The organism is Paenibacillus sp. RC84, assembly GCF_041260495.1.
Lineage (GTDB): Bacteria > Bacillota > Bacilli > Paenibacillales > NBRC-103111 > Paenibacillus_F.
Genome location: NZ_JBGBYL010000004.1, coordinates 173,015 through 230,685, shown reverse-complemented (window position 1 = coordinate 230,685; position 57,671 = coordinate 173,015). Strand labels below are relative to the sequence as shown.

Below are 57,671 nucleotides of genomic sequence, written 5' to 3'. Positions count from 1 at the left end.
ACACAACAGGCAATCTCGTGACGTACAACGGCTCGACTTACGAGTGCCGTCAGCCGCACACCTCGATCGCAGGCTGGGAGCCTTCCAACGTTCCGGCGCTGTGGCAGCTGAAGTAAGCGGCTCGACCCCAAAAACCGATTTCCGGATCTTTGCCGGAAATCGGTTTTTTTTACTTGTCGATGCGCGCGATCCGTCGCTGCCTGGCAAGCGATGGTACCCTGTCGGAACTGCCGCAGCGGACGCATCCTGCCGGAACGGCCCCGGCATGTCGGCCCTGACCGGACCGTACGGTCGAATTTACGAATCCGCGGGGTGGTTGTCCGCTGGACCCGGGCCCGGGGCTGAACTCGCTCCCCGCGCTGCCGCTGCAGGATTTTCCACGACGCCTGTCCCCTCACTCCGCAAAAAATCCAGAAACCGCTTGAAGGCTTCCGTTTTAAACAAATCCTTCCGGTAAATAAACACGACGTTGATTTCCCGGAACTCCTCCGGAATGGGATGCAGGTAAACCTCCCTGGCCTGAACGATTCTGCTGATCGACGAACGGGGAAGCAGGGAGACGCCAAGCCCCGCCGAGACACCTCCGATGATGGCCTCCAGGGTACCGAACTCGATCATGTGGCGGGCCTCGACGCCTTCCTTAACCAGCAGCCGCTCGACTCTGTCGCGGTGGGAGCAGCCCGAACCGAAAAACAGCAGAGGTTTCTTCAGCAGCTCGGCAAGATCCGTTTGTTTCGGCTCTGAAATCAACACCAGTTCTTCCTCGAACGCGGGTTGGCATTTGAGCTCTTCCTGTGAGACCGGTCCGTATACGAAGGCTCCGTCCAGCTCGTAATCTTTGATTTTGCGGATAAGCTGGTGCGAATCGGAGGTGATCAGCGAAAGCTCGACCTCCGGATACAGACCGTGATACCGGGTCAGCAGCTGCGGCAGGTGGATGGCGGCCGTCGTTTCGAGAGAGCCCAGCCGGAGCGGGCCTTTCGGAATATCCGTCGCTTGGGCCGATTTCACGGCTTCTTCCAGCAGAACCACAATTTTATCGGCGTACCCAAGCAAATTTTGACCGGCCGCCGTCAGCTTCATCCCTTTGCTGGACCGGTAGAACAACTGCGTGCCCAGTTCCGTTTCGAGGAGCTGAATCCGGTTGGTCACATTGGACTGGACATAGTTCAGAATATGCGCCGCCTTGGTGATACTCCCCTCCCGGGCCACCGTACGGAATATTTTCAAATCACCGCTCTCCATCTGGACCTCCCTGACATTCCATTAGTGAAATCGATACCTTTGTTCATTTCTAATGATTTTACTTGATGACCGGCCCTGTGTAAAATTCAACGTGTCAGAACTTATTGATTCAACAAGATTTTGTACCGGAGGGATTTGTTATGAAAGCTGTTCTGCATAGAGAAAAAAGCGGAGTAGACGGACTTGTCTATTCCACAGCGGAAGACAGGCATCCCGGATACGGGGAAGTTAAAGTCAAGCTGATCGCAGCGGGTCTCAATCACCGCGATTTGTTCGTTATAAATGACCGGAATGCCGGAGACAGACCGTTAATACCCGGCTCGGACGGAGCGGGAATCGTAACGGAAATCGGAGAAGGCGTTTCCCCCGACCTTCTGAACCTGGAAGTTGCGCTGAATCCGACTTTAAACTGGAAAAAAGCGGATTCCCTGCCGGAAGATCTTCAAATCATCGGAAGTCCCTCCGACGGGACCTTTGCCGATTTTATCATCGTGCCCGCAGAGAATGCCGTCGCTAAACCTTCTCACCTCACCTGGGAGGAAGCCGCCGTTCTCGGTTTGTCCGCGTTGACCGCTTACCGCGCGTTATTTACCCGGGGCGGTCTTAAGGCGGGGCAGCACGTCGTCATCCCCGGTATCGGAGGAGGTGTCGCCACGATCGCGCTCCAGATGGCCAAGGCTGCCGGGGCCCGGGTCAGTGTCTCGTCCCGAAGCGAACACAAGCTGGAACTGGCCCGGCAGCTCGGTGCCGATTTCTGCTTTGAAAGCGGCGGAAGCTGGAAAGCCCGCTTCGAGGAAACGAAGGCGGATTTGGTGCTGGACAGCATAGGTCCCGCCACCTACCCCAACTATTTCGACATCCTTAAACCGGACGGGCGTATCGTCAGTTTCGGAGCCAGCTCGGGAGATACCGTCGAACTTCCGCTGCGCGCCCTCTTTTTTCCCCAACTGAGTGTGATCGGAACGTCCATGGGCAGCTCGGAAGAATTCCATGCGATGCTCGAATTTGTGGCGAAACACAACCTCAAACCTGTCGTACATAAAGTGTTTCCGATGCGCGACGCGGTACAGGCTTTCGCCTACATGAAGGAGGGCAAACAGTTCGGCAATCTGACCCTGATGTCAGGTGATAAAAAAGTCTGGAACTAATTTAGTTGATTTTGCTGAATTTGCCTCGTCACGTGATAAGCACGAAAAAAAGAATGTATGGAACCACTTGAAATTAATATGAAAAGAATATAGGGAACCGTAAATTTCACACCCAGACCCATCATTTCTTCCTTGCTTCTCGCATGCATCACCTCTAATACAATTATATGTATCCATAATTTGTGAATCCATATAATTATAGCTCAATCAAAGAGGATGAAAAAAAGGACACGGAATGACCTTCCGTGTCCTGCAATTCTGTTTGGCCCTATAGATTGTACTCTGTTAAAAGTTAAAGCCGCAGCCCTATCTCAGATGAAGCTCAATCACCGTATCGCTCTCATCCGGAAGCCTGGATCCGGCAAGATTAATGAAGGCGCCGTTCTCAATGTCGGAGTATTCCAGCGCCATCCATGGAACTTCTACCTTAAGTTCGGTCCCATCCCGCAGCAGTCTGGCTTTCTCAATCTTGCCCTTCAACCCTTCGAAGTAAATTGGGCCTATCCCCCGGTCATATACATGGGCATACAGCCTGTTCCCGTTCTGGGTGTAGCGGCCCCACTCGGGCTTCGGCAAATCGGCCGCCTTACAGCCATAAATGCTGACACCGTTCAGTCTCAGCCATTCCCCTACTTCGTCCAGCACCTCCAGTGTCTCCCGGTTGATCTCGCCCTTCGCATCCGGGGCCACGTTAAGCAGCAAGTTCCCGTTCTTGCTGACGCATTCGACCAGGGTACGGATCACCTGCTTGGCTGACTTGTAGTTCTTGTCCGCAGCATGATAACCCCAGTTATCGTTAAGGGTGATACACGCTTCCCAAGGGACAACTTCCCCCTTCTCATCCACGATGCCACCAGGTGGAATGATCTGCTCCGGGGAGAAGAAATCCCCGGCATATTCCTCGGGTTCTGCCGCCCGGATATTACCGCCCAAGCGGTTATCGATGATGATATCCGGCTGGATGGAACGAATCATCCGAATCAGCTCGGTCGCTCTCCATTTCTCGCCGGTCATATCATCATAGGAGAAATCGAACCACATGATGTCAATCTTGCCGTAGTTCGTGAGCAACTCCTTCACCTGACCATGCATGTAGTCCAGATATCGGTCGAAGTCGATTGGCTTGTTCTTGGCCGCTTCATTGTCCCGATCCGGGTGCGCTTTGTCCCCATATCCCGGGTAATCGTCATGATGCCAGTCGATGATCGAATAATACAGTCCGACCACAATGCCCTCCTCGCGAAAAGCGTCCACATATTCACGAACCAGGTCTCGTCCAGCCGGGGTGTTCGTCGCCTTGAAATCCGTGAGCTTGCTGTCGAACAGACAGAAGCCGTCGTGGTGCTTGGTCGTCAGCACCGCATACTTTTGTCCTGCAGCCTTGGCGGCCTTCGCCCATTTCTTCGGTTCATACCGGGATGCGTCGAACTCGTCAAAATACACTTGATACTGCTCATAACTCATCCGCTCGTTGCCTCGAATCCATTCTCCCCTGGCGGGGATGGAATATAATCCCCAGTGAATGAACATGCCGAACCGGTCCTGCAAAAACCACCGGGTCCTTTGCTCTCTTGTGCTCATGCGACAATCCCCCGTCTCCTTTGAAGTGATTCTAAATACACCCAACGGCTGAAAAGACTACTCCGGATACGGAACGTTCTTGCGATCGCTGTTGTCCCCAGATTTCTGGATTATACCGCTTAGCGGGTGAAATCCGGGACAAAGGCGAACGCTTCGCTTCTTCAGAATCGTTCCGCCCCCTCCGTTGCTTAGCATAAAGTTCATTAGTTCCCGCTTAAATCAAGTATGAAACAAAGCCGCGGCTCCGATCAGGCCGACGTCGTCCCGCAATCCCGCAGGCACGATCTCATACGTGCCGCGGTATGGCTTCATGACCAGCTTCCCGGTCTCCGCCTTAAGCGCCGGGAACAGCAGGTCGCCTGCCTTGCTTACGCCGCCGCCGATTACAATCCGGTCGGGATTGAATGTATGAATCGCGTTGGCCAAGCCCAGCGCCATGTAATGAACCGCCCGGTTCACCACTTGGGCGGCGATGGGGTCACCCTGACGGTGAGCTTCGAACACATGCTTGGCCGAGATCTCTTCACCGCTTGCAGCCGCCAGTTCTCCAATCACGGACGGGTTGCTCAGCATAAGTTCCAGCGCCGAGTTGCGGATGGCGGTTCCTGAAGCGTACATTTCCCAGCAGCCATTGTTCCCGCAGATGCATGCCGGCCCACCCGGCACAACAATGTTATGGCCCAGCTCCCCGGCAAAGGAAGTCGCGCCCAGGAGCAGCTTCCCGTCGAGGACAATGCCCGCACCGATCCCTGTACTGAACGTGATGTATACCATGTTCCCGGAGCCTTTTCCCGCACCCCGGACATACTCGCCCCATGCCGCTGCGTTCGCGTCATTAACGACCTCCACCACGACGCCAAGTGCGTCTCCCATCCACTTTTTCAGAGGGACGTTGTTCCATTCCGGCAGGTTCGTGCCCTGAAGCACGATACCGTCCTTACTGTTCACGGTCCCAGGCGAGGCTAGACCTACGCCGCATACCGGGTGTTCCATGGACACGGAATGAATCATCTCCACCATGCGCTGCACGACTTCTTCCGCTGTGCGGGCGTTCGCCGTCTCCATGCGTTCACGGTTCAATATCTCACCGTCAGCATTAAAGAGGGCTGCGGCGATCTTTGTTCCACCAAGGTCAATTCCCACAACATATTTGTCTGTTTTCTGCAAATCAATCACCTATTTTCAGATCTGTATGGATGGGACTTAAGACAACGTTCGCTCTATATTTCATGCATTTCTTCCCCGCTTTACCCGCTGCCCTGGTTGACTCAGTACTGTTGAAGCTTTCAGCTTGCTTCATCTGCTTGCCGTTGCTTCATGCAGATTTAGGAATTTCGCACGGATAACGCTTACAGTTTGCAATACCAAAGCTTGCTGTCTGCCTCCTGGAAATTACGATCTGCTTCATCAGCACTTACAATCATCAACGTAATTACCAGCGCAATCAGCCGGTTCGTCCCATTCTCAGTTGCCTTCCCTGTTCTTGCATGCAATACCTAAGCAGTTCCAGATCAAGATCAGGAATACGGAGCAAGGCTGTCAGCCAATGCCCGCAGCTGCACCGGATCAATCGGTGCAAGACCGGAACGTCCGTAACGGACCGCGGAGCCGAAATGAACTTCTGGAACTCCGGTCTGTTCGATGAAAGACCCGGCCGCTTCCGGAGTCAGGCCGTTCCCGGCAAGAATTCGAAGCGAGCGGCCTTCGGTGGCCTCAACAAGTCTGCGAATAGCAGGCATCGCCTCGGTTGCGGGCTTCAGTCCGCCCGAGGTCAGCACCCGGGTAATTTGCGGGTAACGCATTAGCGTTTGCAGGCCTGCAAGCTGATCCTCCAGTTCATCAAAAGCCCGGTGGAAGGTGATCTGCATCCCGTCCGCCCAGGGAAGCAGCACTCCCAGCGCGTTTTCATCAATCAGCCCTTCCGCCGTGAGTGCACCGACTACAATGCCTGCGGCACCAGCCGCGTTAATGGCCTGGATCTCGGCTATCATCGTCTCCAGATCAAGCTTGCTGTACACAAAGCTGCGGCTGTGCGGCCGGACCATCACATGGACCGGAATCTGCACAGCCCCTACAACCTGGCGGATCAATCCGATGCCCGGCGTCAACCCGCCTTCGGCAACGGCCGTGATCAGCTCCAGCCGATTTGCCCCATTTTCTTCAGCCCTTAACGCATCGTCAATACAGGTAGCGATGACTTCCAGGATCATATCGAACCCACCTGTTTCCGGGATTCATTTACGGGTACGTCCCCTGATACAAAGCCTGCTGCATCCCTTGCGTCATTCTTTGATGTATTCTCTGACACATCCTCTGATACGTCCTCTGTTGCATCCGTTGCTCCATTCCCTGGTGCCTTTCCCGCATCACACTTCCGAACATAATTCACCGCATAATCAGCCAGCAGTCTTGCGCCATACCCTGTCGCTCCCGCCTCTGCATAACCGACATCCTGCTTGTACTGTACCGTGCCGGCCATATCAATATGGACCCAGTTCATGGATTTGTCGACGAACCGCCGAATAAATAACGCTGCTGTGATGGCGCCGGCCAGCGTAGAGGTGCCCACGTTACGCAGGTCGGCATAATTGCTTCTCAGCTCGGATTCATAATCATCCATAAGCGGCATCGGCCACAGCCGCTCGCCATTATGCTCGCCAATCCGGGCCAGCTCGCGCGTCATATCGGCATCGCCCCATATGCCGGCGATCCCGAGTCCCAGCGCATCCCCGACATTGCCCGTTAGCGTGGCAATGTCGATCGCCTGCGCTGCGCCAAGCCCGGCCGCATGGATCAGCGCGTCTGCCAGCACGAGCCGTCCTTCTCCATCCGTATTTACAATTTGAACGGTCAAGCCGTTCGGATAAGCAATCACGGATGAAGGTAGCGTGGCGCGGGCATCCGGCAGGTTATCGGCCACGGCGATCAGGGCCGTGACCCGGACCTTGGCCTGCTGCCGGACCAGAATGTCCATCGCGCCGATGACGGCGGCCGCTCCGCCCATATCCATCCGGGCATCGCTGATGTCCCGGCCCGTCTTCGCGTTCATGCCGCCCATATCGAAGGTGATGGCTTTGCCGACCAAGGCCAGCATCGGGGCATCCGGGCAGGCTTCGTACCTCAGCTCGATTAGCGCCGGAGCGTGCTGGCTCCCGGCACCCACTGCCAGCAGGCCGTTCATGCCGCGCTCAGTTAGCTCCTGTCCCCGGTAGACATAAATATTTACCGGCCTGTCTTTGAAGAGATCCCGCGTCCATTCCACAAAAGCATCCGGGTTCAACGTACCCGGCGTCTCATTCACCCAGTCCCGGGTCAAATTTGTCGCCTCCGCCCGGTGGATGGCCGTCTGAATGACCGAATTCAGCCCGGCCGCGGACAGTTCAGGCCAATCTGCAGACCGCAGATTCAACTTCACACTGCCGCTTATTTTCGTGACATTTCTATATTTATCGAACCGGTATAATCCAAGCAGCCAGCCCTCAATCCAGGCCTGCAGCCACGCGGCCGTTGACTCTATGCTCTCACTGCCTCCAACTCCAATTACTGTGCCCGGATGTATGAGCAGCGTTGCGCTGCCCCGCCCTTCCTGCAGCAGAGTCCGTGCCGCGGCGCCCCCGGCGCGGCGAACCCGTTCCAGCGTCACGGCACAACGCTCCCCCATTCCGGCGGCGAGCACATCCGCTTCATCTGCAGAACGGGCGTACAGCCAGGTCATGGTGCCCTGCCGCTTGCGCGCTTCATTCAGCGCATAGGGAAGGGATTCCCCCGCATATACCGGATGAATGAGAACATCCGCCCGTTCAGTCATATCTAGTGTAATGTGCATGGCGATCCTTTCCTTAAGCATTGTAATAAGCCGCCTAATCAGGCTTCATTATAGAGATGGCAGGCGACCTGATGTCCGGGTTCCACTTCCCGGAACACCGGCTCCTGCTGCCTGCAAATATCCATGCAGGCCGGGCAGCGGTTATGGAACCGGCAGCCGGAAGGCGGATCAACCGGACTCGGCAAGTCCCCTTTCAGAATAATGCGCTCCCGCTTCTGATTCGGATCTGGAACCGGCACGGATGACAACAACGCCTGGGTGTACGGATGAAGCGGACGGTCATAGAGCGTGTCTTTGTCCGCCGTTTCCACCAGCGTACCCAGATACATCACACCGATACGGTCGCTAATATGCTCAACCACACTAAGATCATGGGAAATGAACAGATACGTCAGGCCATAATCCTCCTGCAGATCCTGCATCAGGTTCAGCACCTGGGACTGGATGGACACATCCAGCGCCGAGACCGGCTCATCCGCCACGATCAGGCTCGGACGTACGGACAGCGCCCGGGCAATCCCGATCCGCTGCCGCTGGCCACCGCTGAACTCATGGGCATAGCGCTCGGCATGAATGCTGCTGAGGCCTACTGTCTCCAGCAGTTCCCGGGCCAGCTTATCCCGCTCCTTCACGCTGAGCTTCGTATGGATCAGCAGCGGTTCAGACACAAGTTCCTTCACTTTCATCCGCGGATTGAGCGATGCGTATGGATCTTGAAAGACCATCTGCATATCTTTGCGCATTGGACGCATCTGGTTGTCGGAAAGGTTGCTGATATTCTGTCCGTTGAACCATACTTCACCGCTTGTTGGCTTCAGCAGCCGATTCACAAGCCGCCCGGTCGTAGACTTCCCACAGCCGCTCTCCCCGACCAGACTGAACGTCTCCCCTTTGCGTATAGCGAAGGACAGACCATCCACTGCGCGCAAGTATTTGGCCGCGCCGAACCAGCCCTTTTTCACGGCAAAAGATTTGCGCAGCCCCTTTACCTCAACCAGCGGAGTCTCTGTGTGTGACTGTATCATTGGTTGTCTCCCCCTTCCGATGTATCCATCTGCGTCAACCAGCAGCGGCTTTTGCGCTGCTCCTGTCCTTCCACAGGCAGAAGCTCCGGTTCCTGAAGGCACCGCTCCATCGCATACGCACATCGCGGCATGAATTTGCAGCCTGGAGGCATCGCACTTAAGTCAGGCACATTGCCCTGAATGGATTCCAGACGGCGAACCTTCTGGCGCAGCTTGGGAACGGATTGGATCAGGCCTTTGGTGTACGGATGCTGGGGATTTGCGAATAGCTCCTGAACCGGTGCCTCTTCCACAACCCGTCCCGCATACATAACAACCACCCGGTCACACATTTCCGCCACAACACCGAGATCGTGTGTAATCAACAGCATGCCCATCTCCTGTTCTTCCTTCAATCGCTTCATCAGGTCCAGAATCTGCGCCTGGATGGTCACATCAAGCGCCGTTGTCGGCTCATCGGCAATAAGCAGCTTCGGGCCGCACGACATGGCCATCGCAATCATCACGCGCTGCCTCATTCCGCCGGACAGCTGGTGCGGATATTCATCGGCCACGTCCTCCGCCCTTGGAATCCCGACCAGCTTCAGTGTATGAATGGCGTGCTCCCGTGCACGCTTCCGGCTGTATCCGAGATGCAGCATAATCGGCTCCTCCAATTGCCGTCCGATTCGCAGCACCGGGTTCAGGGAGGTCATCGGCTCCTGGAAGATCATCGCCAGTTCATTGCCACGGAACTTCCGCATCTCCTTCTCCTGAATCTGAGTCAGGTCGGTGCCTTCGAACCGGACTGCCCCGCCGGCAATCCTTCCCGGTGTGTCTTTGAGCAGGCGCATAATCGACAGGGAAGTCACACTTTTGCCGCAGCCGCTCTCGCCGACCAGCCCCAGCACTTCACCTCTATTGATGTGAAAATCAATGCCGGACACTGCCAGTACGCTTCCGCCATCACGTCTGAACTCTGTCTTCAACCCTTCCACTTCAAGCAGTCTGGGTGTCATGGCCCTGTCCCCCTTTAATTTTTCGTCTTGGGATCCAGCGCATCACGCAGTCCGTCCCCAACCAGGTTAAAAGCAAGTACAGCCAGAAAAATCGCTATCCCGGGAAAATACACAATGTGCGGAGCGATGCTCAAATAGTCGCGCCCCATGCTCAGCATCGCGCCCCAGTCCGGTTCGGTCGGCTTCGCCCCCATACCCAGGAAGCTCAAGGAGGATGCCGCCAGAATCGCACCGCCGATCTTCATCGTTACGTTCACGATCACACTCGGCACGGTCTGCGGAAAAATATGCTGCCATATAATGCGCACGTTCTTCGCGCCCATCGAGCGGGCTGCTTCCACAAATAATGTCTCTTTGGCGCTTAAGGTGACACTGCGGATAATCCGCGCAAATGACGGCGTGCCAAACACGGCAACGGCAATGACCACATTGGACAGTCCCGGGCCCAGAATCGCCACAATCCCGATAGCCAGCAGCAGATCCGGGAAGGAGAACAGCACATCGCTGCCCCGCATGATGAGCCGGTCGAGCCAGCCTCCGTAATATCCGCTGAGCAATCCAAGCACGGTACCCAGCACAGCCGCAATCAGCACGGAACTCAAGCTGACCGCCAAGGTCAACCTTGTTCCGTCAAGCAGACGGCTCAGGATATCCCTGCCATATTCATCGGTTCCGGCCCAATGCGCGGCCGATGGACCAGTCATGAGCGCATCATAATCCGGCACATTCGGATCATAAGGTGTAAGATGCGGACCGAAGATCGCTATAATCGTCAGAAAAATAATAAAAATGCCTGCTGCAAGCGACGCTCTCTGCTTGCAGAACTTGCTGAAGAACTCCGCTGCACGGCCTTTGGTCGGCTTCGTCACCAGGGTCACACCAGCCCCTGAGGAGTCGGCTCCCATCACCGTTGTATTGTTGTCCATCCTGTTCCCCTCCTAGCTAGACGCATACCTGATTTTCGGATTCAGCACACCGTACAGCATATCAACGATCAGATTAATAAGGATGAATTGGGTCGCAAACAGCAGGAGCAGCGCTTGAATCACGGTATAATCCCGAAAAGAAATCGAATCCACAAGCAGCCTTCCAAGACCCGGAATACTGAATACCGTCTCCACCATCACGGAGCCGCCCAGCAGGAACCCGAATTGCAGACCCGCCACAGTGACAACCTGAATCAGCGAGTTGCGCAGCGCATGGCGTCCAACCACGACGAACTCTCTAAGCCCTTTCGAACGTCCCGTCCGGATATAATCTTCCCGCATCGTCTCCAGCATGGATGAGCGGGAGAACCGGGCAAGCATGGACATAATTCCCGCTCCAAGTGTGAGGGAAGGCAAAATATAGGACTTCCAGGAATCCACTCCGCCGGTAGGGAACCAGCCGAGCTGTACCGAGAAGATCTGAATCAGCACCAGTCCCAGCCAAAAGCCTGGGATCGAGATGCCTGAAATTGCGGTCAGCATGCCCACGTAATCCGGCCACCTGTTGCGGTTAACCGCAGAGATCGTACCGATCAGCAGACCGATGATTAATGCCCAGCCCAAGCTCAAAAACGTTAAAATAAGGGTTGGCGTCAATCTGCTCATCAGCATGTCGGATACCGGCAGGCCGGACCGCAGAGAACTGCCCAGATCGCCATGCAGCAGCTTGCCCATATAATTGAAATATTGCTGCCATAGCGGCAGATCCAGCCCGAGTTGTGCCCGTATGCCGTTAATCTCCTCCAGCGTGGCTTCCTTGCCCGCGACAAGCCGGGCCGGATCGCCGGGGATTAAGTGTATGAACATGAAGACCAGCACCGATACGACAAACAGCAGCGGAATGACTCCAAGTAGTCTTTGTAGCGCGTATCTTCCCATCATGTGAGCCCCCTTCATTGAACAAGTACATAAGAGGGGCCGCTCCTCAGCTACAGACAGAAACGGCCCCTTGCTTTGCATCAACAACCCCAAGCTATTGCTTGCTTAGTGCTTCTAGCTTCTTACTTTCTGCTTCTTGCTCCCTGCTCGTATCCCCGGACTTGTTCGTCCATAAGTAACGATTACTTCACTTCCACATCACGAACGGTGATGGAGCCGTCCGGCAATACTTTTACGCCGCTCAGGCTGGCTCTCTTGCCTGAAATCACCTGATCCACACCCATGAAGGCCCATGGGGCATCAGCCCAGATTGTTTTTTGAATATCCGCATAAATGGATTTCGCTTTTTCTGGATCAGTCGCCTTGTTGGCGTCGGCAATCCATTGATCCACGTTCGGATTCTTATAGTACGCCGTATTGGCTCCTGCCGGAGGGAACATTTCGCTGCTGAACAGACCTCTTGTAGCGCCGTCTGCGTCACCGGAAGACGGGGACCAGCTTACATACCACATTTGGATCTTGGCCTGCTCTGGTGTAGCAGCGGAGTTAATCTGCTGAGACAAGGTACCGCCTTCCATCGACTTCACATCCAGCTTGATGCCAACAAGAGCCAGCTGCTGCTGAATGAACTGCATGCCTTTCATTGTCTCGGAATCATTCTCGCCCCAGATCTCGGCCGTGAAGCCATCAGGATAACCGGCTTCTGCAAGCAGGCTCTTTGCTTTCTTCACATCGTAGTCGTAACCGCTCTGCTGGGAGTAGTACTGCGTCTTGGAAGACATGGTAGAATCCAGCTTCACACCCAGACCGGATTTGACGACTTTGATGTAAGCTTCTTTGTTAATCGCATAGTTAATCGCTTGACGAACCTTCACATCATCGAACGGCTTCTTCATCGTGTTGAGTGTGACGTAACGGACAATTGTGGAATCCGTTTTATCTACCACAATATTGCTGTCCCCCTCTACTTGGGAGACTTGTTCAGTTGGCATCGGATAGATGAAATCCGCTTCCCCTGTCTTCAGCATCGCAATCCGGGAACCGTTCTCCGGTACCGGCTTGAAGGTGATGCTCTCCACCTTCGGCAGATCCTTTTGCCAGTAATCCGGGTTCTTCACCACCACAAGGCGGTCGCCCTGCACCCATTCCTTAAATTTGAAAGAACCTGTACCTACCGGATTTTTACCGATATTCTCGCCCTGCTCCTTCAGTGCTTTAGGGCTTACGATCAGGGCCATCGCCATTTTGTTCAGGAAGGCGTTATACGGTTCGCTTAAGGTGATGACTACGGTTTTGGCATCCGGAGCCTCAACTTTGCTGACTTTGGCGAAGCTCTTGCGCATCTTCAGGTTGTTCTTCTCATCACGGATTCGGTCCAGATTCACCTTAACTGCTTCGGCATTGAAATCCGTACCGTCGTGGAATTTGATGTTCTGCTTCAATGTAAACGTGTATACCAGACCGTCATCACTAATTTTGTAGGAGTCGGCCAGCACCGGAACGACCTTCATGTTCTCGTCGAAGCCCATCAGGCCTTCAACCATGGTTCTTGCTCCGGTAATCGAATGAGTATCGCTCGTGTTGTGAGGGTCCAGTGTAATAAAGTTAGCATTAATGGCAATAACAACATCTTTTTTGTTTTTGGATACGGTCTGAGTACCTTCACTCTTGCCCGTATTCGCACTTTCCTTGCCAGTTTCCGTATTACCTCCGCAACCTGCGGCAACTACAGCGAAGATCAGCAGCAGCATTAGTGTGGACCACATTTTCCCTTGAACCTTCATTCGTCTCACTCCTCAAAAGTAGTTAATATAGAATCGCTCCATGTCCGGTATGCTTACTTGCAGGATTGGAGGTTATTCCCTGGATGAAGGATTCAGTTCGAACACCGCCCGGCGTTCTCCCACTTCCGTTCCCCCGTCATTGACGATGGAATTCGGTACAAGCTTGTATAAGCGGATAATGGTCTCTTGATTGCTGTAGCCGAGGCGCTCGAGGATCGAAGCGATCATGCACGGCCACACCTGTTCGGAACCGTCGGACACCTTAAGGGAAATTCCGATTCTTTCGTTTCTCAGCCCAATGCCGTACACTCCCTTTGCGCCGCCTTTGGCCGACAGGTTCGGGTCTTTGAGAAGCTCCGAGCAGACGAACCGGGTATCCGCGATCATATCGGGGTACTCATTCATCAGCCGGGCGATCCGGGCCGCCGCCTCCCGTGTCTCCTTATCTTCAATGAGGTCCGGACAGGCCAGCTTCAGGAAGGAATAGGCGATCTTGTGCAGCGGTAGTGCAAAGATCGGCAGTCCGCAGCCGTCAATCCCTTGCGGGATCGAAGCTTCGGGAACCTCTGCAATATAAGCAAGGGTCTCCACAATCTCCTTCTGAACAGGATGCTCAGGTTCGTAATACGTCCGCTCATCCCAGCCCATATGCTTGCTCAGCGCAATAAGTCCGGTATGCTTGCCCGAGCAGTTATGGAAGATTCTCCGCTTAGGTTCGCGGTCCCGGTGGCGCTCGGCCTTCGCATCTTCATTGAGCGGATACGACTCACAGCAGTGCAGCCCTTCCTCCTTGATGCCTGTCTTCAGAAGCATGGATTCCAGCGCATCAATATGAAAGCGCTCTCCACGGTGGGATGCAGCAAACAAGGCCGCCTCCTGTCCGGTGAGTCCGCACACCTCGTCAACTTTTCTTTTCATAACCGGAAGCGCCTGGAACGGCTTGGCAGCCGACCTTAGAAACGTGAGATGTTCAGGGTCACCTGCCGAATAGAGGATTCGGCCCTTCTCATCCACGATGCTGACCGCTCCGTAATGCACGTTCTCCAGCACACCGCCGCGGTACTCCTCAACTAATGGTGTAAATCTCATCGTTGTCCCCTCCTTAATGTCCAATCCTGCTCTCCCCTGCTTAACTGCTCTGACTTATTCCAATGCAAAAAAACAGTTTTGCGAAATCAATCCCGAGCCGATGACTACGCCCTGCTCATGCAGTTCAGACTTCAGAATCCGGAAGGCACCCCTGAGGGGCTCCCACACATATTTCGAATAACACAGGTCGACCACCTCATCGAGGATCTCCGGGAATTTGTCGGTCAGTTCCCCGCTAAGGATGACACTGTCCGGGTTGTACATGCAGACCACATTGTTAATGGTGATCGCCATGTACATCAGCGCGCGTTCGATCAGATGCAGTGCCCAGCGTTCCCCTGCCTTCTTGGCTTCAAAAAGGTCCTCGATCGAGCGGACCGGCCGGATCTTGTTCGCTTCCGACAGCAATGATTTGATATTGATGTAAGTCTGAAGGCAGCCCGCCTTCCCGCAGTCGCACAGCATGCCGTTCGGATCAATCGTCGTATGGCCGATTTCACCGGCGCTGTTGGTCCTGCCCCGGTAGATCTCCCCTTCCATGATGAACGCCGAACCTACTCCATTCCCGAAACCAAGCAGGACGGTCCGCTGTGAGCCAATCGCCGCGCCCTTCATATGCTCGGCCAGGGCCTTGGCCTTGAGCTCGTTGTCCACCGCCACATCATAACCGGTGATTTCTTTAAGCCGTTCAGCAAGCCGGACATTTCTCCAACCGAGCTGTACGGAGAACATAACTTCTCCCGTGTCATTATCTATAATCCCGGGAAGGCCGACACCAACTCCGATGATCCGCTCACAGTCGATCTCATTGGATTTCGTAAGCTGGTCAATCTCTGTTCCAACGCGTTCCAGCGTAACTTCGGGACTCTCTTCCACTGACCGCGGATATTGGCTCATGGCTACAACATTGCCCTGCAAATCCACAATGCCAATATTTACTTGATGGCGGTCCAGCTCAACGCCTACCGAAAGCACGGCGGCATCAACCATTTCAAGCAGCGTGGACTTCCTGCCGAGCCCGGCAGAGACCTGTTCGGACTCCAGCAGATACCCTTCCTCTGCAAGCTCCGCCACAATGCGGCTTACCGTAGTTGGGCTCATCCCGGTCTGCTTGGCAATGGAAGCCCGGGAGATGGGCTGCTGGTGCTTGATGATCTCAAACACCGTCAGCCGATTCTGGCGTTTCATAAAATCCTGGTCATGTTTTTTCACTATTCATTCTCCATTATTTTTATCAATGAATTAATTAATGAGGATTTTGACTGTAAACTGATGTTTTTAACAGATATTTAACGAAAACTTTGTCTTTTTTTCTTTATATTCTCCAGTGATATTTATAATAATAGTCATAGCCTTATACGGTGTCAATATAAATAACATGTATTATAAATAAAATTTTTAAAGCAAAATGTAAGCGATTAAATTTAATTGGAATTTTATTTTAGTGACCAAAATGATTACTGAGCCGTGTATACATAACATGAATATAACATGAGAAACTTTTTTTAGGCTTCACAAACGCAAGTGACTAGAATACACACGGTCACTTGAACCTTGAATTTAATAGATTTTAGCTGGATGTGTAAGGAGATATGACTAATAGGCAAGATTTTTACCACGGAGAAATTAATTGTGAGGAAATGGCATTCTACTGCCGGAAAGCTAGGCGAGAAGCTGTGTTGAGAGAGAGTCTTGAGGCCCCTCTATGGAAGCTTAAGGAAATCTTTATCTTTTCCCCACATCATCTTAAATGTTGTGCTTTAGCTTTGAGAGGCAGGACAAAGACCAGCATGAAACGGGGAATTGCAATCTTATTTCGAGCAAGCCACCCTGCAAAGCTGGGTGAATTTCGCCGGGAACATCCTGATCTTCATGCCCTTCGGCATGCTGCTGCCTCTTCTGTTAAGAGGCATGTCGAATCCTTGGTCCAAGGTATTCATGCTGTCCTTCACCTTCAGCCTGGGGCTGGAGACTTCCCAGTTAATCCTGACCATCGGCACGTTCGACGTGGATGATCTGATTTTGAACACATTTGGGGGCTTGTTGGGGCATGGGGTGCTGAGATGGTTGCAAATATCTATTGCACCCAAGACCTCATGAACGACGACGAAACGTGAGTTGAATTCAAAACCGGATGAAGAGAGCCGCTGGACGAGCGGCTCTCTTTTTGCGTTCCTCTCCTCTATCATTCGATCTGCAAACTTGATATTTTCGAATGAACGTTATATTGTTAACCTGTATTTATCATATAAGGTTGACAATTAAAACGGAAGGATGCGGTTTGCTTGCTTACAGACTACGAACAATTGGCTGAACTGAACAAAGCCCACCTCTGGCACCCCTTTACACAGATGAAGGATTACAACGCTGCCGATCCCGTCATTATCGAACGCGGAGATGGCGTCCGGCTTTTTGACACAGAGGGAAAAGCTTATTATGACGGCTTTTCATCCGTCTGGCTCAACGTGCACGGCCACAGTGTTCCGGAACTGAACCAGGCGATTATCCGGCAGCTTGAACTCGTTGCACACTCCACCCTGCTCGGACTAAGCAATATTCCCGCCATCAAACTGGCCGCTAAACTGTCGGAAATCGCACCTGACGGGCTCCGGAAAGTATTTTTCTCGGATTCTGGCGCAACCGGCGTGGAAATTGCCCTGAAAATGGCCTATCAATACGCGCGCAACAAAGGCATGGAAAGCAAACGAACGTTTATCACGATGAAAGAAGCTTATCACGGAGATACGATCGGCGCGGTTAGCGTAGGAGCGATTCCGCTGTATCATGAAGTTTTCCGTCCGCTGCTTTTTGACGCTCATACGATCCCTTACCCGGATTCTTTCCGGCACCCGGGCGGCGCATCCGGCGCGATGACCGAAACGCTGGAAACGCTGCGGCTGCTGCTCGAAGCACGAGCCGATGAAATAGCCGGTCTCATCGTCGAGCCGGTTGTGCAGGGCGCCAGCGGCATCATCGTCATGCCTGAGGGCTGCCTTCGCGAAATCGCCCGGCTGTGCCGCAAGCACGGCGTGCTGCTGATCGCGGACGAGGTGGCGACCGGATTCGGACGCACGGGCGCTATGTTTGCCTGCGATCTCGAAGACGTGGCACCGGATCTCATGGTGGTGGGCAAAGGCTTGACGGGCGGCTATCTTCCGGTAGCGGCTACGCTTGCGACCGACGACGTGTATGACGCCTTCTATGCGGATTACGAGGAGCAGAAAACGTTTTTCCACGGTCATTCCTATACGGGAAATCCGCTGGGCTGCGCGGTCGCCTTGGAGAATCTCCGGTTGATGGAAGAACGCCGTGTAGTGGAAGGCGTTGCCGCCAAAGCCGAATTTGTAGCCGGCAAGCTCTCTTCCCTGAAAGCAAGCCCCCACGTGGGCGATATCCGGCAGCAAGGTCTTCTCGTCGGAATTGAGCTGGTCCGCGACAGAAAGACCAAGGAGCCCTACGCCTGGGAGGAACGGATTGGCGTTCATGTATGTGCGCGAGCCCGGGAACTGGGGCTGCTGACGCGGCCGCTCGGCAATGTAATCGTCTTCATCCCCCCACTGGCAAGCACACGGGAAGAGCTGGGGGCCATGACGGACATCATCGCCGCTTCTATCCGTGACGTTACGGAACAGGGGTGGCGGCCGTGAGCGGAATCCGGGGAATCTTCGTAACCGGGACGGATACCGGAGCCGGCAAGACGGTCGTCACGGCCGCCTTGGCCGCCGCGCTGCGCTCGGAAGGCTGGAACGTGGGCGTCTGGAAGCCGGTGCAGTCCGGCGAACCCATCGGCAGCGGCCTAAGCGACGCCGAAAAACTTGCGGCGGGAAGCGGTATTTCCGAGCCGCCGGAAGAAGTGGCGTCCTTTACGTTCCGCGCTCCGCTTGCGCCTTTACTCGCCGCAAAGGCAGAAGGCGTTCGTCTGACGATGGACATGCTTTATGAAGCCGGGCAGCCCTTGTGTTCACGCTACGATGCGATGCTTGTCGAAGGAGCGGGCGGGGCGGCGGTCCCTTTGACGGAAGACGCCCTGCTTGCGGAATGGATCGCCTTCCTCCGCATGCCGGTGCTGATCGTAGCCCGCGCGGGACTCGGCACGGTCAACCACACCCTCCTGACGGTCTCGTTCCTGAGGCAGTACGGGGTTGACATTCTGGGTGTCGTGCTCAATGAAGGCGCCTGCGCTCCTGGGGCTCCGGGGGTTCTTGAGGCTGCGGACGTACAAAACGAGCCGGACGGGCTGGACCCGAGCGTTGCCGGAAATGCCGCCTTAATCGAAACATTCGGCGGCGTCAAGGTTTTGGGCCGTTTTCCGCCTATAGGGAACGGGCCGGGGCCGCACCTGCTCGCGGAGACCGTACATACGACACTGGATCTGGCTCCAGTCCGCTCCTTTTTGTCGAAGTGCCTGGAGCCGTCACCGGAACTCTCCGGAGAAGGTTCCGAGGTGCGGATATGAACACAATGAACTGGATCGATAATGAACTGCAGATGTTGGCGGACGAATCTCTGGAGCGGACGCTGACGGATACCGGAGTATCCCGCTCGTTTCCCGGCCATTTGATGCGCGGAGGGCAGATTCTTCTTGATCTGACTTCCAATGATTATCTGGGCCTGAGCCGTCATCCGGACATCGCGGAAGCGATGCGCGGCGCGCTGCTCGAGGAATGCGGATCGGGAGCGGCGGCTTCCCGGCTTCTTACAGGCAACCGGCCGCCTTACAGCGAACTGGAAGCCGAGCTGGCCGTCTGGCAGAAGAAGGAAGCCTCGCTCGTCTTCGCTAACGGCTATATGGCCAACCTCGGTACGATACGCGCCTTGGTCGGCCGGGGAGACGTCGTTTTTTCCGACCGGCTCAATCACGCCAGCATAACGGACGGCATCATCCTGAGCCGGGCCGGGCATGTCCGCTATCGGCACAACGATATGGAGCATTTGGAACACCTGCTCAAAAAATCCGATAAAGCAAGGCGCAGGCTGATTGTAACGGATTCCATCTTCTCTATGGATGGAGATTCGACCCCTCTGCACAAGCTGGTGGAGCTGAAACACAATTACGACGCGATGCTCATGGTGGACGAGGCTCACGCGGAGGGGGTGTATGGACCGAACGGCGAAGGGCTTTGCCACGCCATGGATGTGCACCGGGAAGCCGACGTCATCATGGGAACGTTCAGCAAAGCTTTCGGCGTGTACGGAGCGCATATTACCGGCAGCCGAACTCTGATCCGCTGGCTGGTCAACAAAGCTCGCCCCCTCGTTTATTCGACCGCTCTGCCGCCGTCCGTTGCTGCCGGGATATACAGGGCACTGGGGATTGTGCAGACCGCGCATGACCGGCGGAATCATCTCCGGGCAGTTTCCGGCCGGTTCCGCCAAAGGCTTGCGCAAGCCGGACTGAACGTGATGCCGGGAGACTCGCCCATCGTTCCCGTAATTGCCGGAAGCAGTCGCGATTCGCTTCGTTGGTGCGAAGCGCTCGAACGGCACGGTATCGCAGCCCCCGCCATACGCCCTCCGACTGTTCCGGCCGGCAGCGCCCGGGTCCGCTTCTCCCTTTCGGCGGCGCATAGCGATGCCGTATTGAGCAAGGCTGCCGAAAGCATCGTGAGCGCGGCAGCGGCAGCGGAGATTCTCGTATGAAGCGTGCCCCTTCTCAAACGCCCGGCCGGGGCGTTCACCCGGTGAAGGAACACGGCGGCGCAGAACAGAGCGCGAAGCACTCCACACCCATTAAGACGGAGTTTGCCCTCCAACCAAGTGCATATTATGAACGTCCCCGTGCTTACTCGAAAAAAAGCGGTTCGATCCTATGGCTCAGCGGCTGGAGCATGCCGCCTGCCGTCTTGGATGATGTCCGGCGGGAGCTTCCGGAATTCCGGCATTTCTGTGCGGATTACGGCTCGGCGGAATCCCCCGGGGCTATCGCAGATTCGGTCCGTCGCCTCGCTCTGTCTCTCCGGGCTCGCCAACCGCATGGCGAACCGCATGAGAGAGCGTTTCCGGCTCCCCTGCTGATCGCGGGCTGGTCACTGGGCGGGCTGCTCGCCCTGCGGCTCGCTTCCGAAGGATTAGCGGACGGGCTGGTGTTGATCGGAGCCACCGCCTGTTTTGTGCGCCGGCCCGCCGAGCAACACTCAGGCTGGGCTCCCGCTTCCGTGCAGGCCATGATTCCGGCGCTCCGCCAAGATGCGGACCGGGTGCTTCAGCAGTTCCGCAGGCTGATGTTCACGAAAGAGGAACGTCGGGACGGACTTGACGCCAGACTTCCCGAAGCGAGCGGTTGGAGCGTGCCGGGGCTTATCGCCGGCCTAGAGCTTCTCGTCGCCGAGGATGTGCGGGACGTGCTGCCGGACATTCACTGCCCGGCCCTGTTGATTCACGGTATGCACGATAAGGTATGCCCCTACGGCGCGGCACTGGAAATACAAGCGGGCGTTCCGCAGACCGTGCTCGTGGAAGCCGCCGGATGCGGCCATGTTCCCTTTCTGCAAAAAGAACGGCAAACCGCCGAAACGATAAGGAGCTGGTGGAATGACTCATTTGAGCGGCAGAATCCGGCGTCAGTTTGACCGGAGCGCAGCCGGGCTTTACGACCAAAATGCCGCGGTTCAGCGATTTATGACCGCGCAGCTTGTCCGGCTGATCCGGGACGAGCTACAGCAGCCGCCGGATAGCCGGCTTGCCCGTATTCCAGCAGGCCATCTGCCGGTGCTGGAAATCGGCTGCGGCACGGGCCTGCTCACGGAGCGGCTGGCGGCCTTGCTGCCGCCCGGCGGCGAAATGACCGCGGCCGATCTCTCGCCCGCCATGCTGGAAGCGGCGAGAAACCGGCTGGGTGATCGCAGCGGGCGAAACGATCGCGGGTCCGGCGTTCCCCGGGAATCTTCGGCGCCGGCGCCTACTTCGTCCGGCTTCCCGGACAACCAGCCCGACTCCGTCCGGTTCCTGCAGGCCGATATCGAAAAATGGGCCGCCGATGCCCTCTCTTCTTCTTACGGGCTGATCGCTTCCAGCGCCTGCTTCCAGTGGTTCACCCGCCCCGCGCAGACGCTGTTTCACCTGCGCAGGCTCCTGAAGCCCGGCGGCAAGCTGATGTTTGCCACCTTCGGCCCGGCTACGTTTACCGAGCTGCACCGTTCTTTCGACAAAGCTTACCGGTCTATGGAAGTCCCGACGCAGCGGCACGGTTTGTCTTTTCACGGCGGGGACGAGTGGACGGATATGCTGCGTCAAGCAGGCTTCGGCGAGATTCGGACGACGCGCCTCGTGCGGACCGAGTATTTTCCCGACGTCGCCCTCTTCTTAAAAAGCGTGAAATCTCTCGGCGCAAGCACGACTAACGCCTTACAGCTGCCGGGCCTGAGCCCCAGACGCCTTTTCAGCGGCATGTTTGAACATTACGAAAAAGATTACGGCACACAGGGACGTATCCCGGTTACTTACGAGCTGCTGTTCATCCGGGCGACTTGAACCGATTTAAGCCTTCGTTCGTCCCTTTGCTTTTTCCTTCGATAGTTTAGAAATAAATGATTGAGTCATCATGGTAAATGATGTATATTTTAGTTATAAAAGGCTGTTTCACCTCCATGGAGCTTACTTTGTAAGTCTCCTCCTCCGTTTAATGTAAGCGTTTTATCACCCACCCCGGCATTCGAATCCGGTATAAGCTCTCACGAGAGTTTATATAACACCACTTCCGAAAGGAGGCTGACCGGCAACCTTGCACCGCAATCGTCCTCAAACTCCCGTTTTACCGAAAGGAGGTTATTGACGAATCTCTAAGCGATCGTGCGCAGCGCCCCTTCGTTCCGGTTCGAACCCCAATCCATTCAAGGAGGCTCTTTTATGACCCCAATCTCGCTCCGCAATCCTGTACTGGCCAAATGTCTGATCGCAAGCGGACTGGCACTGGCTTTGGCGTTCTGCCTGCTCCTTTTTACCGAAAAAGCGTCGGCACACGGATACATCGAATCACCGGGAAGCCGCGGTTACCTGTGCGCTGCCGGCAAAAATAAAAACTGCGGTGCGATCATTTACGAGCCGCAAAGTCTCGAAGCCTACAAGGGATTCCCCTCAGCCGGACCGGCGGACGGCAAAATTGCCAGCGCAAGCGGCCTGTTTCCGGAACTGGATCAGCAATCGGCCACACGCTGGACCAAAGTGAACATGTCTTCGGGAACGAATACGTTCAAATGGACCATTGAAGCCAATCATGCGACTACCAGCTGGAAGTACTATATCACCAAGCAGAACTGGGATCCAAACGCGCCTTTGAGCCGCGCATCCTTCGATCTGCAGCCTTTCTGCTCCGTCAACTTTAAAGGAAAACAACCGGGATTCACGTATACGGACACCTGTAATGTGCCAAGCAGAACGGGTTACCAGGTCATTCTGGCCGTATGGGAAATCGCGGATACGGAGAATGCCTTCTACAACGTAATCGACGCCAATTTCGGCGGCAGCGGACCGGCCGATACAACGGCACCGACTGCACCGTCAAACGCGTCTGCTTCCAACATTACGGCGACCGGCGCGACGATCAGTTGGAGCGCGGCAACGGATAACGTCGGTGTGACGGCCTACAAGATTTATAACGGCTCCACGCTCGTCGGCACGACTGCGAACGGAACGACGCTGAGCTACAACGCGGCCGGATTGACGGCGAACACGTCCTATACGTTCACGGTCCGCGCCACGGACGCGGCCGGCAATGACTCGGCTGCCAGCAACGCCGTGACGTTCAAAACAACGGCTGCCGCAGCCGATACGACAGCGCCTACCGCTCCTTCCGGGCTGCAAGTCGTCGGTTCGCCGACTTCTTCGTCCGTTTCGCTCAAATGGGGCGCTTCCACCGATAATGTCGGTGTAACCGGCTACCGTGTCTATCAAGGCGCCGCGCTCGTAAAATCCGTCTCCGGCACAGCGCTGGATACCGTGGTGAGCGGATTGAGCGCCAGTACCGCCTACACGTACACGGTGCGCGCTTTCGATGCGGCCGGCAACGAATCGGCTGACAGCAATGCCGTCAGCGCTACGACCTCCGCTCCTTCGGCAGCCGCTCCGTGGGCTCCGAACACCGCTTATACGGCGGGCACGCTCGTAACGTATAACGGCAGCACATACGAATGCCGGCAGTCGCACACTTCCCTGGTCGGCTGGGAGCCTGCCAACGTCCCGACCTTGTGGCTGAAAAAATAAACTCCGGCGCGAGCGCTCCTGCTCGCCGCCCCTATTGAACGAAAAAGAGCGGCCCTCCCGTTGTCCGACGGAAGGCGCCGCTCTTTTTCTGTGACGTTAAACCGGTTCAGGTGTACGCACCCATCGTACCGTATGCAGAGCCGTCCGGAGGCTCGTAAACAAGCGAGGAATAGGAAGCCGGAAGTCCCGTCATTCCTGCCGTTCGGCCCGTTCCGTCAGTCCCTTCAACCCCGTCGATCCGGTCAGGTGAAATTTTGCGTCAGTTTGTTCCAATACGTGGATGGATGCAGGGCAGGGTATTTAAAAAAGGTTTCCGGCCCGGAGATTTTCTCCGATACGCTTAAATCATAGTCGATCATTTTTTTCACTTGATCCGCAAACGATCTGCCTTTGACCAGCACCCCCAGTTCGAAATCGTGGCAGGCGCTTCGTTCATTGATATTGTAGGAACCGTGAAACACGCAGTCGGACCGCTTGTCATAGGTGATTTTCCAATGAGAAAATCGCTCCGTATGACTGTAGTCATAGAACGCGACGCCTTTGAGAAAAGGCTCGTACATGTTGCTGCGCACCGCCGATCCGTTGGTCGGATGGTCGTTGACACGCAAGGGGTTGCATAACGCGATGCACTCCGACCTCCGCTCATCCAGGCTTTTCAGCTCGTCCCAGAAGGCTTGGTCGATCAGGTACGGGTTGACGATCACCGTTTCGTCACCGGCATACGTGAGCAGGGACAAATAATACTGCTGGATCACGTTTACGGGATTCCCGGGAAAGCTCGCGTACAGCGTGCATTCTTCGTCACCGAAGCGCATATCTCTCTCCGGCTTGTAGAAAGAATCTTCCGGATCGAACACGTCTCCGCCAAGCACCGTCCATTGAAAGGAAAAGATCCGGTTCAGCGTTATTGCTGCGGCTCCCCGGATTCGAAAACATCCGTCGTGCCACTCTTCTTCCCGGGCCGGTACGCCAAGCCTCGGACCTCTGTCCCCTTCCGCATAAATTCGTTCGGGATCGGTCAAAACCGGCGTATCGAACAAATATTGATCCCCTACATTCACGGAGCCGACAATAGAGCTGATTCCGTCGACAATCATAAATTTCCGGTGATTGACCACGTTGACTCCCATCGTCATCTGCTCCTGGACGTAATCTTGGAGAAACAGGCTGCTTTCGGGCACTCCCCGGGAAGCCAGCTCCGCTCTCTTGGCGGGCCACTCTTCGTTGCCGTAGCACGTTTTGAACGTATTGATGACCTGGCCTCCGGCTTCTTTGAGTGTTTCGATCACTTCCTCCATATCCCCGACGGCGAGGTTCATGTTGTAGCCCAAGGCGGTAATTCCGAAATCGGCCATCAGCCGGACTTTGACGCCCCGCTTCAGCGCATCCAGCAGCGCTCCGGCGATTTTTTTCCCGGATTGGTCGTTAAAAAACAGCATCACGGAAAAGTGAATATACCGCTCCGCTCTCCCGATCTCGTCCAGCAGGACGCGCAGGCAGTCCGGACCGTTCACGTAGGCGTCGACCCTGTTACCGGACGTTGTCTGCGGCAGCAGGGCGTTCAGCTTGGCCAGATCCAAATGCTTCACATATGAACCCAGTTCTTCGATTACCTCCTGCCCGATGCCGGGTATAGACAGAAGCTGCTCATAACTCGTAAAAATGCCCCCGATTTCCTGCCGGTAACGGGCAGCCGCCTCGAACGGGATGTTGGCGGAAGCGAAATCCACGGCCTGCTGAGCCCCGTCGATCACCTTGTCCACCGGCCCCCGGGAAAGCAAATAATTAATAAAATTTTTAATTCCCTCCCGCACCGCTGTCGCGTCCTCACAGGAAGTTTGTTCCGTATCTTTGTTCGGCTTTTCCATCGTCAACCCTTCTCTCCCTTAGCTGCGGCCATGTCTACTATACCTTTAAACAAAAAAAAGAGCGGTTACCCGCTCTTTTCCATCCAAAATCAGGAAATACCCTCCCTGTATCGAGTTGATGCCGTTTCTTCAGCGCGTTTCCCTGTGCAGCGTGTGGCGCTTAAGGCGCGGACAGTATTTGCGCAGTTCCAGCCGGTTCGGCTGAGTTTTCTTGTTTTTCGTCGTCGTATAGTTGCGGTCGCCCGTTTCCGTGCACGCCAGCGTAACCGTCACTCTCATGCCCATTCACCTCCTCCTTATCCTCCTCCTGTTCCGTTTAAAAAGAGGCCTCGTTCAGCTCACCGACCAAATTAGGCAGTTCATCCGCAAAACGGCTCCAATCGCTCCGCATTTCTTCTGCGGTCAGCAGACAGGCATCCAGGGAACGGACAATTTCCCCTTGATCCAAATCAAGCCCGATAAACACCACTTTGTTGATGCGATCCCCGTAAACAGGGTCCCAGCGCGGGATGGAATCTCCTTCTTCGGCAAGGATTGCCTGCTTCTCCGTTTCCGGGAGCGCGGCCACCCAATAGCCCGCCGGTCCGAACCGGATCGAAGGACCCGCCTGGCTGAGATTCTGGGCGAACTTGTTCCGGGTAGCGAGCCACATGATTCCTTTGGCCCTCACGATTTCCGCCGGCCAGTCCTCCATCCAGCTTTTTAGACGCCGGGGCTCGAAGGGCAAGGTGCGCTCGTACACGAAAGAAGAAATTCCGTACTCGTCGGTTTCGGGCGTATGCTCCTCCTTCTCCATTTCCCGTATCCAGCCTGCGGAAGCGCTGGCTTCTTCGAAATTGAACAGATTCGTGTTCAAAATCTCGGCCGGAGCCACCTCACCCATAACGGACCGGATGAATTTCGCTTTCGGCTGAAGGGAACGGAGTACGCGCTCCAGCTCCAGAAGCTCGTCCGGATCGATCCTGTCGCATTTGTTAAGCACAAGCACATCGCAAAATTCAATCTGGTCGATCAGCAGATCGACCACGTCCCGATTGTCGTCGTCGCTGACGGCCTGCTTGCGGTCCAGAAGCGTTTCTCCAGAAGCGTAGTCATGCCAGAACCGGAAAGCGTCCACGACCGTAACCATGGTGTCCAGACGGCAGTACCGGGTCAGATCGATGTCCTGCTCCTCGTCGATATAAGTAAAAGTTTGAGCTACAGGCAGCGGTTCTCCCACCCCGGTCGATTCGATCAGAATATAATCGAAGCGGTTTTCTTTCGCCAGCCGCTCCACTTCTTTCAGCAGATCGTCGCGCAGGGTGCAGCAGATGCAGCCGTTGGACATCTCGACGAGGCTTTCGTTCGTCCGCGAAATCCCACCGCCGTCGCGGATCAGATCCGCATCCATGTTCACTTCGCTCAAATCATTGACGATAACGGCCACCTTTAAGCCGTCCCGGTTATTCAGCACATGATTCAGCAGGGTTGTTTTTCCGGCGCCTAAGTAGCCGCTTAATACCGTCACGGGTATTTTGTTATCCATTTCATCGCACTCCTTTATTCGGTATTACTAGCGCGTCATGATCACCGAACTCCGCCTCGTTAAAGCGGCGATTAGCATGTCCGTCTTCTTTTCAGCCCCGGTATGTAAGGGCGACTGGCGTTTTCATTATGTTAATAGTAATCGTTACGATTACGTATAACGGAAAATATACCGTCTTTCGTTTCCCCTGTCAACATCAAATTTTGAGTATCCATGAAACATATGCCCCTGCTTCAACCGTAACTCGAACATGTTGGAAAACGAGCTTTTGGGATCGCATTTCAGCCATTAAGCCCGGTTCCGCATAAAAAAAGCCAAACCCTTTCCAAGGTTTGGCTTGTTGCTCGGTCCGCCGTTTATCTTCGACAGACCGCTTTTTAGACGATTGGGTTATGTATGGTCCCGCAAATGCTTGTACGTCTCGGGCGAGCATACGACGAACAGCTTCGCGTCCGCCGGAATCGGATCGTTCAGCCGTGTATTGATGCTTAAATCCTGGCGGTCGGCGAGCAGGGTCGCGCCTTTTTTAAGAAGGTCCTGAAAGGCGTCGTAATAGTTCGCCCAAGCGGGATTCACCGACACTTCGTAAATCTCTCCCCCATACTGCCTGCTGATCAGCTGCATGTACAGCTCAACGCTGCCCTCGTTCAGCGCCGACCGGACGGCCAGCATGGAAACCGCGTCGTGCGATAGAATGAAATCGTTTACTTTTACGTGCCGGAAGTTCTGAATATGCTTCTCCGACATAATTTCCGCGGTCGTATAAACATCGGGAGCGAGTCTTTCGATGCTGGCCGCGATAAGCAGCGTTTTGCCGTCCACCAGGGACGAACCGCTGCTTGTTTCATCGGCGAAAATAATGGCTGATCTGGCTTTATCCAGCCCAGCCCGGATCAGCGTCTTATCTAGAGTGGGGTCGCCGCTTACAAAATGAACCTTTTTGTGGTCGTAAGGAATTTTCTCGTTTTCATCTATAATGACGATTTCCAGTTCGGGATCTGAAGCGATAAGTTCCTCTACGGCGGAATAAGCCTTCTTATTCCAGGTGATGACGACGATGTGACCGCGGCCATGATAATTCACTTTTCCGGTTTCCCTCCTTATTTTCAAAGTTGCAAAGGCATCAATGATTTTTCCGATTACGAGACTGAGAAGTCCGATTCCGAACAGATACAGAAAGATCGTGAACAGCTTGCCCAAAGCCGTTTTCATAAAATAATCGCCATACCCGACGGTCGCCATCGTTGTCATGACCCAGTACAGGCTGTTGAACCAGGTCTCGAACGTGTCCGGTTCCAGCCAGTAAGCGAGCACGGAGGCGAGCAGCACAAACAACAGGGCCATAACCGCCAGCAGCCCGTTGCTTAAACGTAAAATCCGGTGGGCGTAACGCAGAAAAAAATGCAAACTTCGACACCTCCATATGTTTATTTTACGGAAAATAACGGAAATCGTCTTCATTTGGCATGAAGAAAAAACAAACTGCCACAGGATGGAGTTCCGCGCAACAGTGGAGCGGGCAAGTCGGGTTTCCGTCCGATGGAGGCGAATGGGGGTTGAAACCGGAGCAAACCTGGTATATACTAAGCAAAATCATTATATCGGTATCACGCCAGTGAAGAGATTCCAACTCGGAGGCGTTATCGCCAAGGAGAAGCACAGCGCTTCCCCTAAGTTAACCGGGTCCGCCCGTTACCGCGGAACTAAAGTGGATTGGACGCCGCAAACGTCCGGTCAATTTGGGTGGCACCGCGAGAACATAAAAGCGCTCCTCGTCCCATGAAGACGACGGGCGCTTTTTGTATACCCAAAAAAAAGGAGTGCGGTGCCATGTTAGACGTAAAATGGATACGGGCCCATCAAGCGGAAGTCGAGTACGCAGCCCGGCACAAAGGAATCGAAGTTTCCATCCCGGAGCTTCTGGAACTGGACGAGGTGCGGCGGAGCCGGCTGGCCGAGATCGAGGCGTTGCGGCAGTCGCGCAATGCGCTTACCGAAGAAATCGGCATGCTTCTTAAGCAGGGCGATCAGCCCGAGGCCGCCCGCAAGAAACAAGCGGTGAAGGACATTCATCTGCGGCTGAACGATCTGGAGGCGGCGTACCGGTTAACCGATCAGGCGTACACGGCGGCGATGCTGCGCGTGCCGAATCCCGTGTCGCCCGATACCCCGGCCGGACAATCCGACAAAGACAATATCGAGCTGTACCGGGCAGGCACTCTCCCCGACTTCACATTCGAGCCGAAGGATCACGTAGCGCTGGGGAACCTTCATCGCATGATCGACATCCCGCGCGGCGTGAAAACAGCTGGCCCCCGCCACTATTACTTGACGGGCGCGGGAGTTCTGCTGCACCGGGCGGTTCAGCAGCTTGCCCTGGATCTGCTCACCGAGAAGGGCTTTATGCTCGTGGACGTGCCGCTGATGGCGCGCGGGGAAGCCCTTCTAAACACGGGCTACTTCCCCCTCGGGGAAGATCAGACTTTCAAGCTGGCCGATGAAGACAAATGGCTGGTCGGCACCTCGGAGGTCCCTCTTGTCTCCTACTACAGCAATGAAATCGTGGATCTTGCAGAGCCTATAAAGATGGCGGCCGTCTCCCTCTGCTTCCGGAGTGAAGTCGGATCGGCCGGAAGAGACGTCCACGGGCTGTACCGTGTCCATCAATTCGCCAAGGTGGAGCAAGTCATTATTTGCGAAAACAGTCTGGAGAAATCGGATGAACTTCTGCGGGAAATTACTAAAAACGCGGAAGAATTGATGCGGCTGCTGGAGCTGCCGTACCGGGTCGTGGCGGTTTGCTGCGGGGATATGGGGCAAAAAACGTATAAGCAGGTCGACATCGAAACCTGGATGCCGAGCCGGAATGCCTACGGGGAAACGCATTCGTCGTCCAACCTGCTTGACTTCCAGGCCCGGCGTTCGAACATCCGCTACCGCAATGCGGAAGGGCGTCTGACGTACGCCTACACGCTGAACAACACCGCGGTCGCTTCGCCGCGTATTCTGATTCCGCTGCTTGAGAATCATCAGCGGGAGGACGGTTCGATCCGTATTCCCGAGGCATTGAGAAAATACATGAACGGCATCGGGGAGATCCGGGCCATACACGAATAAAAAAACTGCCGGAGAATGTCCGGCAGCCAAAGTCCCTTCCGTCAGGAAGGGACTTTTTGACGTGTACAAGAAGGTTTACGGAGCCGCCGTAATGACGAAAGCTTCCCAGGCTCCGCCGACGGAGTCCCTTTAAATAGGCCTCGTTTCACTGCTAGATGTCCGTTATTTCGGGTTATCCTTCCATGTACCGTTTGGCGCGGTATTCCTGCGGAGTGATGCCTTCTTTTTCCTTAAAAACCCGGGTAAACAGCTTCGTATTCTCAAAGCCGACCTGTTCGGCGATTTCATACACTTTGGAATGACTGCTTTCCAGCAACTCTTTGGCCCGGGAAATGCGGATTTTCTTAAGATAGCCGACGAAATTGTCCCCGGTATATTCCTTAAAAATTTTGCTGAAATACGTATAGTTCAGCGATACATAGTTGGATACCATCGCCATGTTGAGATCCCGGGCATAATTTTCTTCCATGTATTTGACCGCCCGCTTGATTTCGATGTGATCGACGTGCACTTGTTTCATCCGACCGACGTATTCGTCCAGCAGCTCGACCAGACGTCCTGCGCAATCCGCGTATTCGTGGTAATGTTCGAAATTGTCGATCGTGCCGGCTTTTTTGTATATTCTCAAAATCTCCACGGATTGCTCCCCGTACGTATGAAAAACCTGATCGAACACATCCTTGTTCAGCAGGCTGGAGACCGCTTCCACGTAGGCAACGCCTTCTTCGCGCGCTGTACGCGCGTCCAGTACATGCGCAAGCAGCGCTTTGATTTCCTCGAGTCGTCCCGTGCCGAGCTTGTTGGAAATTTGCCGGATGTGCTCGCGCGGGATTTCTCCGCGGTTCCGCTTCTCCTCCAGCTCCTCAACAAGCTGCACGCAGCCGCCGGCCGAAGCAATAAAGGTGCTTCGGAGAGCGCTCAGCGCCTCGCGGTAGGCTTCCTTGAACAGCGCCGCATCGCACTTCTCCCGGCTGACGCCCGCGCGCAGCAGCGGGCTGCTCCCGTCCGGGACAGCGGCCCGCAGCAGGCGCAGCACGACGTCGTCCGGCGCCAGCAGGACAAGGCTGCGGTCCTTGTCCATGAAGACGAACGTGCTCGCGCTGTTCAGAAGCGGCTGCAGGTCCCGCGGAACCAGCCGCTCCAGCCGTGCGAGCCCCTCGTCCAGCTCGCGGGGGCGCAGATCCGGCGGAAAGCGCAGCAGCCCGAGCCTCCAGCCGCTGCCGCTGCCGTTGCCGTTGTCCGCGAACCCTACGGTAGCCAGCCGCTGCCTGATCTCGGATGCATCCATCTCCGGATGCATCAGAATGTAATTCAGCTGGCTTGAATGGAACGATTCAAGCTCGCCGGAGCCGGCGGAATACTTACCCGGCCGCGCTTCCTGCCGGTCCAGCTCCTTCTCGGCCTGCCGCAAGGCTTCGTAGAGCTCTTCGCGCACGATCGGCTTCAGCAGGTAGCCCTTGACGCCGTTGCGGATCGCTTCCTTGGCGTAGGCGAAGTCGTCATGCCCGCTCAGAATAAATACGAGCGGCTTGACGGGGAATGTCTGCAGCTCCCGAAGGAGCGCTATTCCGTCCATTCCGGGCATGCGGATGTCCGTAATGACGATATGGGCGCCCGCATCGCGCACAATCCGCAGCGCTTCCTCTCCGTCCGAGGCGAGTTCAATCTCGTAAGTCCCGGCAAATTCCCTCCGGATCATGGAGGAAACCCCGAGCCGGATGTTCTTTTCATCGTCTACAATCAACAATTTGCGCATAAGCCGTTATCCCCCTCCGGTTAATGAAAGCAGCGGCAGGCTCAGGACGACCTCCGTCCAGGCTCCATCCCTGCTGGTTATCTGCAGCCCGTACTCCCTGCCATAGTAGAGCCGTACGCGCTGGTTCACATTTCGCAGGCCGATTCCGCTGCCCTCCCGCTCGCGAAGTTCCCCAGCGGAATGCCGGTGCCGGAACGCTTCGTCCTCCATGCTCATCGTGAGCCTGAGCTCCTCAAGCTTACGCAGCGTCATCCCTCTGCCGTCATCGTGAACGCTGATGAACATGCGGTCGTCCAGCTCCCGCGCTTTCACGGTAATCACCAGCACATCTTCGCCGCCCGCCGAGCGGATTCCGTGCTTGACGGCATTTTCCACAATCGGCTGGAGAGACATCTTGGGCAGCTTCTGGTCCCAAAATCCAGGCGGAATCTCAAGCTGCAGGCGCAGCTTATCGTCATAACGGATGTTCATAATGGCGATATAATTGCCGATATGCTGAATCTCGTCTGCCAGCCGCACATAATCGCTGGTCCACTTCAGGTTGTACCGCATCATGCCGCCGAGCGAGGTCAGGGCGTCCGACAGCGCGTACTGCTCCCCGATTTCAGCCATCATTTTCAAATTTTCCAGCGTGTTGTACATAAAATGGGAATCGATCTGGTTTTTCAGCGAGTTCAGCTCGGCTTCCTTCGTCGCCGCCTGCTTATTGACCGCCTCCACGATGAGCTCGTTAATTTTGCGCAGCATGAGCCGGAAGTGATGAGCCAGTTCCCCCACTTCGCCTCCCCCGTGAATGTCGATGTCGAAATGAAAATTGCCCTGGCGCACTCTTTTCATCGAATTTTGCAGCACGTGAAGCTTTTTCAGAATGAGCGACAGCAGAAAATACGTCGTCACCGCCAGCAGCGCGATCAGGCCGGTAACAGCCAGAATCAGATTATTGCGCGTCTTCGCGATATCCGAAAACGGCTCCTCCAGGGAAACGATGTTCAGCATAAAGGCGCCGAGCCGGTCGAGCTTCGCGTACACGCACAAATACCGCGTTCCTTTGCTTGTAAATTCAAAGCTGCCGCCGAGGGAAGCGTCCCGGTTCAACCGGTCGAGAAATTCGGACGGCGCCAGTTTGCGGAAGAAAGCGGTATCATAAAGCGTGTGAACGGTCCCGCTTCCGTCGACGATCATCATCTGCGACTGTCCGTCCTGCACCCGGCTGAACGTCTTCGGGAAGAATAGATCGAAGAACATATCGACCTGCACGATCGCCTCATGCCGGCCTTTAACGAAGCTGACTTCCCGCAGCAGCGATACTTTCCCCCGCTCATCCATCGAGGGAACAGACGTATCCCGGATGAGATCCGGGTCCGAATGCCCGAAGATCCACTGGACAGTGCCTGAGCTTTCTTTTACTTGTTTGTACCAGGGCTGGCCGGTAACCCGGGATTCGCTGAAAAAAACCGGCCATATTTCCTTCACGTTCGCATTGTTCGTGAACAACCGGATATGAGCGAGATTCGGATTGTTAAACTGAAGACGCAGCAGGTTGTCGTAAGCGTTCCGGCGGTATTCGAGCAGCTCGTTCACTTCGAGATTGCGGTTGCTCTGCAAATATTCCGCGACGGCCGTATCGGAAACGATCAGCTGGGCGGTTCTCTCCATCGTTTCCATATGATTGTAAATATTGGTTTTCTCCACTTCCAGCATCGACTCGTTCGATTTGACAATTTCCCGGATCGTGCTCTGGTAAAAGGAGTTAAACAAGTACATCGACAGCAGCACAACCGGAATCAGCATGATAAAAATATACGAGACGATCAAGCGGGTCTGCAGCGGAACGGCGCCTGCCGCCTGGATCGTCCGGGCTTTCCAGCCGGATATCCGGCTTGTCATATCCACCGCATCACATCCTAGTCGAGTATCGGAAAAAAGAAAGCCCGATCGGACAGCGCAAAAGCAAAATTATGGCAATCGGACTAGTTCCAGTATATCGCCAAAACTCCAAAAAACCCAGAAGTCTGGGTTCTTTGAAAAGCTTATTTCAAAAACTGCTGAAGCTTCTTTAGATTGTCCTCGTACACTTTTTGCCGGTACGCTTCCACCTTGGCGATGCCCGCGTTTTCGCGATCCTTCAGAAACTTGGCGAAAATCTGGTCGAATTCCCCGTCGCTCTTGGCGAGCAGCAGCTTCGGCAGCGCCTTGCCCCACAACTGGGTTACTTTGCCCGCGATGATCCCTTCCTCGGAAGTTCCCGTCGGATTCACCTGATCAAATTGAGAGAAGCTTTTCGTTTTCCCTTTCGTCCACTCTTCCAACTGCTTGAACGGTTCCACGGCGGGCGGCGCCCATTTCAAGTTCATCGTCGTATCCATCAGCATCCAGAATGTGTAGGAGGACCCGTACCGTTTGTCGAACGCCGCACGGTCTTTGTTGAGCAGAGCGAGCGCCTCCGGTTTGAACTGGTCTTTGCCGTCAATCGTATCGTAGGAAACGCCTTTCTCTCCGAGATAGAAATCCTTCTGACCTTCTTCGCTCAGCATATACGTCAGAAAACGGATGGCCCTGGCTTTATCCTTCACGTCTTTGGAAATCAGCGTGACCGTCCAGCCGGAAATCGTGCCCCCGCTCAAGGCGGGCGGGTCCTGCTTCGCATTGCCGGGACCGTCCACGGCGATATACACGGAGTTCGGGTCCTTGGCATACAGCACATTCTGCTGAGCGGCGAAGTCCGTGCGCTGATACATCATCGCGAAGTAGCGCCCCTGGGCGATTTTCTCTTCCATCTGCGGCCGCTTGTCGATAAAAATGTCTTTGGCGAGCAAGCCCGTCTCGTTGGCCTTGCGGAACGTTTTCAGCCATTTAACGTACTCGGGGTCCGTGGTGCGGTCGTACAGCTTGCCGTCTTTTTCCATCGGAATGGCAAGGAAGTTCTGCAGAATGGAAGAACGCTGGTTATAATCTTCCAGCGAATAGTTGCCGGTGTCCCCGAATTCGTGCAGTCCGAGCGGAATGAGCGGCTGCCCCCCAACCTCGGGAAACTTTTCCTTCGCGGCCTTCAATGCGCCGAGGAAGCCTTCCGGCGTCCGCATATCGGGCTTGCCAAGCGCCTCGTACATATCTTTGCGGACCAGGAAGGTCTGGTTCGACGTCTGTTTGTCCCCCGAAGTCTCGTAATCCTTAGGAGAGGCCGCGGCGTTCGGATAGCCGTATACGTTCCCGTCCGGCTGCGTATACCACGACACCTTGGCGGGGTCCGCCACCTTGACGAAATACGGATCGTACTGGTCGGCAAGCTTGTTGAGAGGAAGCACCATCCCGCCCTCGATCATTTTCTTGACCCCGTCCTCATACCAGCCGAGCGTGATAAAATCCGGCAGCTTGCCCGACGCGATCATCGTATTGAGCTTCTCGTTCTCGTTGCCCGCGGGTACGATCAGGTTAAGATTCACACCGGTTTTCTTGGTGATATACTGCGAGGTCGGATCGGCTCCCCACTTGCTCCCGAACCAGGAGAAATTCAAATACCAGTCGAACGTGACGGGCGACGTGTCGCTCTTCCACCCCGGCGCGTTCGGGTCGATCTTGACTTCGGCGGCCGTGGACTCCGGCTTGGACGTTTCACCTTCCGCCCCTCTTTGCTTGCATGCCGCGGACGTTAAGGCCAGGACGGCGCTGAGAACCAGAGGAACCAGCCTGCTCGTTTTGCGCATAAGATCGGTCTCCTTTTACACGAATCATGAATACTTCAATCTAACCTTTGATGGAACCAATCATAAACCCTTTCACAAAATATTTTTGCAGAAACGGATAAGCCAGAACAATTGGGAGCGTAGTGACCACCATCGTCGCCAGCTTGATCGATTGGGAGGTGACGTTCTTGGCCATCCCGCCGGGAGCAGCGGCCAGCATCTGGTTCGAGCTGGATTGGGCCACCACCCTGTAAAGGAAGGTCTGGATCGGCTGAAGATCGGGATTGTTGATGTAGATCATGCCCGTAAAATAATCGTTCCACTGATAGACCCCGTGAAACAAGGCGATCGTAGCCACTACCGGCATGGACACAGGGAGCACCACTCTGCAAAAAATCGTAAAGTCGCCGGCGCCGTCGATTTTCGCCGCTTCTTCGAGCCCCGCCGGAATTTCCCTGAAGAAGGCGAGAAAAATAATCAGGTCGAAGAAATTGAACATCGCGGGAAGAATGTATACCCAGAAGCTGTCCAGCAGTCCCAGATCACGAATGAGCAGATAGGTCGGGATCAGCCCCCCGCTGAAAAAAAGCGTCACCGTGCCCAGCATCATATACACCCGTCGTCCGGCCAGCTCCCTGCGGGAGAACGCGTATGCGACCATCGAGGTGAAAAACACGTGTGCCGCGGTGCCGATTAGCGTTTTTGCCACCGTAATGCCCATGGCCTTCATAATCCCCGTATTTTCAAAAACGGCCCGGTAATTGTCCAGGCTCGGCTCCCTCGGCCACCAATAAATCCCGCCCTGCATCGCATCGGTCCCGTTGTTGAACGAATGGACCAGCACGTACCAGATCGGATAGAGCGTCACAAAACAGACAAGCAGCATCGCGAGCCCGTTTAAACCATCAAAAATCGCTTCCCCCGCTGTTTTCCGTTTAAACAGAATCAATTCCAAGCCTCTTTTCTTCAGAAAAGTGATGTCTGATTAAATCTTTTGGTCACGTAATTGGCTCCCAGCAGAAGCCCCAGGGCAATGACGGATTTGATGAGTCCGACCGCGGTCGCGTAAGAAAACCGGCTGTTTGCGATACCCATCTGATACACATAAACATCAATCACATTGCTAGCGCTTTCATTCAAGGAATTCCGAAGCACCAGAATCTGGTCGAAGTTGGAATTGAGCACACCGCTGATGGCGAGAATAAACAGAATCGTGATCGTTCCCTTAATCGACGGGAGCGTGATGGCCCGCATTTTCTGAAAACGCCCCGCCCCGTCCATCGTGGCCGCTTCGTAAAGTTCCGGGGAAACCCCGGCCATCGCCGCCAAATAAATGATCGCCGACCAGCCCAGCTCCTTCCAGATGTCGGTCGAAACGACAATGCCCCAGAAATAAGCCGGTTCGGCCAGATAGGCGACCGGTTCACGAAGAATTCCGAGTCCTTCCAGGAGCTTGTTGATCAATCCCGTATCCGCCAGCCAGGTGGACAAGATCCCGCCTAGAATGACCCAGGACAAAAAGTGCGGTAAATACGAGATCGTCTGAACCGTTTTTTTGAAGCGCACCGATCTCAATTCATTCAAAAAAAGAGCGAACAGGATCGGAAGCGGGAATCCGATGACCAGCTTGAGCAGACTCATTCCGAGTGTATTCCGGATGACGGGGAGCAAGTTCTCGTCCTCCAGGAAAGCCCGGAAGTGTTCGAATCCCACCCAGGGCGCCTCGGAGACGGGCTTAATGATGCTGAAATTTTTGAAGGCGATCAAAATCCCATACATGGGTATGTAGTTGAAAATGAGAATCCAGGCGACCCCGAGAAGGGCCATCGTCTGCAGCTGGCGCTGTTTGTAAAACAGGCGTATCCAGCCTGCCGCTCCCCGTTTGCTCTGGATTGCCGCCGGCGTACGGGAGCGATTGCTGGTTGGCAAGTATCCGCACCTCCTGTCGGTTAAAGTGGAAATCCCGGTTCCTTTATTGTACAGGGGGCGGATAGCGGTCATAAGGCCTCTTTTTTTTCATTGGGGATTAAAATTTCAGGTAACCGAACCCGAAGGACAGCCAAAAAAAGACATAAAAAAAGCGCCCTCCGGCACCGTTTCGGATCAAACTCGGAACAAACAGACACGTAAATAGGGACCCCGGTTATCCGTGATAATCGGCAGGTCCCTATGCTTGATTGAACGTATTCAATTGTCCGTTTACACTCCATTCTGCTTCATTCGTTTCCTGGGTTCCCGCATGCCTCCGCTTCGATTATTAAGGGCATGCTTCGCTAACTGGGTACAACGGATTCATCTCCCTTCCTGTAGTCTGGACTTCTCGTGGTTATGGTCCTATAGGGATCACCCCTGGCTGTCAAGTTGAAGTGGTTATGTCCTTATACCCATTTAAAATTTGTGTTCCTCCTTGGCTTTATCTTACCTCAAATATTAAACTATTGTAAATATTCAGAAAATATCGAAAATAGGCGAAAGAACCGTTTTACCGGTTTCATTCACCCTTTTTCTCGTATTTTCTAACATTTTCTAAGATTTTGTAAGCGTTTCAATGTTTCTTGCTTTGGCCGGAGTCAGACGCTCGAAAAACGAATTACGCAAAGGATTATGGGCGATTTGTATACCCAGCACATTCTCCAGATCCTTGAAATGAATAAACGCTTTGCGCGATTTTAAAAGAAGGGGATGTTTAAGCGGAATTTGTTTCCCTGCCGTTTCAATCGTTCCCGATTCCGGATCCAGCATGTAAGGCTTGCCATGAAGGTAGAACGTGATCGTACGGTCCTTGTTCCTGGTCATCGTGCCGCCCAGATCTTTCAGCGTGTCCCGCAGGGGCACGTAATTATAATCCTGGCTGAAGTCCGTCACATTGCGCTGGATAGTCCGGTTCAGGACCTGGGGCGTGATATCCGGGCTTCCGGCCGTGATGCGCGAAATCTGCATAGGATCGTCGGCTCTTGTCGTCATTTCACTGAGAACCGTGAAGCCGTACTTATACCCGACACTCTGAAGGAGCGAGGTAGCGCGGTCATCATAATAGCCGTAGGGATACGCGTAGGAATCGACTTCCTCTTCTCCCGCTTTTTTCAGTTTCTTCTTGCAGTCGAGGGCGTCGTTAACCACCCGCTTCTTATACTGTTCCTCCGTCTCCTGCTTGCCGTCCACCACAATGTTCGTCGTCAGCAAAGGTTTGCCGTTCTGTTTGTCGTGCATGCTGTCGGAATGACACTGACAGGAAATATTGGCGTCGCGATCCGTTGCGATCGTTCTCAGCTGCCGCTCGTCGAGAAAATGGAGCTTGCTCGCACGAGGGTCCGCCAGCGTTCCCGTGATCTCGAAATTAACGGCCGGAACCTGAAGCTCCTTCAGCACCGGATAAGCCTGGTCGTATAGACTTTCGTACCCGTCGTCGAACGTAACCAGGACGGCATTCTCCGGCACATTCCCGCCCGCCATAAAGCTTTTGAACTGCTGGAGCGTGATAAAGTGATAATTTTCTTTCTTCAGAAAAGTGAGCTGGCTGCGGAACAGCGCCGGTGTAATCGTGACGTTGCTCGTGTCCGTATCGCTGATGTGGTGATAAAGCAGGACGGCAACCTGGTCTTTGTAGGTAAAACGCGGAGCGCTCTGGCGCACCAGGTAAATCGATCCTGCAACGAGGAGAAGAGAAAGAAAAATTTTGAGTGCTTTCATCATACTGCTTATAACCCCTTTTTCAAAATAAAGAAGACTTTATAAGGTTCCATCTGTATCCGTCCGCTTCCTTCCGCGTTCGGCTTCGTAAAACATTAATTTTTTGTAACTTTTTTATCCAATTTATTCCATTATAAAAGATCCGCTTTTTCCGCCGCCCTCTTCCATTCAGGCGCTTCCCCTTACGGGTCAAACGCACAATCGCCCTCCCTCCCTTCGTCATATGTTGTAGGGTAATATCAATCAAATCAAGAGGAGTTGGATCGATATGGGATACGTTGGAGGAGTAGGAGCAGGAGTAGGTTGCGGCGTTGGTTACGGTGGACTTTTCACTAGCACGGCGGTAATTCTGGTTCTCTTCATTCTGCTGGTTATCGTTAGCCGCACGTTCCTGTACTAAGTTAACGAACGCACTTTAAACCGACCCGAATCAGCAGACGACCGTTCGAACAGGCGCTCTAGCAGGTGCCTGTTTGTTTTTTTCGCGCCTCCCCCGGCCGCACAACTATCCGGGATTTTTTTACATACACTGATAAGAACGATTGGAAATGAAAAAAGTTACCGGTATCCGCTGTTTATTCGATGAATACCGACTTTGTAAAAAGGGGTGTGTAATCCGATGCCTATTATGCGGGAGGTCGCTCATGCCATCCACAGCCTTTCCGAATGGCTGCTGGGAAACCAGGAAAAGGACGGAACGTGGAAATTTTGCTACGACAACGGAATTTCAACAAGCGCCTATCTGATTATTCTGCTCCGCACGCTGGAAACGGAAAATGCGGACGATGAGGCGCTGATCCGACGGCTGCACGACAGCATCGTCCGCACCCAGCAGCCCGACGGCTCCTGGAAGCTGTATGCCGACGAGAAGGACGGCAATTTGGCCGCAAGCGTAGAAGCCTATTACGCCCTGCTCTTCTCCGGCTATTCGGACGACAGCAGTCCGTCCCTGGTGAACGTCCGCGCTTTTATCCGCTCCCGGGGAGGGATCACCGGCGTTACGAACGTCCTGACACGCGTCATTCTGGCCGCAACCGGGCAGATTCCGTGGCCGGCGGCGTACTCGATCCCCCTGGAGTTCCTGCTCCTGCCGGCGTCGGCTCCCTTGAGCTTCTTCGATTTGTCCGCCTACGCGCGGGTTCATCTGGCGCCCGTTCTGCTGATGGCGGACCGCAACTTCTCCGTCCGTACGAGGCGGACACCGGACTTGTCCGCGCTGGGTGTACGCCGGGACGAGGACGGGAAGAGCGGCGACTCTTACGGGTCGGTGCCCGGCTCTTCCGCACAACCGGAACGCGGCCCGGGCGGGCTGCTGGCGGCCATCCAGGCGGGGATCTCGCAGCTCGCCGCCCTTCCCGGCCAGCTTCACGGGAGCGCGGTGAAGAAAGCCGAGCGGTTTATGCTCGAGCGGATCGAGCCCGACGGCACGCTGTACAGCTACGCCAGCAGCACGTGCCTGCTCGTCTTCGCGCTGCTCTCGCTCGGCTTCGAGCGCCGCCATCCGACTATCGAGCAGGCGGTAAGGGGCCTGAAGGCCATGCTGTGCGTATCCGAAGGCAGGCTGCTTATGCAGAACGCCCCGTCCACCGTATGGGATACGGCTCTGATCGCCTATGCGCTGCAAGAAGCGGGCGCCCGGCCGGAAGCTCCCGGAATCCGGAAGGCCGCTTCCTACCTGCTCGCCAAACAGCAGCGGAAGATCGGCGACTGGGGCCGGAAGGTTTCCCATCCGGTACCCGGAGGCTGGGGGTTCTCCCCCTCCAATACGCGAAATCCGGATGTGGACGATACGACAGCCGCTCTCCGCGCGGTTAAATTTCTACGCTCCGAAGGGACTGCCGGCCGGGAAGCATGGAACAGGGGCTTGTACTGGATCATGTCCATGCAGAACCAAGACGGCGGCTGGGCCGCTTTCGAGAAGGACACGGACGAAAAGTTGCTCACGCTCCTGCCCATGGAGGGCGCGAAGCATGCGGCAATCGATCCTTCTACGGCCGACTTGACAGGCCGGACGCTGGAATTTCTCGGCAGCACAGTAGGACTGGACGTTAAGCACGTCTGGATTCGAAGAGGGGCCGACTGGTTGGTCGCTAACCAGGAAAAGGACGGTTCCTGGTACGGGCGCTGGGGGATCTGCTACCTGTACGGAACGTGGGCGGCGCTGACGGGGCTGGCGGCAGTCGGCTTGAAGCCGGATCATCCCGCTGTTGCCAAAGGGGTACGCTGGCTCCTGAGCGTACAAAATCCCGACGGGGGCTGGGGAGAATCGTGCGCCAGCGACATTGTGGGCCGCTACGAAAGTCTCGGGGCCAGTACCCCGTCCCAAACCGCATGGGCCCTCGACGCGCTGATCGCGGTTCATCCCCGGCCGTCGGCGGCAATCGACCGGGGCATACAGAGACTCGTCGCCGCTCTAGGTGAGCGGGATTGGACTTCCTTATACCCGACAGGGGCGGGACTGCCGGGTAGCTTCTACAACACCTACGAAAGCTACCGGTACATCTGGCCGCTCCTTGCCCTCAGCCATTACCGCAATAAATACGGAGAGAAGTCCGTCAAACCCGAATAACCCGCCTGGTACATCAGGCGGGTGCTTCTCTGTCCTTCAAGATTGATCTTTGGAGGAATCCGGTCCTTTTACCTCCAACAAGTGCGTATACCGGTCGTACCGGCCGTCAAGCTCCTCGGCCATTTCGCGGTACTTCCGGGTTTCCTCGACCACGGGATCAGTCGTAGCCTGTATGCGGATTTCCGTCTTGGCCATGAGCCGTTTTCTCGCGGATTCCTCTCTGTCTTCTTCCTTCATCTCGCCTTCCGTCAGTTTGCGGACCAGCTGTTCTTCCATTTCTTTGGCATCCATCCCGGTACACTCCTTTCCTGAATCGTCCCCGTTCGGGAAGGGAACCTCTTCTTTTATAGTACCCGGTTAAAAGAGACCCTACACCACGCCGTCCCGACCGCGCAGCAGGAGCAGGCGAAGACCCTCTTCTTACGCAAAGAGAGCCTTTTGCCTGCCGCTATTTAATTGATTCCGTTCGCATACTGCTGGAAGACGGCTTTAACTCTTGAGGTGATATAGCCGCTCCCTCCTCTTCCTTTTACATCCTCGATCATCATCGACACGAGAAGCTGGGGATCGGCCGCATCGAAACCGACAAACCAGCCGTTCTCCTGGCCCTCTTCCCCTTTGCTCTTTTTAAGCTCGGCCGTGCCCGTTTTACCTGCGATAAGCTTGCCCGGTACAGCCGCTCCATGTCCCACGCCGCGCGGATCCTTGACCGCTTCGACAAGATCTTTTTTCAAAAGTTCAGCCGTTTCGGGCTTCATCGCCGATGGTTTCCAGTACTTCTCCTTGCCTTTGTCTTCCTTCAAAAGCGAAGGATAAATGATATTGCCCTGATTCACAAGCGCCGAGTAAGTCAGAGCGATGTGCAGGGAAGTCATGGTCACTTCGCCTTGTCCGTAACCGGAATCGGCCAGTTGAATATCGTTTGCGATCTGCTTGTTGTACAGCTGCGAGGTGTCGAACGCATACGGCAGCGGAAGCTTCTCGTTGATGCCGAATTTGGCGGAAGCCTCGGCAAACTTATCTTTTCCCAATTCCAGAGCGGCCTGGGCGAAATAAATGTTGTCGGAGTTCGTCAGCGCGCTCTGCAGATTGACCGGACTCGCATCATGCACCCGGGTTACGTAGTAGCTGCCCCAGGATGCGTCCTTCGTCCAGCGGAGCCCTTTGATCGGCTTCTGTTCGTCGGGGTTCAGCACCCCTCCGTCGATCGTCACCGCTGCTGTAAGCATTTTGAAAGCCGAACCGGGCGAGAAAGTTTTCGTAAAGCGGTTCAGGAACGGCTTCTTGGGGTCCTCGCTGAGTTGCTTATACTGCGTGCCTGATATTCCCTTCACAAAAGTGTTCGGATTGTACGACGGACTGCTCACGAGAGCGAGTATTTCGCCGGTAAGCGGCTGGATTGCGGCAGCCGATCCGGCATCTTTTTTCATCTGCTCGTAGACCAGCTTCTGGAGATTGGCGTCGATGCTTAGCGTCACGGTCTGACCCGGAACCATTTTTTTCTCGGCCAGTGTATCTTTCTCGGTGCCGTCGGCCCCCGTAATGAAGATTTTATAACCGGGCTGGCCCTTGAGCTGCTTCTCGTAAATCTGCTCCAGCCCCGCCTTGCCGATTACGTCGCCCGTACGGTAGCCTTCGCTCTGAAGCTTTTTCAGCTCCTCCGCGCTGATCTGTCCGATATATCCGGTCAAGTGAGCCGCCGCTTCGTCAAACGGATAGGTCCGGATTTCTTTGCTGCTGAACGTGACGCCGGGGAGCTTCGTGTAAGCTTCGGTTTCGCCGTCCTGAATGTACGCGAGCGGAACGAACGATTCCGGCTTCACCCAGGATGCCGACAGCTTCTGGTTGATCTCCTCCACCTTCATCCCCAGCTTACCGGCCAGCTTCGCTTTGGTCTGCTCCGCCGCATCGCCCAGCTTGCCCGGTACGACCCCGATTTGCTTGGCCGGGCCGTTGTAGGCGAGCTTGTTGCCGCGCCTGTCCACGATTTCGCCCCGCACTGCTTCGGTGCTCTGGACTCTTACTTTATCCCCGTCCTTCAATTGGGGGAACAGGTAGGAAGGCGACCAATCGACCTGCCAGACGGTGTCTTTCTCCTTCTTGCCCTTCACCAGATGGGCGGTCTGGTCGAATTTTACCGGGCCGGCGAGCGTGTTCAGCTCCACATGAAACGGGACGGAAACCTCGTCCTTATTCTTGACCGGTTTTTGCAGTTCTTCCGGAAAAGCCGGTTTGACGGTCAAATCCGTCATTTCAATCCCTTTATAGACGCTTTCGTATTTTTTGACGAAATCGTCTTTGCTGATTTTAGTCTGGGACGCCGGTGACAGCTTGTCGTACATCGCTTCGTAATTGAGTGCTTGCCAGCCGCTCACATAGGCCTCGAAAGCGTGCTGCGGCGTTTCTTCCTGACTGCAGGCCGGCAAAAGCAGCAGAAGGAGGATGCCTCCGATTCCCGCCAGCGTCTTTCCGTTTCTTATCATGAGATCGCCCCCTGAATGTTCAAATGCTTCGGTTGCTCCGGTTCCCTTCCCGTTTCCTTCGTGATTCGCATTTGCGTATTGGCGTCGGTCAGTTCCAGAGCTTCATGCTGCGCAGGACTTCTCCCGCGATTTTACGGGCTGCGCTGCCGTTTGCCTTCATATCCGCCTCTATATTAAGGGCAAACACATACTCCTGCCCCTCCTTCTCAAGGTGACCCACGAACCAGCCCTGCACATCGTTGCGGGGTTCCGTCATCACCCTGACTCCTTCACATTCCGTATCCTTCTATCATACCGCACCCGTACAAAAAAATCAGGTCCTCCCGCTTCGCGGAAGAACCCGATTCCCGATCTTGCGAGCCTCTTCGGACGCAGCCGGCTCGTTAGCTTCGTTTATTCTACCCGCATCCGGAGAGTGGACTCGCCGAGGGCGACTTCCTCCATACCTTCCGCGTTCTCGTAACGGATCGTGCTGACCAGCACGTTATCGCGGAGTACCTGTTCGTACCGCAGTAAGGCCTCTTTAAGCTGCGGATCGGCATCCAGCACAAGGGTGATGCGCCGGTCAATCGGCAGATCCAGCTTTTTGCGGTAATCCTGAACGGCGCGGACGACCTCGCGGACGGCCCCTTCCTGCTTGAGCGCTGCGGTCACTTCCGTATTCAGGGCAACGGTAAGGCCGTAGCCGGATGCGGAAGCGAACCCCGGCTTCGCCGTTTTTTCCACGAGCAGTTCATCCAGCGTCAGGTGGACGCTTTCCCCTTGCACCTCCGTATCCAAAGCACCCCGGCCGACCGCTGCAGCAGCTGCTTCCGGAGAAAGATTTTTCAAATAACCTTGCAGGGGACCGACCAATTTGCCGTATTTTTTGCCGGCCGCTTTCAGGTTGAGCTTCAAAGCAAACTGGACGAAACCGGCATCGCTTTGCTCCAGACGAACTTGCTTCACATTGATTTCTTCCTGGATGATCGCTTCAAAACGGTCCAGCGCGAACTCGCGGTCAAGCGAAATCAGAAGCTCCGACAACGGCTGGCGGGTCTTAATCGCCGTTTCGTTGCGGACGCTGCGGGCCAGTTCGACGATCTGCCGAGCCGTCTCCATCTCGCTTTCCAGCGCGGTATCGACGGCGGCTTCGTCCGCTTTCGGATAGTCGGCCAGATGCACGCTGCCTTTCCCTCCGAGATTGCCGTATACGTCTTCGGCGATCAGCGGAGCGTACGGCGCGATCATCCGCGCCAGTGTGAGCAGAACTTCGTGGAGCGTCTGATACGCCTCCACTTTGTCTTCCGGCATGCCGCTTCCCCAGAAACGGTCCCGCGAACGCCGGATATACCAGTTGCTCAGCTCATCCACGAACACCTCGATCTGCTTCGCCGGATTAAGGAAGTCGTTCGCGTCCAGTCCTTTGACGACACTTGCGAGCGTGCTGTTCAGCCGCGACAAAATCCAGCGGTCCAGCTCATTACGCGGCGGTTTCCGCTCGAACGAACCCGGATCAAAGCCGTCGATATCGGCATACAAGGCAAAGAACGCATGCGTATTGTGAATCGTATCGATGATCTTCGATTTTGCTTCCGCGACGATCTGCTTGGAGAAACGTTTGCTGTTCCAGGGGGCACTGTCCGACAGAAGCGCCCAGCGGAACGCATCCGTCCCGAACTCTTCGATAATGTCCCACGGGTCGAGGACATTGCCTTTGCTCTTGGACATTTTCAGCCCGTTCTCATCCAGCACATGCCCCGTTGAAATGACCGCCTTGTACGGCGCCCGGCCGTTATACAGCGTAGAAACCGCCAGCAGGCTGAAAAACCATCCGCGCGTCTGGTCGATGCCTTCGCAGATCATATCGGCCGGATACTGCTCGTTGAACGTCTTCTCGTCTCCGAACGGATGGTGATACTGGGCGAACGGCATCGAGCCGCTGTCGAACCAGACGTCGATCACTTCCGGCGTTCTTTCCATCACCCCGCCGCACGAACAGCGAAGCTTGACGTCATCCACGTACGGCTTATGAAGCTCAAGACTCTCATCCACGGGATCGACGGCACGATCACGCAGCTCTTGGTGGCTTCCCGGAGCAAATTCCTCTCCGCAATCCCCGCATACCCATACGTTAAGGGGAGTTCCCCAGTACCGGTTGCGGCTGATATTCCAGTCCACCAGCTCCTCCAGGAATTTCCCGAAACGGCCTTCACGGAGATGGCCCGGATACCAGCTCACTTCGTTGTTGTTCGCGATAAGCTGGTCCTTGACAGCCGTCGTCCGGATAAACCAGCTTTCCATCGCGTAGTAAAGCAGCGGCGACTTGCAGCGCCAGCAGAACGGATAGCTGTGCTCGTAACGTTCTTTGGAGAAGAGCAGTCCGCGTTCAGACAACTTTTTCACGATATCGACGTCGCAATCTTTCACAAAACGGCCCGCGAAATCGGTAATTTCCGCGGCATAGGTGCCGTCCTGCTTCACGACATGGACGAAGTCGATCCCATGCTGACGTGTGGTGCGGTAATCGTCTTCCCCGTGCGCGGGCGCGATATGCACGATCCCGGTTCCGCTCGCATCGCTGACATAATCGGCGTCTACGACCAGATGGCCTTTGTTCAGCTTCAAATAGCCGAAAGGCGGCTCATATGCGGTTCCGACGAACTCGGCCCCTTTATGCACGGAGAGGACCTCCGCTTCGCCTCCGAACACCTTGTCGGCGAGATTCTGCGCCGTCACGTACACGTCTCCGTTATGTTTCACTTTGACATAATCGAGATCTTTGTTTACCGCCAGCGCCACGTTCGCCGGAAGCGTCCAGGGGGTCGTCGTCCATGCGAGAAAATATTCGTCCGCGGCTTTGCTCTTGAACTTGACCGTGGCACTCAGATCTTTGACGTCTTCGTAGCCCTGCGCCACTTCGTGCGAGCTTAGCGTCGTCTGGCAGTCGGGGCAGTACGGGCTGACACGATGACCCTTATACAGAAGCCCTTTCTTGTGAATGGTCGACAGCACATGCCAGACGCTCTCGATGTAATCGTTCGTCAGCGTCACGTACGGATGCTCCATATCGGTCCAGTAAGCGATGGCTTCTGTCAGCTCGCGCCACTGTTTTTCGTATTCGAACACGCTGTTCTTGCACGTTTCCACAAACTTGGCCACACCGTATTCCTCGATCTCCTGCTTGCCCGATATGCCCAGCTGCTTCTCTACGCCCAGCTCGACCGGCAGTCCGTGCGTATCCCAGCCGGCCTTGCGGATGACGCGGTAGCCCGACATCGTTTTGTAGCGGCCGATAAAATCTTTGATGACCCGGCCGAGCACATGCCCGATATGCGGCTTGCCGTTAGCGGTAGGCGGACCTTCGTAAAAAACGAAGTTCGGCTTGCCTTCCCGGTTCTCGATCGACCGACGAAACGTATCGTCGGACCTCCACTGGTTCAGGACCCGCAGTTCCCGGGTTCTTGCTTTTTCTTTGACATCGACTTTGTTCATGTTCCGTCATCCTTTCCGGCTACGTTTCTTAAAACAACAAAAAAATCCCGTCCCGTAAGGGACGAGATTGTATCTCGCGCTACCACCCTTGTTCCGCCAAAGCCTTGTGGATAAAAGCTGTGCGGCACCTCATCTGCGTACGATCATACGCGTCCCTTGTAACGGCGGGATCCCGGGTCAGCTTACTAGCCTGCTTCAGCTTTCCTTCTCGGAGAGGATTTTCTGCTCATTCTTGTCCATTGGCTTTCAGCGCGGGGCCAACTCTCTGGGGAACAAGGGATCAGCGTACTCGTTCTCGTCAATGAATTTCTCGGTTTCATTTTCAGATATTTCATTTTTACAGCATTTTCGGTAAAATGTCAACCCGCTTTTGTCCTTCGGCGCTGCGGCGGTAATTTCGTTGTCCCGCTCTTTTTTACCTGGCTTCCCCATCCGGCACTTGTATGACTTTCCATAAGGAGGTAGTCTGGAATAGAAAAATCAATCGGACTTCTATTTGATGAGGTGGTGCTTGCATGAATGTCGAAGCTTATTTGAAAAGAATGGACACGAGCCGTCCGGCCAAGCCGGATCTGGCTGCCCTGAAGGAGCTTCAGCGTCAGCATATGCTTCACGTGCCTTTTGAAAATCTGGACGTAATCCGTCAAACGCCGATCACGCTGGACATCGCTTCCTTTTATGAAAAGGTGGTCGGGCGCCGCCGCGGAGGCTTCTGTTACGAGCTCAACGGACTTTTCAGCACACTTCTCAAGGACCTTGGTTTCAAGGTGCGCCTGATTGCGGCTACCGTCGCCAAGCCGGACGGAACTTGGGGGATGCCTGAAAGCCATGCGACCATTCTGGCGGAACTGGACCGGTCCTACCTGATCGACGTCGGCTTCGGCGACTCCGCCCGCTCCCCTGTTCCGCTGGACGGGACACCGGTGGAGGATGTAAGCGGCGTTTACCGGGCAGCGAAAGTGGCGGAAGCGGACGACCTGTACGATCTCCAGCGTGCCGGCGAAGACGGGGCCTGGAGTGCGCTGTATCGCTTCTCGACGGCGCCCCGCTCCCTGGAGAGCTTTGCCGAAGCGTGCACGTTCAACCAGACGTCCCCCGAGTCCCATTTTACGCAGAAGCTGCTTGCGACAAAAGCGACCGTGACGGGACGGGTGACGATTTCGGGCGACCAGCTGATCGAGACGGACGGTGACGTCAAAAGCAGACAGCCGCTGGCCCCGGAGGAACTGGAAAAGACGCTGATCAGCCGTTTAGGCCTGTCCGTCTGATAGACGGAAAGCCGGTCTGCTCGCATAGAGCGGACCGGTTTTTGGGTGCTGCATTCCGCTTCAGCGCTCTTCCGGACCGGCTTCTTCCTGCCGGCGTTCCCCAGCTGCGACTTGAAGGCGTGCCGCTTCTTTGTTAAAGCGCCGCAAGCTTGTTTCTCAGCTGCTCCGCCGCAAACATTCCTTCCGCGTCGTGCAGGACATCACCCGGTTTATTCCCTTTGCCGAGGATATAGCCTTCGAAACGGATGCCCATAAAGTCGAAAATATACTGAAACTGCTGAATCATCGGCAGTCCCTTGATTTCCGGCAGGTCGCCTCCGACTGCGATGACGTAGGCCTTTTTGGCGGCCATCGTTTTTTTGAAATCCGGGTAGTCCCCGTCCCTCATCATCTGCGACCAGCGGTCCACGAAGTTTTTCATGATCCCCGACATGCTGTACCAGTACACCGGTGTCGCAAAAATAAGAACGTCCGCGGCAAGTACCCGGTCGATCACTTCTTTGTAATCGTCGTTCATCTCCGGAAATCCCTCTTCCGCATGACGCCCGTCGATAATCGCCCGGATTGTGTAAGTGTTAAGCTGAATCCGGTCGACTGTCAGACCTTTGACGGCTTCCTCCGTCAGCTGCTCCGTATTTCCATCGGGACGTGTTCCCCCGTAAATGACTGCGATTGACATGGCTGCGTTCACTCCTCGGTTCGATAAGTCGGCAGGCTCGTGCCCGTCCGCAGTGCGGGCGGGGGATGCCTCGTTCTCTTCATTTCGTGATTTGTTCCGGTGTTTCAGGGCTTGCCGGACACTACCCTCTCATTTTACAATAAAGAGAACGATCACCAAAGACGATTATTTCGATGTCATCAAGCAACTTTTTCGATGAAAGAGAGAAGCAGCGATGGAAACCAAACAACTTCTGACGTTTAAAACCGCCGCCGAGAACCTGAATTTTACCCAGACGGCCCGGATGCTTAATTTTGCCCAATCCAGTGTGACCGCGCAAATCAAAGCGCTGGAATCCGAGCTTGGGGCCCCCTTGTTCGAACGGCTCGGCAAACGGCTCGTTTTAACGGAAGCGGGGCGCCAGTTTAAATTGTACGCCGACAAAATCATTACCCTGACGGAAGAGGCCAAACATACCGTCCGCGGGGACGAAGAACAGGCCGGAACGCTTGTGATAGGCGCCCAGGAAAGCCAGTGCACGTACCGTCTTCCCGCTTTGCTCAAAGAATTTAAAGCCCGCTTTCCGAATGTGAAGATCGTGTTCCGGCCTTCGAATTCGGATGCTCATGCCAGGGAGCAGCTGCTGGAAGGCGTTCTTGATATCGCCTTTATCATGGACAGCTGCAAGCCGCGGGAAGCACTGCATATCGAAACGCTGATCCGGGAGGAGCTCAAAATCGTCGCCTCGCCCGATCATCCGCTCGCGGACGTGAAGAACCTGACGCCGAAGGATCTGGAGCACGAAACGTTCCTGCTGACGGAAGCCGGCTGTTCCTACCGGACCATCCTGGAGCGGTCCTTCAGCTCCGTATCCGTCTATCCGCTAAACAAATTCGAGTTTGCAAGCATCGAAGCTATCAAGCAGTGCGTCATGTCCGGACTCGGAATCGCTATTCTGCCCGGCATGGTTGTAGCCGCAGACCTGCGTGAAGGGAAGCTGACCGAGCTGGCTTGGAAAGCGCCCGAAGACGCGTTGTTCACCCAAATCGCCTGGCACAAGGACAAATGGATGACGCCTCCCCTGCTGGCTTTTATCGAGCTGACACGGAAAGTTTTCCATGCCGGTGAGATGGTTCCGGAGCACAAACCCGAAGCGAAGCCGGCGGAAGAAACCCTCACTTCCTGACGGCGAAAACGCGCATAACCTGCGCGGCCGTCTGTTCCAGCAGCTCCGGAGTGCGGCGCATCGCCTCTTCGAGGGTCATCGGCCCGTTTACGAGGCTGAACACGGCCGTGACTCCCTGCCCGTAAAGCTCCTCGATCCCTTCGCCCACGGACCCGGCCAGAACCACGGCCGGCACGCCGTGCTTCGCGGCCAGCCCGGCGACTCCGGCCGGCGTCTTGCCCCTTGCCGTCTGGGAATCTGTGCGGCCTTCTCCGGTAAGGACCAGATCGGCTCCCTTGACCGCCGCCTCCAGTCCCGTAACCGCGGAGACGACCGAGAAGCCCGATTCCAGCCTGGCATTCAAGAAAGCGAGAATGCCCCCGGCCAAACCGCCCGCCGCTCCCGCTGCAGGCAGCCCGTGCAGGGCCGTGCCGGTAGCTTCCCGGATCACATCCGCAAAGCGGGCCAGGTTGCTCTCCAGCCGGTCGACCATGTCCGGCGCCGCTCCTTTCTGGGGCCCGAAAACGGCGGATGCGCCGTGAGGACCCGTGAAGGGGTTGGTCACGTCGCACGCCAGCGTAAAGGTGCAGCGGGCCAGCCGCTTGTCGAGGCCGTCCGCGGAAATACCGGCGACCTCGCCCAGCGCTCCTCCGCTTGCTCCCGCCGCGAGAGGCCTGCCTCCGCTGTCGAGCAGCTCCGCGCCCAGGGCCTGGAGCATCCCCGCTCCTCCGTCGTTGGTGGCGCTTCCGCCCAGGCCGAGTATAAAATGGCGGCATCCTTCATCCAGCGCAGCCGCAATCAGCTGCCCGAATCCGTACGTGGACGTCAGCAGCGGGTTCCGTTCGGATTCTTCCAGCAAATAGAGCCCCGACGACTTGGCCATCTCGATGACCCCGGTCCTGCCGTCACCGAGAATACCGAAGACGGCGGATATGTCACGGCCCAGCGGGTCCTTCACGACGGCGCGAACCATCCGGCCTTTAGAAGATTCCATGAGACATTCCAAGGTCCCTTCGCCGCCGTCCGCCATCGGAATAACGGAGGTCGTGAAGTTCCCGATGCCTGCCCGGCGAACGCCTCTTTCGATGGCAAGCCCCGCTTCCTTGGAGGACAGGCTGCCTTTATAGGAATCCGGCGCAATGACGATTTTCAAAGGAAATCGCTCCTTTTCCTTGTAGTGGCTGTTACACTCTCTTGCCGTACCGGCCGCAGCGGGCTGATTTTGTTTGGCGCCAGAAATCTTCCCGGGAGCAGTCGGGCTTCTTCCGTTTCAATTGCGTGACGCTAAAAGACGGCTGCGGAATCTCCTACCGAAAATTGTTGCATGTCCGGCCCGGCTTCGTCAATTACCCCAACCGCGTCGTACTCTGCCGTAAAAGAAGGTGTCGGCGAAGTCCGAACAGGTTATGAACGAAAGTGTCCGGGTTAGAATGAATTCTAAGTCGAGCGCTGCATGCAAAGCAGGCCATAAAAAAACAGCCCGGCCTAAAGGCCGGACTGCTGTTTACGCTTGGTTTCGTTACGGAAGCATCTTCACATACTCGCCGTAAACGTAAGCGATGGTTCCTTTATAGGATACTTTCACCCAGCCGTAGCTGGTGCCGAGCACTTCCAGAATCGTCCCTTTCGGTACGGCGGTAATGATTTTCGCTGTCGCGGACGCCTTTGTCCGCACATTCAGGAAGTAGGACGTCACCTGGGCCTGCTTCTTAACGGCCGGCTTCGGTTTTGGTTCCGGTTTTGGTTCCGGTTTTGGTTCCGGTTTTGGCTCAGGCTTCGGTTCCGGCTTAGGCTGAGGCGCGGTCGGTTCTCCGCTGCCGTTTCCGGCCGCTTTAACCGCCGCGTTCAGCTTGCGGTAAAATTCGCCTTTGGTCTGAACGCCGTCGAACAGGCTTCCGTCCACTTTGGCTTTTCCGGCAAGAGCGGCGATTTCTTCTTTCGTGACGGCGTCCAGGATATTGATGGACTCCACGTTTGTGTACTTGCCGTCTTCCGTCTTCGGTACCGACAGGATACCCGAATTGATCAGCTCGACCACATCGGCCCGCTCGGGGGAAGTCGTGTCCACGCCGATAATTTTCCAGTTGTTCTGGACTTTCGGCTCGTAGACCCCGTTCTTCACTTCTTTCAGGTAAGCGATCGCGCGGCTGCGGATCGTACCGCCCATCTCACCGAAAGCGGACGCGTCTTTCGACGACCAGAGCTGCTCGAAGTTGCGGCCTTCCAGAGCGCCGCCTTTCGCTTTCAGCGCGTCCATCCGGTAAGCGTTCATGCCCAGCTTCAAGCTGTCTTCCGGCCGGATGGCAGTGCCGTCCATTTTACGCAGATTCGTAATGCGGCTGCCGTAAGGCTTCGTCAAATCGATGTCATACTTGACCCCGCCGAAGAAATCGTTCGTACTGTATTTGGACGCGCGGCGTTTTTTGTCGAAGCTGACGGTCACGTCGCCCGGCCGGGTGGAATTGAAATACCCTACCGCCCATTCCATGTAATCCTTCACATCTTTGCCCGTTACTTTATAGACCGTAATTTCGCCGAGAGCGAACTGGTAGTTGTACGCGATATCCTTCTTCTTGATCGGCCCGATATCCAAACGCGCCTTGTCGTTGTCGATCTGGTGCGCGACTACGTCAGCCTTGCTGTAATGCAGCATCACTTCGCTGAAAAAGTCCGATAAAGGCGTCTCCTGGATTTGTACGCTCGGAATGCCTTCAATCTCGTTCTTCGGAACGAGGTTCATCCCTTTGAGCTGCGCCACTTCGATATTGGCGTCCGCCCGCGCAAAGTCGTGAAACGGCTTCAGCGTTTTTTCCAGCTCGGGATCGGAAACGGCTGTAACCCCGCTTGCGTCTTTGACAGGAAGAGCGGCCGCTTTCTTGTCCTTAAGGACCATTTTACCGTCCTTCTCCGTAAAGGTCAGGTCGATCCGGGAAACATGGGTGCCGTACTTGTCCGGTTCGGCGATAAGAACGCCGTTAACGGTCTCCGATTTGACCAGTTTGTGCATATGGCCGGCAAAGATAGCGGCCAGTTCCGGGTTCGCATTGGCGACGTCCGCAACACCGGTTCCCGGCACGCCGTTCTCGTTCTCGATCCCCATGTGCATGAGGCCGATCATCACGTCGACTTTGCCTTCCAGCTCTTTTACGGCTTTCTTCGTCTCTTCCACCGGGTTTTTGAACTGGATTCCGTCCAGGTGGTCGGTTCCCTTCTCGAACTCGGCTGTCATGGGGGTGTCCATCCCGATAATGCCGATTTTCACGCCCGCTTTTTCGATAATGGTATACGCCGGGAGAAATCTGTCCCCGTTGTCTTTGTAAATATTGCCGCCGAGCATTTGTCCTTTGTACTGCGAAGTAATCTTTTTGAATACGTCGAGCCCGAAATTAAATTCATGGTTGCCCATGACCCAGGCATCGTAATTCATTTCATTCATGGCGACCATCATAGGAGACTTCGGCTGGTCGTTGAACAGCTCCGCGGAGTTGTCCTGAATCATGTCCCCGGCATCTACGAGAACCGTGTTCGGATTCTCCTGCCGCACTTTTTTGATCATGGTGAAAAGCTGGGTCAGACTTCCGTTCGTGTTGGGCCCGTCCAGCGCATAATCCCACGGCATGAATCGTCCGTGAATGTCCGAGGTTCCCAGAATGGAAATCTCCGTGTCGGCCTTCGCCGGTTTAGCCGGTTCAGCCGTTTCCGCCGCAGCCCGGCCGCTTGTGAAAACGGTTCCGAATAATAGCATAGCGGATACAGTCAGACTCACTGCTTTCTTTGCCTTCATGATGACTCTCCCCTTCGGTGGTGGTAAAGTTGGCGGCCGCTTCCGATTTAGAAACAGCCTCTGCTTCCCGTAAAAGGCTATGCCAAAATTTACTGCCTTTTTGAAACATAGTTCCGATTTTACAACAGAAGCGGCGATTTGAATATGATTTTATTTACGAAACCTTTACAATTGTTTTTCATAGTGTCTCAGGAGTCCCGAATTAACGGCAAAAAACCACAGAGCCCCGATAGCCCTGCGGTTTTCGTTGTGTAAATCGGCCTTGCGAATCGCTGTGCATATATACTGCACGCCAGCAACCCGCCCGGTCTCAGACAACAGTTCGGTTGACGCCCGAAAACGGTTCGAAGCCTTGATTTTTTCGGCTTCCTCTTGCGCGTTTCCAGCCCGCCGATCCGGCCGATTCGGCAGCCTGCTGCCAGCCCGTTTTTACAGGGCGTTCGCCTTCCCGCGGGAAAACACGTTTTCCAAAGCCAGGAATTGCTTGCCCGTAAAGAACAGGCCCAGGGACATACCGAGCAGCGCCAGCTCCAGCTCATAGCCTCCGGTGAATCCTTGGCTCAGCTTCGCCGTAAAGATCGCCACCAGCATGATAACGGCAAATGCCGCCGCAATCCAGCGCGTTCCAAGTCCGATCAGCATGAGGATGCCGCCCGCGAGCTCGATAACCGCCACCACGTACGCCATAAATCCGGGAAGGCCGAGACTGCCGAAAAACCCGGCAACGCCGCTCAGCCCGCCTTCAAACTTCTGATAGCCGTGAACGAGAAAGATCAAGCCGAGAACAATCCGTAAAATAAACGCTCCATACTGCCATTTGTTAATTGAATTCATTTTTAATTTCCTCCTTGTTTTTAACACTACAATGTGTAGTGTTTGTGGCCGCAAGAACACTACGAATCGTAGTGTCTGTGCTCAAAAAATTTTTCAGAACAATATCTGGACGAAAAGCCAGGTCAGCATGACCAGAACATAAACGGAAATCATGGTCGGCGTAAGCGGCGGCCGGAAAGAAATCGGGGATTCCGGATCGACGATTCTTCGGATTCTGTAATTGATCGAAGTATCGGCGAAAGATGCGTACGCGAACGGCATGGCAACCGTACCGCCTCTTCGGAGCAGCTTCAGCAGTGCGCTGCCGAGATCGCGGGAAGAGCCTTGGCGCGAAATCGCGTAATTGTCCGCAAGTATCTCGCGCGCGATTTTGTACTGGTGGTGGAACCATTTCAGTACGGGAAGATACCACAGCACCGAAGCCAATAACGAGAGGAAGAACATGCTGCGCGGATCTCCCGTCTGCTGATGATGCAGCTCATGATGGATAACGGCTTCGGCCTCACCCGGCTCCAGCAAGTTCAGGAGTCCGGTGGACAGGACGACCGCCGGCCTGCCGAATCCCATCGTCAGCGCGATCGGCTCGTCCGACACGACCACGACGATATTCCCCCGCGCTTCGGGATACATCCGGTTCAGCTCCGCAGACAGCTTCGTATGCTTGTACGCGGCCAGCTTGGCGTAGATGCTCCGGGACAGGACGAACTGCCGGCAGATTTGCCACAGACTGTATGCGAACGTGCCGATCACGAAGGCGTCCAGCAGATGGGCGACGGATAAAATACCTTTGGAACGCATCCATTCGGTGCAGACATCCAGCACGTTAAACCCGATTCTGAGGCCGAACAGGACATGGAGGGCATACATGGTCATCTGAAACAGGACAACGCCCGCAATCAGAACCGACGAACGGAAAATGAATCTGGACCGGGACTGCCACATGTTACTTGTCCTTCTGGAGATCCAGGATTTTCTGTTGCAGCTTCTCAATGAGCATGGGATCCACCTCTTCCAGGGCATCGAGCATATGGTTGACCACCAGAGACGATCCGAATTCCTCCATAAGCTCGTGGGTCAATTCTTTCGATTGGCATTCGAGAAACTCGTCTCTGGATTGGACCGGCCTGTAAAGCGACGTTCTTCCGTCCATTCTTTTCGACAAGATTCCTTTATCCAAAAGCCGGTTCATGACCGTCATAACGGTGTTGAAGTTCACAAGCTTCTCGCGTTCCAGCGCGTGCTGGACGTCCTTGATCGCCATCTCGGGCCCGTCCCACAAAATATTCATGATCTTGGCTTCCAGAGGTCCGAAAAACCGGTTAAGCCCGCTTTCGTTCGTTTTAAACGTATGAATTTTCACGAGGCCGCCCCCTTCCACTACCCATTGTAGTGTTGGCGGCGTCACGGTGTCAAGTGCACATCCGTAGAGTCATATATACGGGGCCTGAGGCAGTAGAAGCGAAGATATGCTATAGTAGTAAAAAAGGTACCGTGAAAGGAGGCCGTCCCATGGAAATTATCCCCGAGCAGTGCAAAGTGGTCGTGGCTCTGGACATGATTGTCGGCAAATGGAAACCTCTGGTCATTCAGCATTTAATCAGCAAAGATACGCTGCGGTTTAACGAGCTCAGAAGATTGATGCCCGATATTACCCAGCGCATGCTGACCCTGCATCTCCGTGAGCTTGAAGAACAGGACATCGTCCGGCGGGTCGTTTATCCCCAGGTTCCCCCCAAAGTGGAATACTCCATTACGGAGTATGGCCGGACCCTGGAGCCCATCCTCCATTCCATGCACGTCTGGGGCGCGGCCCATGTCGAGCATATGAAGCATCGCAACGCGGAATCCGCCGCAGACGCGGAAAGCCGGGCGGCTTCGGCCAGGCCTTAACAATCGGCTGACCGGGCCGGCACCGCAGCCGGTTGACAGACCTGCGGCAGGCCGCAGACGCGACGGATGGCCCCGTGCTCGCCCCGCAAGCGCAAAAAACCTCCTTCCCTGACAGGGAAACGGAGGTTTTTTGCGCTTGCCGGGGTGT

47 protein-coding genes and 1 other annotated feature (1 of these 48 cut by a window edge) are annotated in these 57,671 nt (G+C 55.2%); of the genes, 15 read left to right on the top strand and 32 right to left on the bottom strand.

Annotated elements, in window-relative coordinates:
• A protein-coding gene (locus ABH899_RS11305; protein WP_218230185.1) for a lytic polysaccharide monooxygenase crosses the window boundary here: on the top strand, positions 1-116 show its 3' end. Its footprint begins 1,231 nt before the window's first position; only the last 116 of its 1,347 coding nucleotides appear in the window; its start codon lies off the left edge, out of view; it ends in the stop codon at positions 114-116.
• Positions 117-297: 181 nt separating this feature from the next.
• On the opposite strand, the gene ABH899_RS11300 is transcribed toward ABH899_RS11305, so the two are convergent.
• Complete coding sequence (locus ABH899_RS11300) at positions 298-1,245, bottom strand: LysR family transcriptional regulator (RefSeq protein WP_369996185.1); 948 nt, start codon at positions 1,243-1,245, stop codon at positions 298-300.
• A 140-nt stretch (positions 1,246-1,385) separates the two neighbouring features.
• Here ABH899_RS11300 and ABH899_RS11295 point away from each other — a divergent pair, with 140 nt between their 5' ends.
• Positions 1,386-2,393 (top strand): quinone oxidoreductase family protein, encoded by a 1,008-nt coding sequence (locus ABH899_RS11295; protein ID WP_369996184.1) that lies wholly within the window; start codon positions 1,386-1,388, stop codon positions 2,391-2,393.
• 306 nt (positions 2,394-2,699) lie between these two features.
• Here the strand turns inward: ABH899_RS11295 and ABH899_RS11290 are convergent, their stop codons facing one another.
• The 11 genes from ABH899_RS11290 to ABH899_RS11240 form a co-directional block, all read right to left on the bottom strand.
• The gene (locus ABH899_RS11290) at positions 2,700-3,974 is read right to left on the bottom strand and encodes an alpha-L-fucosidase (RefSeq protein WP_369996182.1); all 1,275 of its coding nucleotides are present in this window, start codon (positions 3,972-3,974) and stop codon (positions 2,700-2,702) included.
• A gap of 219 nt (positions 3,975-4,193) precedes the next feature.
• Entirely contained in the window at positions 4,194-5,117 is a 924-nt protein-coding gene (locus ABH899_RS11285; protein WP_369996493.1) for an ROK family protein, read from the bottom strand.
• A gap of 374 nt (positions 5,118-5,491) precedes the next feature.
• Positions 5,492-6,184 (bottom strand): copper homeostasis protein CutC, encoded by a 693-nt coding sequence (locus ABH899_RS11280; RefSeq protein WP_369996180.1) that lies wholly within the window; start codon positions 6,182-6,184, stop codon positions 5,492-5,494.
• Complete coding sequence (locus ABH899_RS11275) at positions 6,181-7,821, bottom strand: leucyl aminopeptidase family protein (RefSeq protein ID WP_369996179.1); 1,641 nt, start codon at positions 7,819-7,821, stop codon at positions 6,181-6,183. The genes ABH899_RS11280 and ABH899_RS11275 overlap by 4 nt, the downstream gene beginning before the upstream one ends.
• Positions 7,822-7,838: 17 nt before the next feature.
• Positions 7,839-8,825 (bottom strand): ABC transporter ATP-binding protein, encoded by a 987-nt coding sequence (locus ABH899_RS11270; RefSeq protein ID WP_369996178.1) that lies wholly within the window; start codon positions 8,823-8,825, stop codon positions 7,839-7,841.
• Positions 8,822-9,823, bottom strand: coding sequence for an ABC transporter ATP-binding protein (locus ABH899_RS11265; RefSeq protein WP_369996176.1), 1,002 nt, complete (start codon positions 9,821-9,823; stop codon positions 8,822-8,824). The genes ABH899_RS11270 and ABH899_RS11265 overlap by 4 nt, the downstream gene beginning before the upstream one ends.
• Before the next feature lie 14 nt (positions 9,824-9,837).
• Positions 9,838-10,749, bottom strand: a complete 912-nt coding sequence (locus ABH899_RS11260; protein ID WP_218230179.1) for an ABC transporter permease subunit — start codon at positions 10,747-10,749, stop codon at positions 9,838-9,840.
• Between the two features lie 12 nt (positions 10,750-10,761).
• Positions 10,762-11,688: an ABC transporter permease subunit gene (locus tag ABH899_RS11255; RefSeq protein ID WP_036740357.1), complete on the bottom strand. Its 927-nt coding sequence runs from the start codon at positions 11,686-11,688 to the stop codon at positions 10,762-10,764.
• A gap of 182 nt (positions 11,689-11,870) precedes the next feature.
• Positions 11,871-13,472: a glutathione ABC transporter substrate-binding protein gene (locus ABH899_RS11250; protein ID WP_009673789.1), complete on the bottom strand. Its 1,602-nt coding sequence runs from the start codon at positions 13,470-13,472 to the stop codon at positions 11,871-11,873.
• A gap of 72 nt (positions 13,473-13,544) precedes the next feature.
• Positions 13,545-14,561, bottom strand: coding sequence for an asparaginase (locus ABH899_RS11245; protein WP_369996175.1), 1,017 nt, complete (start codon positions 14,559-14,561; stop codon positions 13,545-13,547).
• A 54-nt stretch (positions 14,562-14,615) separates the two neighbouring features.
• On the bottom strand, positions 14,616-15,773 hold the full coding sequence (locus ABH899_RS11240; protein WP_369996174.1) for an ROK family transcriptional regulator: 1,158 nt from the start codon (positions 15,771-15,773) through the stop codon (positions 14,616-14,618).
• Positions 15,774-16,364: 591 nt separating this feature from the next.
• Here ABH899_RS11240 and ABH899_RS11235 point away from each other — a divergent pair.
• The 7 genes from ABH899_RS11235 to ABH899_RS11205 all read left to right on the top strand — a co-directional run bounded on the left by ABH899_RS11235 (position 16,365) and on the right by ABH899_RS11205 (position 23,759).
• On the top strand, positions 16,365-16,661 hold the full coding sequence (locus ABH899_RS11235; RefSeq protein WP_369996173.1) for a VanZ family protein: 297 nt from the start codon (positions 16,365-16,367) through the stop codon (positions 16,659-16,661).
• A 185-nt stretch (positions 16,662-16,846) separates the two neighbouring features.
• Positions 16,847-18,208, top strand: a complete 1,362-nt coding sequence (gene bioA / locus ABH899_RS11230) for an adenosylmethionine--8-amino-7-oxononanoate transaminase (protein WP_369996171.1) — start codon at positions 16,847-16,849, stop codon at positions 18,206-18,208.
• A complete protein-coding gene (bioD, locus tag ABH899_RS11225) occupies positions 18,205-19,017 on the top strand; it encodes a dethiobiotin synthase (protein ID WP_369996170.1) in 813 nt (270 codons plus the stop codon). The genes bioA and bioD overlap by 4 nt, the downstream gene beginning before the upstream one ends.
• Positions 19,014-20,201 (top strand): 8-amino-7-oxononanoate synthase, encoded by a 1,188-nt coding sequence (gene bioF, locus ABH899_RS11220; RefSeq protein WP_369996169.1) that lies wholly within the window; start codon positions 19,014-19,016, stop codon positions 20,199-20,201. Before bioD ends, bioF begins: the two co-directional genes overlap by 4 nt.
• Complete coding sequence (locus ABH899_RS11215) at positions 20,198-21,130, top strand: alpha/beta hydrolase (protein WP_369996167.1); 933 nt, start codon at positions 20,198-20,200, stop codon at positions 21,128-21,130. The genes bioF and ABH899_RS11215 overlap by 4 nt, the downstream gene beginning before the upstream one ends.
• Positions 21,093-22,031, top strand: a complete 939-nt coding sequence (locus ABH899_RS11210; protein WP_369996166.1) for a methyltransferase — start codon at positions 21,093-21,095, stop codon at positions 22,029-22,031. The genes ABH899_RS11215 and ABH899_RS11210 overlap by 38 nt, the downstream gene beginning before the upstream one ends.
• Positions 22,032-22,406: 375 nt before the next feature.
• Entirely contained in the window at positions 22,407-23,759 is a 1,353-nt protein-coding gene (locus tag ABH899_RS11205) for a lytic polysaccharide monooxygenase (RefSeq protein ID WP_369996165.1), read from the top strand.
• A gap of 242 nt (positions 23,760-24,001) precedes the next feature.
• Here the strand turns inward: ABH899_RS11205 and ABH899_RS11200 are convergent, their stop codons facing one another.
• From ABH899_RS11200 to ABH899_RS11185, 4 genes are all read right to left on the bottom strand, one after another.
• On the bottom strand, positions 24,002-25,627 hold the full coding sequence (locus ABH899_RS11200) for a phospholipase D-like domain-containing protein (RefSeq protein WP_369996163.1): 1,626 nt from the start codon (positions 25,625-25,627) through the stop codon (positions 24,002-24,004).
• A 129-nt stretch (positions 25,628-25,756) separates the two neighbouring features.
• Positions 25,757-25,906, bottom strand: coding sequence for a 50S ribosomal protein L33 (gene rpmG / locus ABH899_RS11195; RefSeq protein ID WP_009673609.1), 150 nt, complete (start codon positions 25,904-25,906; stop codon positions 25,757-25,759).
• Positions 25,907-25,943: 37 nt separating this feature from the next.
• A complete protein-coding gene (locus ABH899_RS11190) occupies positions 25,944-27,152 on the bottom strand; it encodes a GTP-binding protein (protein WP_369996161.1) in 1,209 nt (402 codons plus the stop codon).
• 390 nt (positions 27,153-27,542) lie between these two features.
• Entirely contained in the window at positions 27,543-28,559 is a 1,017-nt protein-coding gene (locus ABH899_RS11185) for a potassium channel family protein (RefSeq protein WP_218230168.1), read from the bottom strand.
• 423 nt (positions 28,560-28,982) lie between these two features.
• Between ABH899_RS11185 and serS the strand changes: the two genes are divergently transcribed.
• Positions 28,983-30,269, top strand: coding sequence for a serine--tRNA ligase (gene serS, locus ABH899_RS11180; RefSeq protein WP_369996160.1), 1,287 nt, complete (start codon positions 28,983-28,985; stop codon positions 30,267-30,269).
• A gap of 172 nt (positions 30,270-30,441) precedes the next feature.
• Here serS and ABH899_RS11175 read toward each other — a convergent pair whose 3' ends face one another.
• The 6 genes from ABH899_RS11175 to ABH899_RS11150 all read right to left on the bottom strand — a co-directional run bounded on the left by ABH899_RS11175 (position 30,442) and on the right by ABH899_RS11150 (position 39,401).
• The gene (locus ABH899_RS11175; RefSeq protein ID WP_369996158.1) at positions 30,442-32,025 is read right to left on the bottom strand and encodes a response regulator; all 1,584 of its coding nucleotides are present in this window, start codon (positions 32,023-32,025) and stop codon (positions 30,442-30,444) included.
• A gap of 6 nt (positions 32,026-32,031) precedes the next feature.
• Positions 32,032-33,912 carry a cache domain-containing sensor histidine kinase gene (locus tag ABH899_RS11170; RefSeq protein ID WP_369996492.1) on the bottom strand — a complete coding sequence of 627 codons (1,881 nt, stop codon included), beginning with the start codon at positions 33,910-33,912 and terminating at the stop codon, positions 32,032-32,034.
• Between the two features lie 143 nt (positions 33,913-34,055).
• Positions 34,056-35,729 (bottom strand): type 2 periplasmic-binding domain-containing protein, encoded by a 1,674-nt coding sequence (locus ABH899_RS11165; RefSeq protein ID WP_369996157.1) that lies wholly within the window; start codon positions 35,727-35,729, stop codon positions 34,056-34,058.
• A gap of 40 nt (positions 35,730-35,769) precedes the next feature.
• The gene (locus tag ABH899_RS11160; protein WP_369996491.1) at positions 35,770-36,594 is read right to left on the bottom strand and encodes a carbohydrate ABC transporter permease; all 825 of its coding nucleotides are present in this window, start codon (positions 36,592-36,594) and stop codon (positions 35,770-35,772) included.
• A gap of 80 nt (positions 36,595-36,674) precedes the next feature.
• Complete coding sequence (locus ABH899_RS11155; protein ID WP_369996490.1) at positions 36,675-37,601, bottom strand: ABC transporter permease; 927 nt, start codon at positions 37,599-37,601, stop codon at positions 36,675-36,677.
• A 633-nt stretch (positions 37,602-38,234) separates the two neighbouring features.
• Entirely contained in the window at positions 38,235-39,401 is a 1,167-nt protein-coding gene (locus ABH899_RS11150) for a polysaccharide deacetylase family protein (RefSeq protein ID WP_369996156.1), read from the bottom strand.
• A 265-nt stretch (positions 39,402-39,666) separates the two neighbouring features.
• Between ABH899_RS11150 and ABH899_RS11145 the strand changes: the two genes are divergently transcribed.
• Together ABH899_RS11145 and ABH899_RS11140 are read left to right on the top strand one after the other, a co-directional pair.
• Complete coding sequence (locus tag ABH899_RS11145; RefSeq protein ID WP_369996154.1) at positions 39,667-39,798, top strand: YjcZ family sporulation protein; 132 nt, start codon at positions 39,667-39,669, stop codon at positions 39,796-39,798.
• Positions 39,799-40,017: 219 nt separating this feature from the next.
• Positions 40,018-41,967, top strand: coding sequence for a terpene cyclase/mutase family protein (locus tag ABH899_RS11140; RefSeq protein WP_369996153.1), 1,950 nt, complete (start codon positions 40,018-40,020; stop codon positions 41,965-41,967).
• 36 nt (positions 41,968-42,003) lie between these two features.
• On the opposite strand, the gene ABH899_RS11135 is transcribed toward ABH899_RS11140, so the two are convergent.
• The 4 genes from ABH899_RS11135 to ileS form a co-directional block, all read right to left on the bottom strand.
• Positions 42,004-42,258, bottom strand: a complete 255-nt coding sequence (locus ABH899_RS11135; protein ID WP_009673631.1) for a hypothetical protein — start codon at positions 42,256-42,258, stop codon at positions 42,004-42,006.
• 161 nt (positions 42,259-42,419) lie between these two features.
• A complete protein-coding gene (locus tag ABH899_RS11130; RefSeq protein WP_369996151.1) occupies positions 42,420-44,450 on the bottom strand; it encodes a penicillin-binding transpeptidase domain-containing protein in 2,031 nt (676 codons plus the stop codon).
• Positions 44,451-44,538: 88 nt separating this feature from the next.
• On the bottom strand, positions 44,539-44,706 hold the full coding sequence (locus ABH899_RS11125; RefSeq protein ID WP_369996149.1) for a penicillin-binding transpeptidase domain-containing protein: 168 nt from the start codon (positions 44,704-44,706) through the stop codon (positions 44,539-44,541).
• A 137-nt stretch (positions 44,707-44,843) separates the two neighbouring features.
• Entirely contained in the window at positions 44,844-47,924 is a 3,081-nt protein-coding gene (ileS, locus tag ABH899_RS11120; RefSeq protein WP_369996147.1) for an isoleucine--tRNA ligase, read from the bottom strand.
• 54 nt (positions 47,925-47,978) lie between these two features.
• Positions 47,979-48,235: a binding site (T-box leader), on the bottom strand.
• A 204-nt stretch (positions 48,236-48,439) separates the two neighbouring features.
• Here ileS and ABH899_RS11115 point away from each other — a divergent pair.
• The gene (locus ABH899_RS11115) at positions 48,440-49,192 is read left to right on the top strand and encodes an arylamine N-acetyltransferase family protein (protein WP_369996146.1); all 753 of its coding nucleotides are present in this window, start codon (positions 48,440-48,442) and stop codon (positions 49,190-49,192) included.
• Between the two features lie 133 nt (positions 49,193-49,325).
• On the opposite strand, the gene ABH899_RS11110 is transcribed toward ABH899_RS11115, so the two are convergent.
• Positions 49,326-49,871, bottom strand: coding sequence for a flavodoxin family protein (locus tag ABH899_RS11110; RefSeq protein ID WP_009673647.1), 546 nt, complete (start codon positions 49,869-49,871; stop codon positions 49,326-49,328).
• 214 nt (positions 49,872-50,085) lie between these two features.
• Between ABH899_RS11110 and ABH899_RS11105 the strand changes: the two genes are divergently transcribed.
• The gene (locus tag ABH899_RS11105) at positions 50,086-51,036 is read left to right on the top strand and encodes a LysR family transcriptional regulator (protein ID WP_369996144.1); all 951 of its coding nucleotides are present in this window, start codon (positions 50,086-50,088) and stop codon (positions 51,034-51,036) included.
• Here the strand turns inward: ABH899_RS11105 and ABH899_RS11100 are convergent.
• The 5 genes from ABH899_RS11100 to ABH899_RS11080 form a co-directional block, all read right to left on the bottom strand.
• Positions 51,026-52,168 carry a glycerate kinase gene (locus ABH899_RS11100; RefSeq protein WP_369996142.1) on the bottom strand — a complete coding sequence of 381 codons (1,143 nt, stop codon included), beginning with the start codon at positions 52,166-52,168 and terminating at the stop codon, positions 51,026-51,028. The two genes, ABH899_RS11105 and ABH899_RS11100, sit on opposite strands and share 11 nt — an antisense overlap.
• A gap of 366 nt (positions 52,169-52,534) precedes the next feature.
• Complete coding sequence (locus ABH899_RS11095) at positions 52,535-54,760, bottom strand: 5'-nucleotidase C-terminal domain-containing protein (protein ID WP_369996489.1); 2,226 nt, start codon at positions 54,758-54,760, stop codon at positions 52,535-52,537.
• Between the two features lie 468 nt (positions 54,761-55,228).
• Positions 55,229-55,633 carry a DoxX family protein gene (locus tag ABH899_RS11090; protein WP_009673853.1) on the bottom strand — a complete coding sequence of 135 codons (405 nt, stop codon included), beginning with the start codon at positions 55,631-55,633 and terminating at the stop codon, positions 55,229-55,231.
• A gap of 93 nt (positions 55,634-55,726) precedes the next feature.
• Positions 55,727-56,575, bottom strand: a complete 849-nt coding sequence (locus ABH899_RS11085) for a M56 family metallopeptidase (RefSeq protein ID WP_369996140.1) — start codon at positions 56,573-56,575, stop codon at positions 55,727-55,729.
• A 1-nt stretch (position 56,576) separates the two neighbouring features.
• Positions 56,577-56,993 (bottom strand): BlaI/MecI/CopY family transcriptional regulator, encoded by a 417-nt coding sequence (locus ABH899_RS11080; RefSeq protein ID WP_369996139.1) that lies wholly within the window; start codon positions 56,991-56,993, stop codon positions 56,577-56,579.
• Positions 56,994-57,142: 149 nt separating this feature from the next.
• Between ABH899_RS11080 and ABH899_RS11075 the strand changes: the two genes are divergently transcribed.
• Positions 57,143-57,523, top strand: coding sequence for a winged helix-turn-helix transcriptional regulator (locus ABH899_RS11075; protein WP_369996137.1), 381 nt, complete (start codon positions 57,143-57,145; stop codon positions 57,521-57,523).
• Positions 57,524-57,671 lie beyond the last annotated feature (148 nt).

Excerpts from the sequence above, each read along its gene's own strand:
- ABH899_RS11160 (WP_369996491.1), bottom strand. The coding sequence starts at position 36,594 with ATGCTGCTTGTCTGTTTTGTGACGCTCTATCCGATCTGGTACGTGCTG.
- ABH899_RS11110 (WP_009673647.1), bottom strand. The coding sequence starts at position 49,871 with ATGTCAATCGCAGTCATTTACGGGGGAACACGTCCCGATGGAAATACG.
- ABH899_RS11295 (WP_369996184.1), top strand. The coding sequence starts at position 1,386 with ATGAAAGCTGTTCTGCATAGAGAAAAAAGCGGAGTAGACGGACTTGTC.
- ABH899_RS11115 (WP_369996146.1), top strand. The coding sequence starts at position 48,440 with ATGAATGTCGAAGCTTATTTGAAAAGAATGGACACGAGCCGTCCGGCC.
- ileS (WP_369996147.1), bottom strand. The coding sequence starts at position 47,924 with ATGAACAAAGTCGATGTCAAAGAAAAAGCAAGAACCCGGGAACTGCGG.
- ABH899_RS11085 (WP_369996140.1), bottom strand. The coding sequence starts at position 56,575 with ATGTGGCAGTCCCGGTCCAGATTCATTTTCCGTTCGTCGGTTCTGATT.
- ABH899_RS11205 (WP_369996165.1), top strand. The coding sequence starts at position 22,407 with ATGACCCCAATCTCGCTCCGCAATCCTGTACTGGCCAAATGTCTGATC.
- ABH899_RS11090 (WP_009673853.1), bottom strand. The coding sequence starts at position 55,633 with ATGAATTCAATTAACAAATGGCAGTATGGAGCGTTTATTTTACGGATT.
- ABH899_RS11095 (WP_369996489.1), bottom strand. The coding sequence starts at position 54,760 with ATGCTATTATTCGGAACCGTTTTCACAAGCGGCCGGGCTGCGGCGGAA.
- ABH899_RS11200 (WP_369996163.1), bottom strand. The coding sequence starts at position 25,627 with ATGGAAAAGCCGAACAAAGATACGGAACAAACTTCCTGTGAGGACGCG.
- ABH899_RS11175 (WP_369996158.1), bottom strand. The coding sequence starts at position 32,025 with ATGCGCAAATTGTTGATTGTAGACGATGAAAAGAACATCCGGCTCGGG.
- ABH899_RS11140 (WP_369996153.1), top strand. The coding sequence starts at position 40,018 with ATGCCTATTATGCGGGAGGTCGCTCATGCCATCCACAGCCTTTCCGAA.
- ABH899_RS11275 (WP_369996179.1), bottom strand. The coding sequence starts at position 7,821 with ATGCTTAAGGAAAGGATCGCCATGCACATTACACTAGATATGACTGAA.
- ABH899_RS11105 (WP_369996144.1), top strand. The coding sequence starts at position 50,086 with ATGGAAACCAAACAACTTCTGACGTTTAAAACCGCCGCCGAGAACCTG.
- ABH899_RS11150 (WP_369996156.1), bottom strand. The coding sequence starts at position 39,401 with ATGATGAAAGCACTCAAAATTTTTCTTTCTCTTCTCCTCGTTGCAGGA.
- bioF (WP_369996169.1), top strand. The coding sequence starts at position 19,014 with ATGAACACAATGAACTGGATCGATAATGAACTGCAGATGTTGGCGGAC.
- ABH899_RS11170 (WP_369996492.1), bottom strand. The coding sequence starts at position 33,912 with ATGACAAGCCGGATATCCGGCTGGAAAGCCCGGACGATCCAGGCGGCA.
- ABH899_RS11190 (WP_369996161.1), bottom strand. The coding sequence starts at position 27,152 with ATGGATAACAAAATACCCGTGACGGTATTAAGCGGCTACTTAGGCGCC.
- ABH899_RS11135 (WP_009673631.1), bottom strand. The coding sequence starts at position 42,258 with ATGGATGCCAAAGAAATGGAAGAACAGCTGGTCCGCAAACTGACGGAA.
- ABH899_RS11270 (WP_369996178.1), bottom strand. The coding sequence starts at position 8,825 with ATGATACAGTCACACACAGAGACTCCGCTGGTTGAGGTAAAGGGGCTG.
- ABH899_RS11250 (WP_009673789.1), bottom strand. The coding sequence starts at position 13,472 with ATGAAGGTTCAAGGGAAAATGTGGTCCACACTAATGCTGCTGCTGATC.
- ABH899_RS11145 (WP_369996154.1), top strand. The coding sequence starts at position 39,667 with ATGGGATACGTTGGAGGAGTAGGAGCAGGAGTAGGTTGCGGCGTTGGT.
- ABH899_RS11130 (WP_369996151.1), bottom strand. The coding sequence starts at position 44,450 with ATGATAAGAAACGGAAAGACGCTGGCGGGAATCGGAGGCATCCTCCTT.
- ABH899_RS11255 (WP_036740357.1), bottom strand. The coding sequence starts at position 11,688 with ATGGGAAGATACGCGCTACAAAGACTACTTGGAGTCATTCCGCTGCTG.
- ABH899_RS11300 (WP_369996185.1), bottom strand. The coding sequence starts at position 1,245 with ATGGAGAGCGGTGATTTGAAAATATTCCGTACGGTGGCCCGGGAGGGG.
- ABH899_RS11215 (WP_369996167.1), top strand. The coding sequence starts at position 20,198 with ATGAAGCGTGCCCCTTCTCAAACGCCCGGCCGGGGCGTTCACCCGGTG.
- serS (WP_369996160.1), top strand. The coding sequence starts at position 28,983 with ATGTTAGACGTAAAATGGATACGGGCCCATCAAGCGGAAGTCGAGTAC.
- ABH899_RS11290 (WP_369996182.1), bottom strand. The coding sequence starts at position 3,974 with ATGAGCACAAGAGAGCAAAGGACCCGGTGGTTTTTGCAGGACCGGTTC.
- ABH899_RS11245 (WP_369996175.1), bottom strand. The coding sequence starts at position 14,561 with ATGAGATTTACACCATTAGTTGAGGAGTACCGCGGCGGTGTGCTGGAG.
- ABH899_RS11125 (WP_369996149.1), bottom strand. The coding sequence starts at position 44,706 with ATGACGGAACCCCGCAACGATGTGCAGGGCTGGTTCGTGGGTCACCTT.
- ABH899_RS11280 (WP_369996180.1), bottom strand. The coding sequence starts at position 6,184 with ATGATCCTGGAAGTCATCGCTACCTGTATTGACGATGCGTTAAGGGCT.
- ABH899_RS11210 (WP_369996166.1), top strand. The coding sequence starts at position 21,093 with ATGACTCATTTGAGCGGCAGAATCCGGCGTCAGTTTGACCGGAGCGCA.
- ABH899_RS11260 (WP_218230179.1), bottom strand. The coding sequence starts at position 10,749 with ATGGACAACAATACAACGGTGATGGGAGCCGACTCCTCAGGGGCTGGT.
- ABH899_RS11165 (WP_369996157.1), bottom strand. The coding sequence starts at position 35,729 with ATGCGCAAAACGAGCAGGCTGGTTCCTCTGGTTCTCAGCGCCGTCCTG.
- rpmG (WP_009673609.1), bottom strand. The coding sequence starts at position 25,906 with ATGAGAGTGACGGTTACGCTGGCGTGCACGGAAACGGGCGACCGCAAC.
- ABH899_RS11265 (WP_369996176.1), bottom strand. The coding sequence starts at position 9,823 with ATGACACCCAGACTGCTTGAAGTGGAAGGGTTGAAGACAGAGTTCAGA.
- ABH899_RS11075 (WP_369996137.1), top strand. The coding sequence starts at position 57,143 with ATGGAAATTATCCCCGAGCAGTGCAAAGTGGTCGTGGCTCTGGACATG.